The sequence below is a fragment of the Vibrio sp. 10N.222.55.C7 genome (genome assembly GCF_041473335.1).
Taxonomy (GTDB): domain Bacteria; phylum Pseudomonadota; class Gammaproteobacteria; order Enterobacterales; family Vibrionaceae; genus Vibrio; species Vibrio crassostreae_C.
The window spans coordinates 206,116-254,572 of record NZ_JBFRSC010000007.1 but is presented as its reverse complement, the minus strand read 5'-3'; the positions used below and the strand labels follow the sequence as shown (position 1 = coordinate 254,572).

The 48,457-nt window shown below is 43.6% G+C and carries 39 protein-coding genes, 2 pseudogenes and 1 other annotated feature (1 of these 42 cut by a window edge); of the genes and pseudogenes, 11 read left to right on the top strand and 30 right to left on the bottom strand.

Annotated features, from left to right (window positions below):
• The first annotated feature begins 212 nt into the window (after nt 1-212).
• Both AB4482_RS02605 and AB4482_RS02600 read left to right on the top strand, forming a co-directional pair.
• Nucleotides 213-1,196: a hypothetical protein gene (locus tag AB4482_RS02605; RefSeq protein WP_108161990.1), complete on the top strand. Its 984-nt coding sequence runs from the start codon at nt 213-215 to the stop codon at nt 1,194-1,196.
• A 926-nt stretch (nt 1,197-2,122) separates the two neighbouring features.
• Nucleotides 2,123-2,983 carry a thymidylate synthase gene (locus tag AB4482_RS02600; protein WP_102447127.1) on the top strand — a complete coding sequence of 287 codons (861 nt, stop codon included), beginning with the start codon at nt 2,123-2,125 and terminating at the stop codon, nt 2,981-2,983.
• Between the two features lie 29 nt (nt 2,984-3,012).
• On the opposite strand, the gene AB4482_RS02595 is transcribed toward AB4482_RS02600, so the two are convergent.
• The 9 genes and pseudogenes from AB4482_RS02595 to rppH form a co-directional block, all read right to left on the bottom strand.
• Nucleotides 3,013-3,486: a hypothetical protein gene (locus tag AB4482_RS02595; protein ID WP_102305292.1), complete on the bottom strand. Its 474-nt coding sequence runs from the start codon at nt 3,484-3,486 to the stop codon at nt 3,013-3,015.
• Entirely contained in the window at nt 3,479-5,548 is a 2,070-nt protein-coding gene (locus AB4482_RS02590; protein WP_108161991.1) for a hypothetical protein, read from the bottom strand. Before AB4482_RS02590 ends, AB4482_RS02595 begins: the two co-directional genes overlap by 8 nt.
• Before the next feature lie 2 nt (nt 5,549-5,550).
• Nucleotides 5,551-8,106 (bottom strand): tyrosine-type recombinase/integrase, encoded by a 2,556-nt coding sequence (locus AB4482_RS02585; RefSeq protein ID WP_108161992.1) that lies wholly within the window; start codon nt 8,104-8,106, stop codon nt 5,551-5,553.
• Nucleotides 8,103-9,356 carry a tyrosine-type recombinase/integrase gene (locus tag AB4482_RS02580; protein WP_102447124.1) on the bottom strand — a complete coding sequence of 418 codons (1,254 nt, stop codon included), beginning with the start codon at nt 9,354-9,356 and terminating at the stop codon, nt 8,103-8,105. Before AB4482_RS02580 ends, AB4482_RS02585 begins: the two co-directional genes overlap by 4 nt.
• A 147-nt stretch (nt 9,357-9,503) precedes the next feature.
• A pseudogene (locus AB4482_RS02575) lies at nt 9,504-10,061 on the bottom strand (thymidylate synthase); the annotation flags it as partial.
• 9 nt (nt 10,062-10,070) lie between these two features.
• A complete protein-coding gene (gene lgt / locus AB4482_RS02570) occupies nt 10,071-10,892 on the bottom strand; it encodes a prolipoprotein diacylglyceryl transferase (protein WP_017059338.1) in 822 nt (273 codons plus the stop codon).
• Nucleotides 10,893-10,949: 57 nt separating this feature from the next.
• Nucleotides 10,950-11,741, bottom strand: coding sequence for a sulfite exporter TauE/SafE family protein (locus tag AB4482_RS02565; RefSeq protein ID WP_017059337.1), 792 nt, complete (start codon nt 11,739-11,741; stop codon nt 10,950-10,952).
• Nucleotides 11,742-11,749: 8 nt separating this feature from the next.
• Nucleotides 11,750-13,999: a phosphoenolpyruvate--protein phosphotransferase gene (ptsP, locus tag AB4482_RS02560; protein WP_017059336.1), complete on the bottom strand. Its 2,250-nt coding sequence runs from the start codon at nt 13,997-13,999 to the stop codon at nt 11,750-11,752.
• A gap of 2 nt (nt 14,000-14,001) precedes the next feature.
• Nucleotides 14,002-14,520 (bottom strand): RNA pyrophosphohydrolase, encoded by a 519-nt coding sequence (rppH, locus tag AB4482_RS02555; RefSeq protein ID WP_017059335.1) that lies wholly within the window; start codon nt 14,518-14,520, stop codon nt 14,002-14,004.
• Between the two features lie 617 nt (nt 14,521-15,137).
• Here rppH and mutH point away from each other — a divergent pair.
• Nucleotides 15,138-15,803, top strand: a complete 666-nt coding sequence (mutH, locus tag AB4482_RS02550; RefSeq protein ID WP_032546406.1) for a DNA mismatch repair endonuclease MutH — start codon at nt 15,138-15,140, stop codon at nt 15,801-15,803.
• 88 nt (nt 15,804-15,891) lie between these two features.
• Here the strand turns inward: mutH and AB4482_RS02545 are convergent, their stop codons facing one another.
• From AB4482_RS02545 to xerD, 8 genes are all read right to left on the bottom strand, one after another.
• Nucleotides 15,892-16,203 carry a DUF6482 family protein gene (locus AB4482_RS02545; RefSeq protein ID WP_004735016.1) on the bottom strand — a complete coding sequence of 104 codons (312 nt, stop codon included), beginning with the start codon at nt 16,201-16,203 and terminating at the stop codon, nt 15,892-15,894.
• Nucleotides 16,204-16,406: 203 nt separating this feature from the next.
• Nucleotides 16,407-16,658 carry a hypothetical protein gene (locus tag AB4482_RS02540; protein ID WP_004735015.1) on the bottom strand — a complete coding sequence of 84 codons (252 nt, stop codon included), beginning with the start codon at nt 16,656-16,658 and terminating at the stop codon, nt 16,407-16,409.
• Between the two features lie 567 nt (nt 16,659-17,225).
• Nucleotides 17,226-18,560, bottom strand: a complete 1,335-nt coding sequence (gene vpsR / locus AB4482_RS02535) for a cyclic-di-GMP-binding transcriptional regulator VpsR (protein WP_372131548.1) — start codon at nt 18,558-18,560, stop codon at nt 17,226-17,228.
• A gap of 271 nt (nt 18,561-18,831) precedes the next feature.
• Entirely contained in the window at nt 18,832-20,364 is a 1,533-nt protein-coding gene (gene lysS / locus AB4482_RS02530; RefSeq protein ID WP_017059330.1) for a lysine--tRNA ligase, read from the bottom strand.
• A gap of 98 nt (nt 20,365-20,462) precedes the next feature.
• Nucleotides 20,463-21,561 (bottom strand): peptide chain release factor 2 gene (gene prfB, locus AB4482_RS02525; protein WP_100208942.1). Its coding sequence is split into 2 segments (ribosomal slippage): nt 20,463-21,485 and nt 21,487-21,561, totalling 1,098 coding nucleotides; the frame shifts between segments, so codons are not numbered across the junction.
• 235 nt (nt 21,562-21,796) lie between these two features.
• Nucleotides 21,797-23,533, bottom strand: coding sequence for a single-stranded-DNA-specific exonuclease RecJ (recJ, locus tag AB4482_RS02520; RefSeq protein ID WP_017059329.1), 1,737 nt, complete (start codon nt 23,531-23,533; stop codon nt 21,797-21,799).
• 80 nt (nt 23,534-23,613) lie between these two features.
• Nucleotides 23,614-24,393, bottom strand: a complete 780-nt coding sequence (locus AB4482_RS02515) for a thioredoxin fold domain-containing protein (protein WP_017059328.1) — start codon at nt 24,391-24,393, stop codon at nt 23,614-23,616.
• A 26-nt stretch (nt 24,394-24,419) separates the two neighbouring features.
• Entirely contained in the window at nt 24,420-25,334 is a 915-nt protein-coding gene (gene xerD, locus AB4482_RS02510; RefSeq protein WP_017059327.1) for a site-specific tyrosine recombinase XerD, read from the bottom strand.
• 150 nt (nt 25,335-25,484) lie between these two features.
• Here xerD and fldB point away from each other — a divergent pair, with 150 nt between their 5' ends.
• A complete protein-coding gene (fldB, locus tag AB4482_RS02505) occupies nt 25,485-26,006 on the top strand; it encodes a flavodoxin FldB (RefSeq protein ID WP_017062875.1) in 522 nt (173 codons plus the stop codon).
• Between the two features lie 146 nt (nt 26,007-26,152).
• On the opposite strand, the gene brnQ is transcribed toward fldB, so the two are convergent.
• The gene (gene brnQ, locus AB4482_RS02500; RefSeq protein ID WP_017059325.1) at nt 26,153-27,466 is read right to left on the bottom strand and encodes a branched-chain amino acid transport system II carrier protein; all 1,314 of its coding nucleotides are present in this window, start codon (nt 27,464-27,466) and stop codon (nt 26,153-26,155) included.
• Nucleotides 27,467-27,780: 314 nt separating this feature from the next.
• On the opposite strand from brnQ, the gene AB4482_RS02495 reads away from it, so the two are divergent.
• Entirely contained in the window at nt 27,781-28,509 is a 729-nt protein-coding gene (locus AB4482_RS02495) for a tRNA1(Val) (adenine(37)-N6)-methyltransferase (RefSeq protein ID WP_372180502.1), read from the top strand.
• 107 nt (nt 28,510-28,616) lie between these two features.
• Nucleotides 28,617-29,882 carry an ATP-dependent RNA helicase SrmB gene (srmB, locus tag AB4482_RS02490; RefSeq protein ID WP_372131542.1) on the top strand — a complete coding sequence of 422 codons (1,266 nt, stop codon included), beginning with the start codon at nt 28,617-28,619 and terminating at the stop codon, nt 29,880-29,882.
• A 163-nt stretch (nt 29,883-30,045) separates the two neighbouring features.
• On the opposite strand, the gene yaaA is transcribed toward srmB, so the two are convergent.
• Nucleotides 30,046-30,822 carry a peroxide stress protein YaaA gene (yaaA, locus tag AB4482_RS02485; protein WP_372180501.1) on the bottom strand — a complete coding sequence of 259 codons (777 nt, stop codon included), beginning with the start codon at nt 30,820-30,822 and terminating at the stop codon, nt 30,046-30,048.
• Nucleotides 30,823-31,030: 208 nt separating this feature from the next.
• Nucleotides 31,031-32,458 (bottom strand): sodium:alanine symporter family protein, encoded by a 1,428-nt coding sequence (locus AB4482_RS02480; protein ID WP_032545312.1) that lies wholly within the window; start codon nt 32,456-32,458, stop codon nt 31,031-31,033.
• A 709-nt stretch (nt 32,459-33,167) separates the two neighbouring features.
• On the opposite strand from AB4482_RS02480, the gene AB4482_RS02475 reads away from it, so the two are divergent.
• Nucleotides 33,168-33,356: a DUF3545 family protein gene (locus AB4482_RS02475; RefSeq protein ID WP_017059319.1), complete on the top strand. Its 189-nt coding sequence runs from the start codon at nt 33,168-33,170 to the stop codon at nt 33,354-33,356.
• A 151-nt stretch (nt 33,357-33,507) separates the two neighbouring features.
• Here AB4482_RS02475 and AB4482_RS02470 read toward each other — a convergent pair whose 3' ends face one another.
• The 3 genes from AB4482_RS02470 to nfo all read right to left on the bottom strand — a co-directional run bounded on the left by AB4482_RS02470 (nt 33,508) and on the right by nfo (nt 36,132).
• Nucleotides 33,508-34,059 (bottom strand): hemerythrin domain-containing protein, encoded by a 552-nt coding sequence (locus AB4482_RS02470; RefSeq protein ID WP_372180499.1) that lies wholly within the window; start codon nt 34,057-34,059, stop codon nt 33,508-33,510.
• 86 nt (nt 34,060-34,145) lie between these two features.
• The gene (gene ung, locus AB4482_RS02465) at nt 34,146-34,826 is read right to left on the bottom strand and encodes a uracil-DNA glycosylase (RefSeq protein ID WP_372180497.1); all 681 of its coding nucleotides are present in this window, start codon (nt 34,824-34,826) and stop codon (nt 34,146-34,148) included.
• A gap of 397 nt (nt 34,827-35,223) precedes the next feature.
• Nucleotides 35,224-36,132, bottom strand: a complete 909-nt coding sequence (nfo, locus tag AB4482_RS02460; protein ID WP_102319761.1) for a deoxyribonuclease IV — start codon at nt 36,130-36,132, stop codon at nt 35,224-35,226.
• A 326-nt stretch (nt 36,133-36,458) separates the two neighbouring features.
• On the opposite strand from nfo, the gene grcA reads away from it, so the two are divergent.
• Nucleotides 36,459-36,836 carry an autonomous glycyl radical cofactor GrcA gene (gene grcA / locus AB4482_RS02455; RefSeq protein ID WP_017059315.1) on the top strand — a complete coding sequence of 126 codons (378 nt, stop codon included), beginning with the start codon at nt 36,459-36,461 and terminating at the stop codon, nt 36,834-36,836.
• Nucleotides 36,837-36,913: 77 nt separating this feature from the next.
• Here grcA and thrC read toward each other — a convergent pair whose 3' ends face one another.
• The 3 genes from thrC to thrA are packed head-to-tail and all read right to left on the bottom strand — an operon-like array spanning nt 36,914 to nt 41,627.
• Nucleotides 36,914-38,197: a threonine synthase gene (gene thrC / locus AB4482_RS02450; RefSeq protein WP_017059314.1), complete on the bottom strand. Its 1,284-nt coding sequence runs from the start codon at nt 38,195-38,197 to the stop codon at nt 36,914-36,916.
• Nucleotides 38,194-39,150, bottom strand: coding sequence for a homoserine kinase (gene thrB, locus AB4482_RS02445; protein WP_032545653.1), 957 nt, complete (start codon nt 39,148-39,150; stop codon nt 38,194-38,196). The genes thrC and thrB overlap by 4 nt, the downstream gene beginning before the upstream one ends.
• A gap of 17 nt (nt 39,151-39,167) precedes the next feature.
• The gene (gene thrA / locus AB4482_RS02440) at nt 39,168-41,627 is read right to left on the bottom strand and encodes a bifunctional aspartate kinase/homoserine dehydrogenase I (RefSeq protein ID WP_017059312.1); all 2,460 of its coding nucleotides are present in this window, start codon (nt 41,625-41,627) and stop codon (nt 39,168-39,170) included.
• Between the two features lie 29 nt (nt 41,628-41,656).
• Nucleotides 41,657-41,775: a sequence feature (Thr leader region), on the bottom strand.
• Nucleotides 41,776-42,092: 317 nt separating this feature from the next.
• On the opposite strand from thrA, the gene AB4482_RS02435 reads away from it, so the two are divergent.
• Nucleotides 42,093-42,551, top strand: coding sequence for a hypothetical protein (locus AB4482_RS02435; RefSeq protein ID WP_017070076.1), 459 nt, complete (start codon nt 42,093-42,095; stop codon nt 42,549-42,551).
• A 112-nt stretch (nt 42,552-42,663) separates the two neighbouring features.
• On the opposite strand, the gene AB4482_RS02430 is transcribed toward AB4482_RS02435, so the two are convergent.
• The gene (locus AB4482_RS02430; protein ID WP_017059310.1) at nt 42,664-43,149 is read right to left on the bottom strand and encodes a putative 4-hydroxy-4-methyl-2-oxoglutarate aldolase; all 486 of its coding nucleotides are present in this window, start codon (nt 43,147-43,149) and stop codon (nt 42,664-42,666) included.
• 47 nt (nt 43,150-43,196) lie between these two features.
• Here AB4482_RS02430 and AB4482_RS02425 point away from each other — a divergent pair.
• Both AB4482_RS02425 and arcA read left to right on the top strand, forming a co-directional pair.
• A pseudogene (locus AB4482_RS02425) lies at nt 43,197-43,298 on the top strand (ribonuclease activity regulator protein RraA); the annotation flags it as partial.
• A 429-nt stretch (nt 43,299-43,727) separates the two neighbouring features.
• The gene (gene arcA / locus AB4482_RS02420; protein ID WP_004741534.1) at nt 43,728-44,444 is read left to right on the top strand and encodes a two-component system response regulator ArcA; all 717 of its coding nucleotides are present in this window, start codon (nt 43,728-43,730) and stop codon (nt 44,442-44,444) included.
• A gap of 136 nt (nt 44,445-44,580) precedes the next feature.
• On the opposite strand, the gene AB4482_RS02415 is transcribed toward arcA, so the two are convergent.
• The 3 genes from AB4482_RS02415 to AB4482_RS02405 form a co-directional block, all read right to left on the bottom strand.
• A complete protein-coding gene (locus AB4482_RS02415) occupies nt 44,581-45,024 on the bottom strand; it encodes a hypothetical protein (RefSeq protein ID WP_017062884.1) in 444 nt (147 codons plus the stop codon).
• Between the two features lie 7 nt (nt 45,025-45,031).
• Nucleotides 45,032-47,401 (bottom strand): aerobic respiration two-component sensor histidine kinase ArcB, encoded by a 2,370-nt coding sequence (arcB, locus tag AB4482_RS02410; RefSeq protein WP_372123292.1) that lies wholly within the window; start codon nt 47,399-47,401, stop codon nt 45,032-45,034.
• Between the two features lie 174 nt (nt 47,402-47,575).
• Nucleotides 47,576-48,457, bottom strand: partial view of a diguanylate cyclase domain-containing protein gene (locus AB4482_RS02405; protein ID WP_017059307.1) — the 3' portion only. The gene runs 870 nt beyond the window's last position; only the last 882 of its 1,752 coding nucleotides appear in the window; its start codon lies beyond the right edge, outside the window — the gene reads right to left on this strand; its stop codon occupies nt 47,576-47,578.

Sequence of the window (48,457 nt, the reverse complement as noted above, 5' to 3'; positions counted from 1 at the left end):
AGTTGGAAGGAAATGGACAATTCCGAGTTACAAACGGGGGAATTGGTAAAAATTCAAGCTAAGGGTTCATTTACTAATAATTACATATCGTTTGCGTTGATTTACATTACACGACCTAGTATATGCACCAGTAACTCAACCAGCTCAGCACATTGATTTACAAAGATTAAAAACTATACTCAACTTTCATACTTACTACTGGATCTTTATTGATGATTAATATAAATAATCAAGTATTCGCTCTTTCATCCATTGCCCTGCTTTTGACGGGTTGTTCTCCATCCTCAGACCCAACGGTTAGTGAAAACATCAATGATTACAAGGGATCAGCTAGCATTACTCAAGGTCTTGCAAAAACAGTAGAAACGAATCTTTTTGAGTGTGCAAATGGTCGAAGTCGTGTGGCAGGCATCGGTGAGATTGCTGATGCTGACGGGAAAGTATGGACAGTTCCTGCTCAAAACCATTTCACAACTGCACCAAAAGCTGTCGATCTTTATGAAGAGTGCGCCAATATCACGCCTGATAGTATAGCTGATGTGGATGAAGAGTCTGTCCCTGTGGCTGTTATTGACTCAGACGGTGAAGAGATCACAGGTTACATCTTTGCTGACAACTATTTCGAGTTATATGTTAATGATCAGCTTGTTGCAGTAGACACGGTACCTTTCACACCGTTTAACTCTAGTATCGTCAAGTTCAAAGTAAATAAACCATACACGATTGCTGTAAAAGTAATCGATTGGGAAGAAAACTTAGGTTTAGGTACAGAAGATAACCGTGGCAAAGCATTCCATCCCGGTGATGGTGGCTTTATCGCAAGCTTTAGTGACGGCACTGTGACGGGTTCCGACTGGCAAGCACAGACATTCTATACTGCACCAATCTATGATCTTAGCTGCTTAAGTGAGATTGATGGTAAGCGCTTATCGGAGAATTGCACAACTGAGGGCACTGATAACGGTGCAAATGCTTATGCCGCTCATTGGGAAACTCCAAGTAACTGGATGGCAAAAGATTTCGATGCAGCTTCATGGCCCCAAGCGACTGAGTATTCAGAAGATGAAATTGGTGTAAATAATAAAAAATCTTACATGAACTTTATTGATAAATTTAGCGGTGCTGGGGCAAGCTTCATCTGGTCAACAAATGTTGTTTTGGATAATGAAGTTCTACTAAGATACGAAGTGAAATAGCTTTTTCTCTAGCCTCAAAAAGCAGTTATGTTATCAGTTGATAAAGCATAGCTGCTTACTTTTTTCAATCGTTAATTCTGCTACATCTTTCCTTTCCTGACTCATAAAGGGGCAGGAGTGTTTTAGAGTAGTCGCACTAAGGCGCTCTTGTCCCAGAGCGACATGTAGTGCCACTAGTTATGGTGTGTGTATCAAATAGATAAGCAGGTTGTTGTGGTAAAGGTATATCATCCCCAACCTGTAAAAATACTTATCTCTTGCAAAGCTTAAGAGCCATTGTGGAGTTATAGAGTGGTGCTGAATAACGTCGAAATATCTCTCTATACTGTTGTTGGCTATCCAACAGAAAAGTCACTCTTATGTGCTCTGTATAATAAGTGGTCAGGATAGAACGCAGCCAACCGGCTATTGCAGTATCTAATAAAGCTTCGCAATTAGTAACCCAGACCCAAGTTGGTTGCTTGTTGTTTCGGATTATTTCCATGAGCTGCGATTTATTCCTGTAATCGTCCTCTAAGCAAAGAAGATCAAAGTACGTTGTTTGAACACCCATTCCATGGTTTATGCCATCGTACATTCGCCTAATATCGCATCCACACTGGTGGGGGAAAGAATGGAACCACATCATATTTAACTGCCAACAACCATGTATAAAGCGTTCAGGCGAACCGATAGGCCATTGGTTAATATCTGGTGAAAGTAACTGTGAGGTTATATTAGATTTCAACGGTACCACCTCTTTACAAATCAATGATTGAAGAATGGCGAATACATTCTCCTCTTGCATCAATAGCATAAAGTCGATCGAGTATGGTATCAATGATGCTTGTTCATTCCTTCTGCTGCTACTCACTCAAGTCAGTTGATTCTATTTTTAAGAATGCAAATTTGATATCATTTAATAAAAATGAATTGTGGTAGATAGAATGACAAAAACTTGCAGCCAGTACGAGGACTTGTGTAAACGAGTCATCGACGAAGGTGTTTGGATTAATAATGACAGAACAGGTAAACGTTGCTTAACTGTCATTAATGCGGATTTAGAGTATGACGTTTCAGATAATGAATTTCCTTTAGTTACAACACGTAAAGCTTTTTGGAAAAGCGCTATCGCTGAAATGCTTGGCTACTTGCGCGGGTATGACAATGCCGCAGATTTCCGAAATCTAGGCACAAAAACTTGGGATGCTAACGCAAACTTGAATCAGGCGTGGCTAAACAATCCACATCGTAAAGATGTGGATGACATGGGTAGAGTCTACGGCGTTCAAGGGCGAGCATGGGCGAAGCCTGACGGTGGGTTTGTCGATCAATATAAAAAGATTGTTGATAATCTAAGTAAAGGCATCGATGACCGCGGTGAAATCATGTCGTTTTATAATGTGGGCGAATTCCACATGGGTTGTTTACGCCCTTGTATGTATAGCCATCACTTTTCCCTGCTAGGTGGAACCCTTTATTTAAACAGCACTCAACGTAGCTGTGATGTCCCATTAGGATTGGTCTTCAATCAAATTCAAGTTGCATGGCTGCTTCAAATCACAGCCCATATCACCGGGTTAAAGGCTGGTAAGGCATTTCATAAAATAGTCAATGCTCACATTTATGAAGATCAATTAGATCTGATGAAAGAGCAGGTAAATCGAGAACCTTACTCTTCACCTAAACTCATCATTAATCCAAATATCAAATCATTAGAAGACTTGGAAACATGGGTTACTGTTGAGGATTTCGAGGTTATTGATTACCGACACCACGAACCAATCAAATATCCATTTGCTGTCTAGCAAGACGAACTGGGGGGTAGGATGCAAACTTATCCCTCACTCTTGCTAAGCAAGCTCTCCAATAGTTCGACCCTTTCCTGAAGGACTTTCCGCTCTTTACTAAGTTCTTCTTTGTACCATTCTAAGCTGCCACTTGTATCTTTGAAGCGCTTTCTAAGTTTTGTTAATTCTCTCTCCGACTCAGAATAAAGCGTAAACCAATGTAAAATTTCAAGCTTTGAATGTTCGAGTAAATCCTGCAAGTTTTCTTCTTGCTGTTTTTTTGTAATTTTGATGTGCTTTGAGTCTTCTTTCCGCTGCCGAACAATCACGTCAAGCTCTAAACTGACCCAACCTCTCGCGCCTTGTTCTTTGAAAGTATTACGATGAAGTCCAGCGAGCGTTGCCACTTGTCCTTTTGTCGCTTTTAAATTTTCATCATTCCTTATGGCATCCAATGCGACCCAAATTTTTTCAGTATTTTCGTCATACAACTCTTGGTTCTTTTTATCATATTCAGCCATCAGATGGTGCCTCTCCCAAATACTCTAAGACTCTTTTCGACTCTTCTATTGCTTCGGTTATCTGATCTTGTCTGTCTTCATACCCCTCAGCACCAACTAATTTTATATTATCAAGGTATATCTCTCGCCACTTCGGTGCATTTGCTTTGGTGACAACAGCATTGTGGCAACGTGCAGGGTTGCACCTTAAACCACCAATGCATGGCAATGCCTCATCAAAGTCTTCGACTCCACCGAAGCAATAACCACTTCCCACACTAATAATGGCAACCCCTTGTTCTACCATTGCTTCGTATATTTCCTCTTCTGAATAGCCAGCTTCCACGCATCCATTGAAGAACTTTCTGACCTTTGAAAGGTGCTCGTCAGCTTTTCCTCCCATGTATTTACCATTAGGATCGAAGTTTACTTTAACTGCCTCTAATTCAGCAGTATGCCTCAAATCCAACACTTTAGACTGACCATTAAGGCTAGTTAATTGACTAGCTATGCCACCGTAGCCAAGTGTCGTTTGACTAACTTTACCTTTGCGTGAAAGCGCATCTGTTGCAGATACGATATGCTTAAGTTGGTAAGAGATAACAGGTAAGCCAACATCAGCTCTAAACATTTGGTGAGCCAAACTGTGTCTGAATACATAGCCGTTGAGCTTACTAGAAATGTCTTGGGAAGATAATCCAGTTAATGCTAAGAAGCTATTTTGAACCATATTGGTGAGACTTGTCATAGGGGTATTTGTTTCTTCTGGTTTTAAGGTATCTACATTCGCAAATACATATGTATTTTGAAATATCTTGCCACCTATCAACTCAATCACTTTCATTGCATCTATCATGATTGGTATCACCACCCAGCGATCATTAAACAAATTCCATCGGTTGTCTCGCCCCTTGTGCTCTTCCGATACTATCGTGTTCTCTTTTAAGTCCAGACAGCTATCAATCTTTAGATCCGAAAACACATTTGGTCTTGCTCCCATTAGACTTGCTATGATCCATAAACCTGAGTAAAAAGCTTTATTAATTGCAATTCGAAGAGGTTCACTCGAAATAACTTTTTTCCTAAATTGTTCCACTAACATTGCATTCGTGGGAGGTACATTGGAATGAGGCATTACTAACTGGTTATCAGGAAAAATTGCGTTGATATTAGTGATTGAGTATCCTTTCCTACTCAAACGATAGGCACCATAACCCTCAAGATCTTGTTTTGAATATGAAAACTCTTCATAACTTGAGGCTAACGCCTCATAGTTTTTAGCCATAACAGGGTCGTTCACCTTTTCGTTAACCGCCTTTAAAAAGCTCACGACATTAAATGAGGCTCTCCTGAGAGCTAAATCGAACTCTTTGGTTTCAAGATAAGGTAGCTTTTCTTTTTTCTTACAATTGCTCTTCTTATGATTTTCCTCATAGGCATTTTTTATTGCGCCGTAGTCAGCGTCACACTCGATACCAATATCTTCTTTGGTTTTAAGGGTATTTAAGTAGTCAAAAAAAACTTTATAAGACACTCTTGGAGATTTCTTGGACGATAGCTTTAACGTAGTATTCTTTGCGGCATCTTCAAAATCCAACAACGAAATATGAGATAGCGCACAGTAGTGTGCTTGCACATACTCTTTACCAAGTCGCCTCTCCACCTCAGAGAAAACAAAATCTAAGAAGTTAAGTCCGTCTTTAAATGGGGAAATTAAAGTGTTGGGCTTTATTTCGCTTTTAGAGTGACCATATTCTTTTGGCGAAAAATAAACAAATAAAAACAAGCATTTAATCTCCGTAATAACGCCTAACGGAATATGCTTATAGGTACTAAAATCAAGCTGAACTTTTGCTAAGGTTACTGATGCCGATCTTTTCGATAAATCCGCGTCATAGTCCCACAACATATCGCTGAATACACTTTTCCTAGAAACAGGTAATATAGCGAGCTGAGCAACATAGGGGGCAATCTCACCTATAACCTCATCAGAATTAACTTTATTCAAAATCAGCAGGTTCGAGAGTACATCTTTCCAATATTGATTTATTTGTTGCAAGTGTTGTAAATGCCGCTTTTCCATTGTTAGCTACCCCAACTATCTACGATGGTGGTTTCAATAAATAACGAATCTTCTTTTGCTTTCGTCAAAACATCTTCTTCAAACTCGGAGGTTTCTGTATTCAAGATATCGTCCAGCAATGAAAGATTCTCTAGCACAACCACATAGTAAGGCGTATTGACAACGTCACCACTCTCCAGAGTTGCTAAATAGTCTCTTTGCATCGCAAACAGCTCTGGAAGATGTTTCTCTGTCAACATCACATTTTCACAAGATAAGCACTTATTGTATTGAGAGCAGGGTTTACCCTTGACGTACAACGAGGACTTTTTGATAAAGTCAGGTGGCTCAAATATGTTTTTGCAACCACCAAGGGGGGTTTTCATGATGATTTGAGTCTCATCAAATCGTCGATGTTGGTGAGAGTTAATATCCTGTATGCTTGCATAGGCAGCATTACTGTAAATATCTTCTATTGCTTTCCTTGCTTTATCCCTTGTAATCCTATCGAATTCTAAATTTTCTAGATAATTCATTGTCGTATAAATAGAAGAGTGCCCTAGCAGATATTGAATTTCTCTGAGCGAAACACCAGCCTCAATCAGCTCGCTCACAAGCGTGGGTCTAAACCTGGTTGTGGTAAGTACCAACGGCTCACCATCATCATTTTTAAGTTTATATTCCTCAATGAGTTCAGAGTACACACTAGACATAGAGCGCTCATTCATAGCTTTAGGTACTGTCCCAAAATTTATAAAAAGCCTTTGGGATAACTCTATTGATACATACTTCCGAGCTTCTGAAGTCAGTAGCGTAACCTCATCAAATATGGTTTCGACAAAGTTTTTTTGGCTCATTGTTAACCATTGCAAATTGGCGTGAAACAAGTCTAGATGTAACATTTTTTCCCCCATTGAGCGCTCTTTCCAATAGGTCAAACACGGCTTATTCGTAAGAGGGTGATGCTCTTGATAATCATCCATATCAAGATCTAAAATAGGGTTTAAATTCATGCCCAAGACTTGCGCCATTTTTAATACATATATACCAACATCCCGTGCCATCACTCGTCTAGTTATCACTCCCCACTCATCATACAGTTCAGGGAGTGAAAGCCTTCTAGTTGAAATAAAACTAATAAATTTATTCTGTCCTTCGGTACGCTCTTGTGAATCGTGGTAAGTGGGTACTCTATTGCAATAATCTTCAAAGATAACCCTTGCTTGGAACTTTGGATCATCAAGGTTGGCACTATATCTATCTAGTATTTGGTATGGAGATAGCTTCTTTCTAGCTAACGCCATTTCCCTCTCTAGCATTTTATGAATCTGCTTTCTTTCATTTAGAGAATAAGGCTTATATGCGACCGACTTTCTGACCGTCTCAAATCCATCAACAGGGTAATAATTGAAATCGAAGTTTCGAACTGATTTAAGTTTTGATAACGTCATTCGCGCTGCTGATAGTGTTGTGTTTGCATACGCTGTTGATAGCTCATCATTACCAATTTTATTACCAAGGTACTCTTTGAAATCTTTCAAAGACCATGCTTCAAAGCAATCTTTGAAGCTACTGTCTGGGGGAACACCTTTGCTTTCTAAGAAGCCACAATAATGCTTGTATCCAATATGGTAATTACTAATCCCTGATTTTGAAGTCGCCTTTAAAGACCCAACCGCAAAGGCATGTTGCACATCCTCGTAAAATCTATTTTCAGAGCTAAAATCATCAATCGAAGACAAGGGTTTCTTTCGCAATGTGAGAAACACTGAAATCTTGCTTTCTTCTTTATCAAAAGCTTTTTCGGTGCGCACGTCATCACGCTCTTTGACGGTTTTGTAATTGACGCCTTTGAGGTCAGAGATCTCTCTTGAGAAGCATTGATACTCATGATTCAACAATGGAAGCATCACTCTCATACGCTCTGGTGGAATTAGATGGCTAAACACTAATTTATCAATCGCATTTCCCCACATTGGAAGTGTCAGCTTTTCCGCATTCGTTAAACTGTTTTTCCACTTGAGAAAAATTCTTCTATTATTAAGGTCATAACCGACCGAGTGACTACTGTTTTTAATTTGGCTATATGGAAGAGATACTCCATTTTCCAGCAACAGTTGATTAAGCTGCTTTCTAAGATCAAGTAAAGCTGGTGTATCGAGCCTATTTGTTTTGCACGACAGTTTATTAGCCAAAAATGCCTTATTAATAAGCCCAAACTTCTCGAAGAAACTATCAAAATCTCCTGCAACTAGCTTTGAGTTACCAGCCTTATTTGATAGCTCGATATCCCATAAAAAGTCAGGATTAACTTTACACTCATAGATGAAGTCACTCATCAATGTCGCAATAACTTCATCATCATCATTTAATAGTATTCGTAATTCCTTTAGCTCCTTCTCGATCTCGCAGATATCTTCTTTTAAATGCTTACGCAATTTGAAATAGTCAATTTCTGCATCGATGAAAAAGTAACGTAAATCAATTTTATTACGACTTGTAGGTACCGCTTTCTTTTGAGCAACACTTAATCCTTGCCACCAACGGTTCAAACTGACCCTGAATTCGTTAAGAGTCATATCGAACTACCTTTCTTGGCTCTAGTTCGATTTTTTAACTTTTCCATCAGTTGATATCTTTTTAAAGCGATGCCATTGCTATCAACAAAACTTTCCCAGACTCCAACAGGAATTTTTGTGTATTTTTGTGTTGTATCAATTGACTCATGTCCAAGACACTGTTGAAGCAACAGTAACCTATCAAGTTGCGTCTTAAGTAAGTCTTCAGAATTTAGTAGCATTGCACCGAAGCCATGCCTTATTTTATGTGGCGACAATGGAGCTTTAATTAGTCCAAGCTTTAACGCTCTTTTAGATAACTTACTTATTAATTTGCTGACTGCCCTTGCACTATACGGATCGCCATTCTGATTAAGAAAAGCAGGAATCGGTGCTTTACCCCATTTTCGTTTGTGCTTTTTATACTCCAGACTTGAGTTGTATTTTTGTACTCTATTGATTGTCTCTTTTGTAACAACCGTATTTCGAGGTTTAGCTTCCCTACCACGACCTTTGTTGCCTTTAATTTCCATTGCAACATACGGACTAGGCATTTGAAACGTTTCACTATCTACAATGACACTTTGCCGAGATTTTCGAGATAGGTGCAAGATAGTTTCTTGGGGTATGCGTTCAACTTCTTCTCGGCGTACACCTGAGTCATACATGAATTGGATTAGGCATCTTTCTCTTTCATGATTGGCAACAAGTATCAAAGCTTCTATATCTAAGTATTGCGCTGGCTTAATTAATGACTCTTTAGCCGCAATGGATAAGCTGCCATTTTCATAGGGATTTTCTTCTCGAATCAGTTTGTAGCCTGCTGGAGGTTTGCACAAAAACTCTGAAAAAAAACGTCCATACGTAGCATCTCTATTGGATATGGTTTTCCCCGCAATGGCTCGCTTATCTGACCCATCTTTGTTTTTGTCACTTCTGCAATATTGAAAGTATTTCTGAATTTCGGTTGAATGTACTGTCAACAGGCAATCATCGCGCTTGGATTCGATGTGGTTGTCATCGTACGTAGTGAGGTACTTAACCAAGTAGAGTAAGTTATTTGCGTAAGTTTTTACGGAGTGATCACTATGACCAATTCTGTAGTGTGTTAGAAAGTCAGATATGAGGGGCAGCAATTCCATTTGTTCATTGAAAACTACCACGCCTTCTTCTAGTAAGAGAGCATCGGGATATATACCACTGTTTTCGTGAGCGACAGATATTGACGTATCAATCTTGCCACCAGAAGAAATTATGACTGCTTTATCCATAAACCCTCGAACTATGCATTGATAATGTCCATCAACCAATATTGGTAACGTATTGTGCAATTTAAACATAGCACAATAAAATCATATGCAATCAGAGTAAGAGGTTTTATTTATTATTGATTGTGCATTTTGTGGTTTGGGTTATAAAAGGGGTACATCGCAAGAGCGCTGAGTGCTGTTTAGGTACAGAGTATCACCAAGTAGTGAGAAGTGATGGCTGTACATACACGGACGCAAACATCCCATGTGGAACTCACCTGGGTTGTAGAAGTTTAAGATCTCGCCGCGGTCATCAATACCGTTAGTTAGATCATCAACAATCTTCTTCAGTTGGTCGATATGACCGCCGTCAGGTTTTGCCCATGCACGTCCTTGAACGCCATAAACACGGCCCATGTCATCTTCACCCTTGCGGTAAGGGTTATTCAGCCATGCTTCATTCAGGTTAGAATTCGCATCCCAAGTTTTAGTCCCTAGCTTACGAAAATCTTCAGCATTGTCGTAACCACGGATATAGCCAAGCAGCTCAGCAACTGCGGCTTTCCAAAAACTCTTACGCGTTGTTACCAGTGGGAATTGGTTATTACCAACATCATATTCAAGGTCAGCATTGATCACGGTTAGGCAACGCTTGCCCGTGCGTTCATTTTCAATCCAAGTACCGTCATCAACGATACGCTGACAGAGATCTAAATACTGTTTCACACCAATTCCTTACTTCGTTTGTTGTGGTAATTCGTCTTTGTAGTGACCACGCTTGTATGCCCACACCATCATCAGCACACCGATGATAACCATTGGCAGTGACAAAATTTGTCCCATAGAGATAAATCCACCGAACAAACCTAGGTGAGCATCAGGTTCACGTACGTATTCTACTAAGAAGCGGAATGTACCATATCCAGCTAGGAATAACCCTGATACAGAACCAAGAGGACGCGGCTTTTTGATAAACCAGTTCAAGATGAAGAACAGCACGATACCTTCAAGCGCCATCTCGTAAAGTTGAGATGGGTGACGAGGAAGTGGACCACCGTTAGGGAACACAATCGCCCATGGCACATCAGTCACACGGCCCCAAAGCTCGCTGTTCATGAAGTTACCTAGACGGCCCATACCTAAACCAAATGGGACGAGTGGTGCAATCATGTCTGCCACGCCAAAGAAGGTGCGACCATTCTTTTTCGCATACCAGAACATTGCGGTGATAACACCCAGCAAGCCACCGTGGAAAGACATACCGCCAGTCCATACCTTAAATAGGTACAGTGGGTCTGCTAGGAAAAGGTCAAAGTTGTAGAAAAGTACGTAGCCAATACGACCACCCAACACCACACCTAGAAAGCCAGCAAACAGTAAGTCTGATACTTGCTCTCGAGTCCAACCACTACCCGGTTGATCAGCTCGGCGATTTGCTAACCAAAGAGCAAACATAAAACCGACAAGGTACATTAGGCCGTACCAACGAACTGAGATTGGTCCTAGTTCAATAAGAACAGGATCGATATTTGGGAATTCGATAAAACCCTGAGACATACTTGGCTCTCTATCTAAATTGATTAACGGTTAGCTCAATGACTAACAGAAAAGACACTACAGCAGCATTGTGGCTGCTATAAACATTAAAAATACCGCAAAGAATTTCTTCAGCACAGGGGTTGGCAATTGAGTGGCCAGTTTCGCACCCACTCGAGTGGTCAAAACTGAGGTACAAGATATCGCGATCAAAGCCGGTAGATAAACATAACCCAAGCTATACGCAGGAAGATCATCGACAGAAGATCCATGCCAAATGAAACCTAGCATTCCCGAAATCGCGATAACACAACCGCATACCGAAGATGAGCCGACGGCTTTACGCATTTCCACACCGTGATGGTTAAGGAAAGGTACCGATAAAGACCCACCGCCAATGCCCGCTAAGCTTGATACCAAACCAATCCCGCCGCCACACAACACGGTTTTAGCTGAACCCGGCATCGATTTTTGGCTCTTGGAGCGAATCGACAATAGCATTTGCAACGCCAACACCAAAACAATCACACCAAAGACTTTTGGTAAGTATTGAGCTGGAATTACATCGGCCACGAAAGAGCCGAGGAAGCCACCTATCACCACACCTGGCATCAACCATTTAACGACAAACATCTCTACGTTACCCAACTTTAGATGGTTAATCGCAGACGATCCCGACGTAACGATGATGGTTGATAGCGAAGTAGCCAATGCCATTTGCATCGCAAACTCTTGGGGGATACCCGCTTTAGGAAGCAAAAACAGTAAGGCAGGAACAACCAGCAAACCACCACCAATGCCTAGCAAGCCTGCTAAAACACCAACAATAGCACCAAGGCCCGCTAACAAGCCTATCAGTTCATATGACACGTTAAATCCTATTTTTTACCTGCTCGAATGAAGCCTGTAAATTCACGCTCTTCGAAATAGTTCAGCATCATACTATAGATGTCACTACCATACGGTTTTGAAAGTGCCTTATTTGCCAAATCCTGTAATTCAGCCAAGTTCGACTGACGAATCAAATATTTGGTTCTTGCGACATTCGAGGTATTCATACTTAACGTCTCATACCCCAATCCAATCAATAGCAGCGCGCCCATCGGGTCACCGGCTAACTCGCCACAAATACAAACAGGTAATTGATATTGCTTACAAGTATCATGAATTTGTTTTAATGCCATGATCACCGCAGGGTGCATTGATTCATAGACATCGGATACTCGTGAATTGTTCCGATCAACCGCTAATAAATATTGGGTTAAGTCGTTGGTACCGACTGAAACAAAGTCGACCTTATGCGCAATCAGCGGCAGTATGTACAGCATGGATGGCACTTCAATCATGATACCAACGCGAGGCATACGCACTCGGTTATCAAGCTCATGCACTTCATCATACGCTTGTTCAATCAACTGTAGCGCGTCATCCAACTCCTGTGCACCAGAGATCATCGGCAGCAAAATACTCAAGTTATGGCTTTCACAGCTCGCACGTAGCATGGCACGTAACTGAATAATAAAGATGTCAGGATGATCGAGCGTAAACCGAATACCACGCCAACCAAGGAATGGATTGTCCTCTTCGATAGGAAAATACGGTAAGGCCTTATCACCACCGATATCGAGTGTACGCATCACCACTTGTTTCTCTGGGTAGCTTGCCAGTACAGAACGATACTGCTTGAATTGTTCATCCTCTGACGGGAATCTTTGCTGCAACAAGAAAGAAATTTCAGTTCGATACAGCCCTACGCCATCAACGCCTTGGTTGATAGCGATGTTAGTGTCTGCACTTAAACCCGCATTAAGCAGAATCTCGACTTGCTTGTTGTCTTGCGTTTTTGCCGGTAGGTACAGCTCGCGATTGACCATAGAGGAGAGCTCACTCTCTTCTAGAATCAGCCCTCGATACTCTTTGAGCAGGCTTTTAGTCGGCTCAATAAAGATCTCACCGCTATACCCATCAACAATCGCTCGCTTGCCATTAGCTTGAGCTAGGTTGAGGTTTACCCCCATGACGGAAGGTATGCCAAGCGCTCGAGATAAAATCGCTGCGTGCGAGTTCGCCGCCCCTTCCAAGGAAATCACCGCTAAGAGCTTTTCTTTGGGAATAGACGCTAATACCGAAGCGGTTAACTCACGAACCACTAGGATAATCGGCTTATCTAACGTGCGAAGTTCATGTTCAGAGTTGTGGAGGAAATAGAGCAGCCTTTGTCCGAGCTCTCGGATGTCTTGTGCTCTCTCACGAAGATACACGTCCGACATACGAGCAAAGCGATTAGAATAACTCTCTACAACCTGTCTTAGTGCCCAATCGGCTTTATCGCCTTTCTGGATTTGGCTTTTTAGATCCTTACGCAGCATAGGATCGTTGAGTAAGTGAGTAAACAGGTCAAAGATCGCCAACGCATCTTTATTGATTTCGCTATCTAAGCGCTTTCGCATGCGCTTAAAGTCATTGAGGGCGTTTTCAACCGCTACCGCCAACAACTCATGCTCTCTCTCTATATTGAGCGTCGAAGCAGGATAAACATCGGTGAGTTCAGGCTGAGTGTTGTCCCACCATAAGTCACCAATCGCCACGCCCGATGAAGCTGCAATACCTTTAGTAGCCGGTAGCTTCTGTTGCTCTAACAGCCAATGGCCTTGAGTTTGGGCGTGCGCCACAATAACGGCAAGTTGTGCAGAGAGCGTGACAAGGAAGGATTCTTCCATCTCACTAAATAAACGTGGGGTCTTCTGTTGAATGACCAATACACCGAGCACTTGCTTGCGGTGGATAATCGGAGTACCGAGAAAAGAGTGATAGACGTTTTCTCCAAGCTCTGGAAAAAACTTATAAGCAGGGTGAGCAGACGCTTGTGCAAGGTTGATAGGTTCAGCACTTCTTTTAACAAGGCCAACCAGACCTTCGTCAAAACCAATGTGAATGCTATTGCCTTTGAAGATCAGGCCTTGAGTTGCCATCAACTCAAGGCGCTGCATATCATTATTTGCCAAATACACGGTGCAACATTCCGTCTGCATCGCACTGCATGTCTCTTTAACCAAAATATCAAGAGCCGTCGACACATCTTCAACTCTTGATACGTGTTCAACTATTTCCCTTAGTTGACTGAGCATGCTTAACCTCTACGCAATTTGCGCTTTCCTTTTATTTTTCGCTCTTTAAACGGCATTGCTAAAGATGCGAACTCTTTCATCGCTCGACGGTAAACATCTCGCTTGAAAGAAACAACTTGTCGAACTGGGTACCAGTAACTCACCCAACGCCAACCATCAAACTCAGGTGTACTTCCACGCTGCATATTGATATGCGATTCATCGCAATCTAAGCGCAAAAGGAACCACTTCTGTTTTTGTCCAATACAGACAGGTTTAGAATCCCACCGAACCAGTCGTTTGGGTAGCTTGTAGCGTAACCAATGACGACTTGTCGCGACGATCTTTACATCCTTTTTAGTAAGGCCAACCTCTTCATACAACTCGCGGTACATTGCCTGTTCCGGAGTCTCACCTTCATCTATTCCCCCTTGAGGGAATTGCCATGAATGTTGCCCGTATCGTTTAGCCCAGAAGACCTGACCATGGTTGTTACAGATTACAATACCAACATTTAATCGGTAACCATCGCCATCTATCACTGGCCAACCTCTATCTAAATTTTTAATTACTCTGATTTTTCCACATATCCCCAATCGGAGCAAACTTAGTGACGTGATAAGCGCTATATTTATGAATAATAACTAGGAATATGGATAAGTTTTGCTCAAATTCTAGTTACCCACACAATAGTGAGACATAGACCACATTTATTCACCTTTTCTGTGAATAACTATGTGAAGAATTACCCGCAATCGTTTTTTTTAATCCATAGATTCATCAACACCAAAAACAACAAATCAGTCAAAATAATTTTATTATTATATAAATCAGTAAATTAAAATAAAATTCTAGTTTTAAAAAACATTAGAAATGTAAAAGATCTTTCAGAAACCTGACATGGTTAAAGATCAACCACTCCGATGTTTATCCACACTACTAAGTGAAAGATTCATTTTGAACCCCATTTGGCAAGCATTTTATCCACCATAAACCCCTGTTTATTTATCCACTAAATTAATATTTCAATTAATTACCTTTATGTCCTGTGGATAACCCTGAGTTTGATCCCTTTTCTCGCAAGGAGATCATTTCTTAACCAGTCGTCATTTGGTGATAACTTCTGATAAAATCATTTTTTTTGATCATGCCTTTTATTATGAAACCAGAACCACAAACACAACAAGAGCTGTTAGAGCGCGCGTATGCCATCGCCGGAATGACCTTTAAAGAGCTCGCTGACGAAGCTGAGATGGTGATGCCAAACGACCTTAAGCGTGATAAAGGCTGGGTTGGGCAGCTATTGGAATGGCACTTGGGTGCACCTGCAGGCAGTAAGCCAGAACAAGATTTTGCCAAGCTCGGTATCGAGCTAAAAAGCATTCCGATTAGCTACTCTGGCAAGCCACTCGAAACCACCTTTGTGTGTGTTGCTCCTTTGATGGGTGTGCAAGGCATAACTTGGGAAACCAGCCACGTTCGAAACAAGCTGTCTAAGGTGTTGTGGATCCCTGTCGAGGGAGAAAGAGAGATCCCGCTAGCAGAGAGGCATGTAGGATCCCCATTATTATGGACACCTAGCCAAGCTGAAGACGAACTCTTGAAGCGAGATTGGGAAGAACTGATGGAGTTGATCGTTTTAGGCAATGTTGAACAGATAACAGCAAGACACGGTGAAGCACTGCATTTACGTCCGAAGGCTGCTAACAGTCGTGTGTTAACGGAAGCTTACGGTGCAAGCGGAAAACCTATCAAAACTAAACCACGTGGTTTCTATCTGCGAACTCAATTCACCCATAAATTACTGACAACACATTACGCATAGATCGTTTAATCGAGCCTCGATAGCCAAAACTATCAGTGCGTTAAAAAACAGTCTGGAATTAGAATCAATATCTCGCTACCAACGCCTCTTAATGAGGTTTGAGCGCCAGTTCAATATCACAGTAGCTTTGGCTTGGCTCATTACCAAACTCATCATAGGCGTTGTGTAAGCGAAGATACGCCTTTTCAAAGCCGAGCCGGAGTAACTCCTCTTTCACTTGATCCAAGGATCCAAAGTGAAGCGGCTCGCCGTCTTGCTTTACCGGTTCTAGCTTATGTTTGTACTCCACCGCCAATAGATATTCTGAAATATCAGAACAGCCAATAACGTACACTTTGGGTGTTTGATAAGAGTCTTTGTGCTCTCCATGTAACCACATGTCTAACTGATGCTTTTGCATAACCGGCCTCCCTTGCTCTCTATAGCTTAGTAGAACTCTATTTCTTTACTAGGGCACGTTGATTTTTCTCGATTAAAAAACAAAAAAGAGAAGCCAATGCTTCTCTTTTTTGTCCAGTTCTAGTTCAAAAGCGCTCACTTTTGACACCTAACTATCACCGTCAATGATTTAGGGGGTTGAAAGGTGCGATCAACCCCGAAAGATTACGTCGGTATTCGCGCGCTAAGAACACGACGAAGATGACGTACTCGACGTTCAATCGTGACGACTTCTGGTTCAGAAAAACCAATCGGTCGACCGTCAGCTTCAAGACCAATATCTCTTAGTAAGTGAGTATTGTTCCATGGTAGATCATATGAACTGCGACGAACTTTTCGTTGCCATTCACGCTCTTCACGACGAAGATCGGCACGGATAAGGACTGTTGCTAATTTTAAATATACTGAGTGACGCATAATAACTCTCCAGTTGTTGAATAAACTGAGGAAAAATAGCGTGTTAGATCGTATGAGGGTTTCTCACTTAGCTGCTATTTTTCCGCAGCCAAATAAGGATACGGATCTATTAGTTAGGTTTATCTTGGGTGTTTCGATCGGCCATGGCTGATGTTTGTGACATAACAGTCACCATGTCAGAACACGGATCAAACGAAGCGCAAATATGCTGTATAAAATCGAAATGTTTCATTTGCGCCTCCAAGCTAACTAAAAAATCCAAAAAAAATGGGGAAGTAAAAGCAGACAAGTCTTTGTTAAATCGTTGCTTTAACGGTTAAAGTCTAACCAAGTGAGTATATTATTCAACCGCTAATTGATTAACATTTTTAAAACAATGCATTCGCCTGAAATATTAGTTGCATATTCATTTACATATAACATATTCACTATGATTATATAAAATCACAGCATATCTCTCTTAGGGTCTAACTAGAAAACAACGGACTACCCTTCAGAAACAAAAAAGCCACGTAGATACGTGGCCTTTAATTTACGGTGACTGAATAAAGTCATGTAGAGAAGAGTCTAAACAACACCTTCAGAGATTAGGCTGTGTTTATTCAGCAAGCGGTACATCGTCGCTCGTGATACACCGAGCTCCTTAGCCGCCAATGAAACCTGACCACCGTAAGATTCCAATACAATCAGTAACGCATCGCGCTCTGAGCGCTCTCGAATACTCTTCAAGCTTCGGCGTTCATCATTCTGTTTTGGTAAATCCAGTTGGTGATCCTCAATGATCACAGCATCAGACATCAACACAACACGCTTAATTTGATTCATCAACTCACGCACATTGCCCGGCCAGTGATAACGATTCATCGAGCGGATAGCATCGTCTGAAAAGCTCTTCGCTTGAGCATTAAACTCTTTTGAATACTCACGTAGAAAATGATTAGCCAATACTGAAATATCACTCACTCGCTCTTTTAAGCTCGGAACGTGAATGCGCAGAACATTGATGTAATGATAAAGTTCTTCATTGAAGTCGCCCTCGATCAATGCCTTTTCGATATCAGAAGAGTTCGCGGCCAGAATACGCACATCGACTGGCTTAGGACCATCCGTAGTTTCAATTTTACCTTCTTGTAAGAAACGCAGCAGGTTCAACTGCTGATTACGTGGCATCGCCAATACATCATTGAGTAAAATGGTTCCGCCATCGGCTTCTTCCAACAGACAAGGTGCTGCAGCGGGCTGTGCAGAGATACCAAATACCTCGGCCTCTATTCTCATTTCAGACAAGGCACGACAATTGACCGTTAAAAATGGCTTTTGCGCTCGCGAAGAGTTTTGATGAATTGAGCGCGCAACCGTCTCTTTTCCTGCTCCACTCTCTCCGTAAATCAGGATACTGACATCAGTCGGCCCAATGCGCTTTACTTGGTCTCTCAAACGCTTCACAGCCACAGAGTCGCCAAGCAAACCCATATTGTTGTTGATGCCGTAGTTTGGCCATACTTTCTGCTCAAGCTTGAGCATACCCAATTGGTGACCAATGGTACTCAATAACTGGGCATCTGGGATTGGCGCCGTGAAAAAGTCGATACAGAAGTTGACGATAAATTGGCAAATGGTATCAGAGCTCAATTGCGATTCACGAATAAAGGCGAGCCATCTTACTTGCTTGTTGTTGCTCACGAGATTAGCGATACCGTTAAGGCTAAACTCATCATGACTAAGATCCACAATGCCAATGCATGGGCCAATGTCAGCAATCAAGGCATCGGCTTTTCGTAAATCTGCACACTGGGTACATTGCCAACCTACTTGCTCTAACACTGATAACCAGGGTTCGTACGCACCACCAACGACGATAAGAGAACCTGGTAAGGAATCCATCTTAAATTGAGTTCCCATCCTTCTTCCTTATTCTATTTTTATTTAAATCAAGCTAATACGAGTCACTGCTTCATCGTTCGACAAAATGCCACGAGATCGTATTCAGCGCAGGACGTATAGTAGTGAGACTATCTTAGATTTTATGTCTCAATAGTAAGACTATGTCAGAAATAATGGTTTTTCGAATCAAGAGTGCGGTACAGGCTAGGTTTTGCAGCCTAAAAACAGAAAAAGCCACCCGAAGGTGGCTTTTTTAATTAGATGGGCTGTTACATCCCATAAGCGAGTATTACGCTTGTGGGCGCATTGCCGGGAACAAAATCACATCACGAATTGTGTGCGTGTTTGTAAATAGCATCGCTAGACGGTCGATACCGATACCTTGACCCGCTGTTGGCGGTAGGCCGTGCTCTAGTGCTGTAATGTAGTCTGCATCGTAGTACATAGCTTCATCATCACCCGCGTCTTTCGCGTTAACTTGCGCTTTGAAACGTTCGTCTTGATCTTGTGCATCGTTAAGCTCAGAGAAACCGTTCGCGACTTCACGGCCACCGATGAAGAACTCAAAACGGTCTGTGAAGAACGGGTTGTCATCGCTACGACGAGCTAGAGGAGAGATGTCCGCTGGGTAGCCAGTGATGAACGTTGGTTGAATTAGCTGAGGCTCAGCCGTTTCACCAAAGATCTCTTCTAGAAGCTGACCACATGTCCAGAACGTTTCTACGTCTACGTGTACAGATTTTGCGATAGCAACCATCTTTTCACGGTCTTGTAGGTCTGCTTCTGTTAGCGCTTGAATCTCAGCGTGCTCAGGGTTGTAGTGTTTGATTGCATCGAACATGCTCATGCGAGCGTAAGTGCCACCGAACTCAACCGTTTCGTCACCGTAAGGCATAGAAGTAGAACCAAGAACGTCCATTGCTGCCGTGCTTAGCATCTCTTCTGTCAGATCCATAAGGTCTTTGTAGTCAGAGTACGCTTGGTAGAATTCCATCATTGTGAATTCTGGGTTGTGACGTGGAGATAGACCTTCGTTACGGAAGTTACGGTTGATCTCGAATACACGGTCAAAACCACCCACCACTAGACGCTTAAGGTAAAGCTCTGGTGCAACACGTAGGTACATGTCGATGTCTAGTGCATTGTGATGAGTGATGAACGGACGTGCAGTTGCGCCACCCGGGATCACGTGCATCATTGGCGTTTCAACTTCTAGGTAGCCTTTCGCGCTCATGAAGTTACGGATTGAAGATACAAGCTTAGAACGCACGATGAATGCATTACGAGAATCTTCGTTCACGATTAGGTCAACGTAACGCTGACGGTAACGCATCTCTTGGTCAGTTAGACCGTGGAACTTCTCTGGTAGAGGACGAAGTGCTTTAGTCAGCAATTCAAACTCTTCCATGTTCACGTAAAGGTCGCCTTTACCTGATTTGTGAAGCGCACCTTTAACACCGATGATGTCACCGATATCTAGGCCTTGGTACTTCTCTTTCAGTACTTTTTGAACGTCTTTCGCTGCGTATGCTTGGATACGACCAGAAGTTTCTTGAATCGCAAGGAATGGACCACGCTTCGCCATAACACGACCAGCGATCGCAACGATGTGGTTAAGCTCTTCTAGCTCTTCCTTAGTCTTCTCACCGAATTCCGCTTGAAGATCGCCAGCTAGGTGCTCACGACGGAAGTCATTTGGGTGACCGTTAGCTTTGCAGTTTTGGCGGATGTGATCCAGCTTGCTGCGGCGCTCAGCGATTAGTTTGTTCTCTTCAGGTGAAGAAGCTTCTTGTGCGTTTTCGTTTTGAACAGCATCAGTCATTAGAGATGTACCCTGCTTTTAAAATTTGGACCGCTATATTTTTGTAAATATAGGCATTTTTACCAATATTATTGGTAAAGCTTAATAGTTGATAAAGCTTACAGACCTGATTTCAGGCTAGCTTCAATAAACTTGTCTAAGTCACCGTCAAGAACCGCTTGAGTATTACGGTTTTCGATGCCGGTGCGTAAATCTTTGATACGAGAATCATCCAGCACGTAAGAGCGGATTTGACTGCCCCAACCGATGTCTGATTTCGTCTCTTCGCTCGCTTGTTTTTCAGCATTTTGTTTTTGAATCTCAAGTTCAAAAAGCTTAGCACGTAGCTGCTTCATCGCTTGATCTTTGTTCTTATGCTGCGAACGGTCATTCTGACACTGAACCACAGTGTTAGTCGGAACGTGAGTAATACGTACCGCTGATTCCGTGGTGTTTACGTGCTGACCACCAGCGCCAGAGGCACGGTATACGTCAATACGTAGGTCAGAAGGATTAATGTCGATCGTAATGTTGTCATCAATCTCAGGATAGATAAACGCAGATGCAAATGAAGTATGACGACGACCACTTGAATCAAATGGTGACTTACGAACTAGACGGTGAACACCAGTCTCTGTGCGTAACCAACCGTAAGCATACTCACCAGAAATACGTACCGTTGCGCCTTTAAGGCCAGCAACATCACCATCCGACACTTCGATAACTTCAGTCTTGAAGCCTTTCGAATCTGCCCAACGTAAGTACATGCGCAACATCATTGAAGTCCAGTCTTGAGCTTCTGTACCGCCCGAACCTGACTGTAAATCGATGTAGCAATCTGATGCATCGTGATCACCAGAGAACATACGACGGAATTCCAGCTTCTCTAGCTTAGCTTCAAGCTCGGCCAGTTCTGGTTCAATTTCATCGAACGTTTCTTGATCTTCTTCTTCAACCGCAAGCTCTAATAGGCCATCAACATCCTCAACACCTTGGTCAAGTTGGTCGATCGTTTCTACTACCGCTTCCAATGCAGAACGTTCTTTACCTAGCGCTTGAGCACGCTCAGGTTCGTTCCATACATCCGGTTGTTCTAATTCTGCGTTTACTTCTTCTAGACGCTCTTTCTTAGCGTCATAGTCAAAGATACCCCCTCAGGATATTTGTGCGCTCAGACACATCCTGCAGACGGTTTTTTATAGGATTGATTTCAAACATTTTAGCTCATCATTTATGAGTAGAATTTAACCGAAGAATTGTACTCAAAAGTGTGACGGAGATACAGAATTTTTTAGAGTGGTGAACCAAGATTCAACAACTTAATGGGATATAAAATTGACAGGCATAAAAAACACGTAAATTTTGTAAGGGCAGGAAGGAAAACAAGCCCTGTTTTTGAACAGAGCTTGTTGAATTTGGCACTATATGATGAGCATTATTGAGCCCAAAATCACTATTTGGCTTCGATATGATCAATCATCAGCTGCAACGATTGGTTGCCGCGAAATTCGTTGATATCGAGCTTAAATGCAAGATGAACGGTTTTTACTGATGCATCAGGCCAGCGACGTAGGTCGACGTTAAAGGCAATACCGTCAATCATCACATTGGTTGGGTGGCCTTTGTAGAGCGGCTCAAGCATCAGCTTAAGGTGCTTTTCACCCACCAGCTTTTGGTGCAGCACTTTAAACTCACCATCGAAGATTGGCTCAGGGAAAGCTTGTCCCCACGGGCCACCTGAACGCAGCGTTTCAGCGGTGTGCATCGAGAACTCTTCTGGTAACAGCTCACCATCAGACAAGATAATGCCCTTCAGTGCTGTTTCTCCAAGTTCATTCTTCACCACATCATTGAACAGCTTGCTGAAGCGTTCAAAGTCCTTTTCCATGATGGTTAAACCAGCCGCCATTGCGTGGCCACCAAATTTAAGAATCAAGCCAGGGTTTTGAGTATCAATTCGGTCCAATGCATCACGCATGTGCAGACCCGGAATTGAACGACATGAACCTTTGATACTGCCTTCGCCGCCATCTGCAAACGCAATCACTGGGCGGTGGTATTTGTCTTTGATACGCGAAGCCAAAATACCAATCACACCTTGGTGCCAATCACGTTGGAACAGGGCTAAGCCAGAAGGTAGGTCGTCTTTACCAAATTCAAGGCGCTCACAAAAAGCCATCGCTTCTTGCTTCATACCCTCTTCGATCTCTTTACGTGTTTGGTTCAAGCCATCTAACTCACTCGCCATTCGACGAGCCGCATGGATGTTGTTACTCATTAGCAGCTCAACACCAAAAGACATGTCGTCTAATCGACCAGCTGCATTGATACGAGGACCAAGAGCAAAGCCAAAGTCAGACGCCACCAAACGCTTAGCGTCTCGCTTAGCAATTTCGATCAAGGCTTGAATGCCCGGACGAGCTTTACCCGCACGAATACGTTGCAAACCTTGATGAACTAAAATTCGGTTGTTTTCATCGAGTGGAACCACGTCGGCAACCGTACCCAGCGCCACAAGGTCAATCAGTTCCATCAACTTAGGTTCTGTCATGCCGCGCTCTGCAAACCAACCCAATTTACGCATGTGAACACACAATGCCATCATCAGGTAAAAAGCGACACCAACCCCCGCTAGGGCTTTCGAAGGAAAAGCACAACTTTCAAGGTTTGGGTTAACCATAGCATCGACCATTGGCAGTTCATTGCCCGGCAAGTGATGATCGGTAACCAGAACCTCTAGCCCTTTCTCTTTAGCAAAGCGAACACCTTCAATTGAAGATACACCGTTGTCGACCGTCATGATCACTTCAGCACCAAGCTCGATTGCCTGTTCAACAACCTCAGGGCTCAAGCCATAACCATCTTCAAAACGGTTTGGTACCAGATAGTCGACGTTAGAGCTGCCGAGCATACGTAACGCTAAAACAGACAGCGCCGAGCTGGTCGCGCCATCGGCATCAAAGTCACCAACAATGATGATGCGTTTTTGCTGCTGAATAGCTTTGAACAACAGCTCAACCGCAGCATCAATGCCGCCCAGTTTTTGATAAGAGTGCAAGCCTTTCGCTGCTGTCTCTAGTTGGTCGGCACTGTCGATTCCACGACTCACATAAATGCGCTTTAACAAGTCAGGTAAGTGAGCAGGTAAGACTGAAATGTCGACCTCAGGACGGCGTTGGATCTCTATCATATAAAAATGGGCCCGATATCAATCAGGCCACTCCTTAAATCAAAAACATGGGGGAGAAATTGGCAATACAGAAAACGAGATTATTGCTCTAAACGTTGAAGAAGTTGTGCTGGCGGTAAGTAACCACTCACCAACTCACCACTTGCTAGCACGATAGCCGGTGTGCCATTGATGCCAAGCTCACGACCTAATTGGTACTGTTTAGCAATGATCTGCTTTTGCTCTGCTAGATCTTTACCAGACGCTGGCATTTGACGATTTACTTTAGCGTCATGCATCGCTGTTTTTGGATCATCTGAAGCCCAGATTGCTGCCATTTGATCGGCAACTTGCCCTGTCGCACCTTGGCGTGGGTAAGCCATGTAACGAACGGTAATACCCAGATCGTTGTAGCCCTGCATTTGGCTGTGCAGACGAACACAGTAGCCACACGTAATGTCAGTAAATACCGTCACAACATACTTTTCGTTATCGGCTTTGTATTCAATAACCGTATCCGACATCGCCGCGACTTTTTCAGCATTCAGCGGAGCTTGACGCTCAGCCAAAACATCACTGAACTTACCGTTGTCATCCAAAGAGTAAAGTGTACCGGCTAGAAAATGGTCGCCCTTAGGAGAAGAAAAGATAATGCCGCTGTTGGTTTGAACTTCTAAAAGACCATCGATATCCGAAGGAACAATCTTATCGACCTTAATGCCGATCTTTTCAAAACGCTTAGTTAACGCTGCAGTATCAATAGCTTGAGCAGGAGCAGCTTCTACGGCTGTTGACGTTGTTTCTACTTTCGCTTCTGATGCATTACATGCAGTAATCATAAGAGGAAGCGCTAGTAGAGGAAGACGGCGTAATACGCTCATTAAGTTCACCTTAAAAATAAATGGATTTAAGCACGTGGGTGATGCTGCGCGTGAATTTGCTTCAGCCTTTCAGTCGCCACGTGAGTATAAATTTGGGTTGTCGATAAGTCACTATGCCCAAGTAACATCTGTACGACCCTGAGATCTGCGCCATAGTTCAGTAAATGCGTCGCAAAAGCGTGTCTCAATACGTGGGGTGACAACAATTCTGTGTCGATACCGGCGACGACCGAGTAGTGCTTGATACGATACCAGAACGTCTGACGGGTCATTTGCTTGGCGCGTTTACTCGGAAAAACCACATCAGAACTGTTTTCGCCAAGTAGATGTGGACGACCTTGTTCAATAAAAGTCTCTATCCAATCGACCGCATTTTCGCCCATGGGTACTAAGCGCTCTTTACCACCCTTACCAATAACACGCACCACGCCCTGTCTTAGGCTAATGTTTTCCATCGTCAAGCTAACCAGTTCTGTCACACGCAAACCGGTTGCATAGAGTAACTCAAGCATTGCCTTATCGCGAAGCTCAATCGGATCGTTCGGATCTGGCGCATCGAGCAAAGCATCAACCTGTTCTTCGCTCAAATCTTTCGGCAAGCGTTGCGGCAGCTTCGGGCTGATCAACAAGGCACTTGGATCATCGCCTCTGATTTTCTCGCGGTGCAAATATTGGAACAAGCGACGAATCGCCGACAACATACGGGCACGAGAGGTCTGCTTAAAATCGGCGTCGGCTAACCAGCCTTGATAATCCTGTAAACCTGAAAGGCTAATGAAGTCGAGGCGGTAATTGTTCTTTTCCATCCACGCTAATAACTTGGACAAATCGGTACGGTACGAGACAAGCGTATTCTCCGATAATCCTCGCTCCATCCACATAGCATCTAAAAACTGCTCAACGAGACCGTGGTCTGCGCTCTGCCCTTGAGGCGACTGCATAGTGTTACTCACAATATTGGAAACTGTTTTGAGAGTATGCCAGAGCAAATATGAATGCCATAAAAATTACGACTTGAGCGGATAATCGCTGCAATCGAAGTCGATTTATGGTTAGAATTCGCCATCTGAAATTAAAATCGAACGTTTGCTATGAAAATTGGATTATTTTACGGCTCAACCACCTGCTACACAGAAATGGCAGCAGAGAAAATTCGCGGCATTATTGGTGAAGACCTAGTTGATATCCATAACGTGAAAGAAAGCCCTCTTTCATTGATGGCGGACTACGACCTTTTATTGCTGGGCATCTCGACTTGGGACTTCGGTGAAATCCAAGAAGATTGGAATGAACTGTGGGAAGACATCGCAACCACGCCTATGAAAGGCAAGGTTGTGGCTCTGTTTGGTTTGGGTGACCAAGAAGGCTACGGCGAATGGTTCCTAGATGCGATGGGTCTATTGCATGATGAACTGAAAACCGCGGGTGCAGAGTTTGTTGGCTTCTGGCCAAACGATGACAGCTACGAGTTCGAAGCGTCTAAAGCGTTAACCGAAGACAAATCTCAATTCGTTGGTTTGGCGCTTGATGAAGATTCACAATACGAGCTAAGCGACGACCGTATCGCAAGCTGGGTTGAGCAAGTACTGGTTGAGTACAGCGAAAAGCTATAACCAAACAGAAGTACTCCCGGCTAAGTAGCTAACCAAGTAACTAGCTGGATATAAAAAGACCACAGAATACAAAAAGGCCTCATTACTGCGAAGTAATGAGGCCTTTTCTATTTCATCTCGAAGGACAATCTAATCTCAACGGAAGATTAAACAGTCTCTTCAGCCATCTCTTGTTCTGTTGACTTGCCAACAAAGAACATACAGATGATTGCAGCCGTTGTTGGAAGCAACCAACCCATACCGATCTCAAACAGTGGCAGCATCTTAAGTGCAGACACGTCTACACCCGCTACTTTAGCGCCATCAATAAGAGCAAACAGCAGTGACACTAATACCACTACGCGGTAAGCCGCTTTTGGATTAGGGAAACGGCTACGTAAGAATGTCAGAGCAACCAACGCGATAGCGACTGGGTACAGTGCAAACAGTACTGGAACAGACAGAGAAATCAGTTGAGAAAGACCAACGTTCGCAACGGTTGCACAAGCTACACCATTGATGATTACCCAAGTCTTGTAAGACAGAGGCGTTAGCGAGCTGAAGTAATCAGAACATGCTGACACAAGGCCAATCGCCGTAGTTAGACATGCTAATAGTACGATCACAGAAAGCACTAGCTGACCAGAAGGACCAAACAACGATTGAACGTATAGGCTTAAAATAGCACCGCCATTGTCTGCACCAGCTGCGACTGTTGCACTTGTTGCGCCTAGGAAAAATAGAGAGATGTAAACAAACGCCAGACCCGCTGCGGCAATACAACCCGCGCTAATTAGGTACTTAGTCGTCGCTGCACGGTCAGTAATGCCCTTGCTACGAATCGCATCAACAATCAGCATACCAAACATCAAAGAAGCAAAAGTATCCATGGTGTTGTAGCCTTCAAGGAAACCTTTGGTTAGTGGTTGAGTGATGTACTCACCGTGAGCCGCAAGAATATCGCCTTGAGGGTTAACGAATACAGCAATCGCCAGCACAACCAAACCAACGAACAGTGCAGGTGTTAGCACCTTACCAATGACGTCAATAAGCTTACCTTGCGACCATGAGAAGAACATCGCTACTGCAAAAAATGCAATCGAAAAGAGAGTTAGGTGAGCTTGAGAGGCATCGATGAAGAACGGTTTCACCGCCATCTCATAGGCAACAAGGCCAGTACGCGGTGCAGCAAATGCAGGACCGATAATGATAAAGATCAGTACAGCCATGATGGTTGCTGCTTTCTTAGGAAGATCTTTAGTTAAGTGACCCCAAGAGCCACCAGCCACTGCGACCGCGACGATAGTGATTAAGGGCAGACCAACGGCAGTCAGCAGAAAACCAGACATCGCTGGAAGGAAGTGATCACCGGCTAATTGGCCAGCTAGAGGTGGGAAGATGATGTTACCCGCACCCAAGAAAAACGCAAAAAGCATAAAGCCCAATGCCATTATATCTGTTAGTTTTAGACTCTGTTTCACAGATAATCCTTAATTATATTTATGAATTTATGTTGTGCTTACATGAATGTTACAGCTCAAAGCTGCCAATCAATCTATAAAATAGTCGCGCATAATGACGAAACAACTGGCTAGCTGCAAGTCACCACACAAAAACACCATATAAATTTGCATATGAGAACAAAAAGCAGTGGATTCCACTAGCTATAGAAAAATAGCCACAATTATAAACTAACCATAATGCACAACAATATTCTTCCAAGCAGAACATTGACTCATACAAGCGGTTAACATTAGAGCTAATCACTTAAAATATCTCGATACTCAGAACATTAATGAAAGACAAAACAGTGCAAACTAAAAGCTTCAATTTTAAGCAATTCTCAATTTACGGCGGGAAAAGCGGTATGCCAGTCAGTACCGATGGCGTATTACTTGGCGCGTGGGTAAGCCTGCCACAAAGATCATGTGTACTCGATATTGGAACCGGGACAGGTCTGCTGGCTTTGATGGCTGCGCAGCGTTTTGAAGATGCTTCAATCTCTGCGATAGATATTGATCAACACGCTATTGATGCTGCCACTGTCAATATTGAGCAGTCGCCTTGGCAAAATCGTATCTCCCTTGATCACGGCAGCGTGTTAACAGCCGACTTTCCACAAAGGTTTGATGCGATCATCTGTAACCCGCCCTACTTCAACTCTGGAGAACAGGCGCAGCAAAGCCAAAGAGCCACCGCGAGACACACCAATAGCTTGGATCACCTTGAGCTTGCTCAGCGTTGTTTCGAGATAACGACGGATGCCGCCACAGCCAGTTTTATACTGCCGACGACCGAGGGAGAAGGCTTCATCAAGCTTGCCCAACAATGTGGTTGGTACCTAGCAAAGCGCCTTGATGTGAAAACAACAGACAGAAAACCGGCAATTCGAGTCCTGTTTGAATTGTCTAAAGATCCTGTTTGTGAGCAAGATTTTCAGCGTGAATCGCTTACGATCCATCACGATGGCGGTTATAGCGAGGCATTTATTGCCCTTACTAAAGATTTTTATCTCAAGATGTAGCAAATACCATGTGATCCTAATCACTAATGCTTCTATAATGTCCGACTACTCTTTTTTATCGTCTGCTTTTTGAGGCAGAAACATTTATTGCTTGTGGAGAAACAACAGTGATCAGAACCTTTGCAGAACTCGATCTAAACCAAGAGCTGCTTAAAGCAATTGACGAAATGGGCTACGAACGCCCAACACAGGTACAAGCTGAAGCAATCCCACAAGCGTTAGATGGAAGAGACGTTTTGGCTTCTGCGCCAACAGGTACTGGTAAAACAGCATCATTTGTATTGCCAGCACTGCAATACCTACTGGATTTCCCACGTAAGAAATCTGGCCCTGCACGTATGCTTATCCTGACGCCAACGCGTGAGCTAGCAATGCAGATCACCGAACAAGCACGTGAGCTTGCTAAATACACCAGCCTAAATATCTTCACGATCACGGGCGGTGTGATGTACCAAGAGCACGCAGATATCTTAAGTACCACTCAAGATATCGTAGTAGCAACACCTGGCCGTTTGATGGAATACATTGAAGGCGAGCGTTTTGACTGTCGTGCGATTGAATGGCTGGTTCTAGATGAAGCCGACCGCATGCTAGACATGGGCTTTGGTCCTGTTGTTGACCGTCTGTCTGCAGAGTGTCGCTGGCGTAAACAAACTTTACTGTTCTCAGCAACGCTAGAAGGTAAAGGCATTGAAGGCTTCACTGAAGATCTACTGAAAAACCCAGCGGAGATCGATGCGAAATCATCACTTCGTGAGCGTAAGAAGATCACTCAGTGGTACCACCGTGCAGACACAGCAGAGCACAAGCTGAACATCCTAAAGCACGTCATCACAGAGCAAGCTGAGCGCAGCATCGTATTCTTGAAGACGCGTGATCGTCTAGGTGATCTACGAGCTCAACTTGAAAGCGCGCAAATTCCATGTGCGTGGATCCAAGGTGAAATGCCTCAAGATCGTCGTAACAACGCGATTGCTCGTTTCCGTGACGGCTCTGTAAACGTACTACTAGCGACTGACGTTGCTGCTCGTGGTATCGACCTTCCAGACGTAAGCCACGTAATCAACTACGACATGCCACGTACTGCTGACGTATACCTACACCGTATTGGCCGTACTGCTCGTGCTGGTAAAAAAGGTAACGCGGTTTCTATCATTGAAGCGCACGATCAACTAATGATTGAGCGTGTGGCTCGTTACACAGACGAACCAATCAAAGAACGCTTTATTGAAGGCATGCGCCCTACGCATAAGAAAGCGGCCGTGACTAAGAAGAAGAAGCCGAAGAAAGAAGATAAGAAAGCGGTAGAGAAACAAAAAATCGCGAAGAAGAAAAAAATCGCGAAGAAAAAGAAAGCAGCAAAGAAGAAGTAATCTACCAGCTTCAACGATTCAATAAAAAAGCCCCATGCAGTTCGCTGCGTGGGGCTTTTCTTTGTCTAGTTTATTATTGTCTGGCTCGTTATTAGGCTAAATAACTAGGCCTCTAATTTCAAACTCAAACTCAAACCGAGAGTAACTAATTAACCAAGAGCTACTAGTTTTGCTCTTCACGCTTGAAGACGAGCTCTTTCGCGTTCGACTCTTCTTCAACGAAGTAGTAACCCGCCGTATCAAATTTGGTCAGCGCTTCAACGGAATCAATTTTGTTCTCAATGATGTAGCGAGCCATCATGCCACGCGCTTTCTTCGCGTAGAAACTGATCACCTTGTACTGACCGTTCTTGCAGTCTTTGAATACAGGGGTAATCACTTGGCCATCCAAGTTCTTCGGCTTCACGGCTTTAAAGTATTCGTTCGACGCTAGATTGATCAACACATTGTCGCCTTGAGCATTCAACGCTTCATTGAGCTTGTCTGTGATGATGTTGCCCCAGAACTGGTACAAGTTAGTACCACGAGCATTGGCTAAGCGTGTACCCATCTCTAGGCGGTATGGCTGCATCAAATCTAATGGCTTAAGCAAGCCATATAACCCAGAAAGCATGCGCAGGTGGTCTTGTGCGTAGTCAAAATCTTCATCCGATAGCGTTTCAGCGTCTAGGCCAGTGTATACATCGCCTTTAAAGGCTAGGATTGCTTGGCGTGCGTTGTCTTGGGTAAAGGTCTCGCTCCACTGCTCAAAGCGCGCTACGTTCAACCCTGCGATTTTATCGCTGACTTTCATCAGTGCAGAAATATCTACTGGCGTCAGTTTGCGGCACTCTTCAATCAGCTCAGCAGAGTGTTCAACAAACTCAGGCTGACTAAAGCGTTCCGTCGCTAATGGTGATTCGTAATCAAGTGTTTTGGCTGGAGAAACGACAACTAACATAACTTTACCCTAATCGGTTATCTAACTGGATGCTGCTAGAGTATAGAAAAAACATCAACTTGTCTTTATGACTGTTCCTATTACTTCGATAGGGAGAATGAGCTTCGATAGACAGAATGAGACAAATGACAGGCAAACAAAAAGGCTAAGGTCGAAACCTTAGCCTTTCTAATCACTTTAGGATGAGCCGTTTATCGCTCCAACAAGATTACTTCTTGTTGTTGTCCCAAATACCGTCTTCCAGCTGAGACTTAAGCTCTGGGAAGTCATTCGAATCGAATGTTGGTACTTTACCCGCGTCTAGTTGGCGGTTGTAGTCTTTCGCTAGCTTAATCACGATACCTGATAGCAGGATAATCGCCACCAAGTTAACAATCGCCATTAGGCCCATCGATACGTCAGCCAGTGCCCATACCGTTGGTAACGTCGCTAGAGAACCGAACATAACCATACCCAGAACAACGATACGGAATAGCACTAGGCCCTTCTTGTTGTTGTGCTCAAGGAAGATAAGGTTCGTTTCAGCGTACGAGTAGTTTGCAATGATTGAAGTGAAAGCGAAGAAGAAAATCGCTACCGCTACAAAAATGCCGCCCCATTCGCCCACTTGTGCTGTTAGTGCACGTTGCGTTAGTTCGATACCCGTTACTTCACCGTGTGGTACATACTCACCAGACATCAGGATGATTGCGACTGTTGCTGAACAGATAACAATGGTATCCATGAACACGCCTAGCATTTGCACGTAACCTTGTGATGCTGGGTGCGGTGGGTAAGGCGTAGCAGAAGCTGCTGCGTTTGGCGCAGAACCCATACCCGCTTCGTTCGAGAACAAACCACGTTTGATGCCGTTAATCATCGCTTGTGCGATTGCGTAACCTAGGCCACCCGCTGCTGCTTCTTGCAGACCGAATGCACTCTTGAAGATAAGAGCCAGTACTTCAGGCACTTTCTCGATGTTCGCGAACATCACGTACATAGCGATCGCTAGGTAAGCCAATGCCATGATTGGAACGATGATTTCTGCTGTGCGGGCAATCTTACGGATACCACCGAAGATAACGAACGCAGAGATGATTACGATACCAACACCAACGTAGCTACGCTCAAGGTCGAATGCCGTATTCATTGCGCTTGCAATCGCGTTCGCTTGAACCGCGTTGAATACAAGACCAAATGCAATGATGAGGAAGATAGAGAATAGAACCCCCATCCAACGCATGCCTAGGCCTTTCTCCATGTAGTATGCAGGGCCGCCGCGGTAGTTACCGTCGTTATCACGCGTTTTGTATAGCTGTGCCAGTGTGCTTTCTGCAAACGATGTTGCCATACCTAGCATTGCGATTAGCCACATCCAGAAGATAGCACCAGGGCCACCAGCGGTTAGTGCTACAGCAACACCTGCCATGTTACCCGTACCTACACGAGCAGCGAGACTAGTACAAAGAGCTTGGAAAGAAGAGATACCAGCACTGTCTGCTTTACGGCTGTTTCTAAGAACAGAGAACATGTGGCCGAAATGGCGGAATTGAATGAAGCCTAGTCGTACAGTGAAGTAGATACCCACACCAACCAGTAAGTAAACTAAGATAGATCCCCAAAGGAGATCGTTCATCAAATTGATTAAGTCTGTCACGTGAACCTCGTAATTGAGTTTAAGCACCGATCATGCTTCCTAGCCTTCCTCTTAATCGCCTATGCCTCTGTCAATGTTGTGTCGGCACTCTTGTTATATTCTTGCGGCGATTGAGACTGTAAATGTCGCTTCATGCATCCATTTTACGTATCAGTGTATTTTTTGACGGGCGGATAATGCAGCGAGACGGCCTAAAAATCAATATGCAAATACACTTATATTAAAATGACATTTCACTAATAACACACCTTTTGTTAACACAACTTTCAACAATGCAGCCCAATAAAAGTCACATTATCGGGACATAATATCAACAACAGCCACGGCACTACCCCAACAAGAACACCATCCTATAAAAATGACGTCAGCCTAGGTTTTACAAGGTATAGTGAAGATCTTCGTTTTTTTCTAGGCCAATGAGATCCCTATACCGCACGGTACCATGTGCACTTCAATGCATTGTAGTCAAAACGCTATTCCATTCGCACAATGAATTAACATTCAATAACCCCCAATTTAATCGTTTACTTAGGTTTGTTTGCCTGTTTTTTATACATAATAATTCTCACAATGTGTGAGCATGCATAAGAAAATAGAACAAAAGCTTCATGGATTTGAAACAAATGAGAAACAAATCAAAGTTATTGTGAACCTAAATATGATATTTATTGGTTCGTAAGAACTAGTCCCACGGAAGGAGATATGGCTTATGGATAGCTTTCAATTCGATGAAGTATCAGAACTAGAAATGCCTCGTGTAACTCAAAAATCACGCTCGAAACCACTCAAGCGTAAGTGGCGTGAAATCGAAGCCATCAACGATCGTAGGCAGCTTGAGAAAGAGCTGAGAGAGATGAACCTAGGTCTTGATTTTAGCCTTGACGATATAAAACTTTAATCAGCACGATAAGAAATCAGATAGCAAAAGGCACCTAGATAGGTGCCTTTTTTATTTTTTGAGGTAGTTAATCCGCTCAAAGCGCCATTTGGAAACCAACCCTCTAATATAGAGGACACCTAAAATAGGTGCACCTCAACATTACAACGGGCTAAACACACTCTTGTTCATTTTGTCGAACCCGAGCCGCGAGTTGGCGATATTGATCGGCGATGGTCTCTCCAAAAACAGGGTCATCTTCCGGTTGAAGCCATTGAGACTCCACTTCTTGCCAATCTTTCACCGTGAACGCCTCAACAATCATGGGTAGCACATGCTTCTCTTCATATTCCATGTGCTTTCGCTGAGCCTTAACAAACGCTTCAAGCTGCTCAATAAAGACTTGCTGAGGAACCACCGCATCTTGAAGGATCATATCGACCAAACCTAAAAAGTTCGCCGTTTTCTCAGAAAGCAATTGATGCTCTAACTCCAAGTCTTCAATCGCTTGCTCGCTGCCATATTGCTTAAGATAGTAGCGATAAATGACGTCTTCTTTAGGGTGATGCACTTTGTCTGAATGGTTCATAAGGTAATGAACCACCTCTGCGATCAGGCTATAGTTTATTTCTCGCTCCTGTTTCAGAAACTCTAACTTACTGTTGAGTATCGCGAGTAAACGAGCCATATAGCCATGCTCTCGTCTTATCCTTTCAATCATCATAGTATTGCACTCCATTACACCTACTATTTATAAGTGTATACGAATATGCTGATTTATGATTTGACCCTGCTCAGAAAACCACCAACCTACACTTCTGTTGGTAAACGCCAGTCAATAGGTTGTTGATCCATAGAAGAAAGCAGCTTGTTGGTTGTAGAGAAATGCTGACAACCGAAGAATCCACGGCGTGCCGATAATGGCGATGGGTGAGGTGCAACCAACACATGATGCTTGTCGTCATCAATCGCTTGACCTTTCTTCTGGGCGTGTGCGCCCCACAACAAAAAGATGATCGGTTCAGAGCGCTGATTGAGCTCAGCAATAATGGCATCGGTAAAGGTTTCCCAGCCACACTTAGCATGTGAGTGTGCTTTTGCCTCTTCGACTGTAAGGACTGTGTTCAACAGCAACACCCCTTGCGATGCCCAAGAATCGAGATAACCATGACTAGGAATCTCAAAGCCCTCTATATCTTGTGCAAGCTCTTTGTACATATTGCGTAGAGAAGGTGGGATTTTCACACCAGGAAGCACTGAGAATGCTAAGCCGTGAGCTTGGTTAGCACCGTGATAAGGATCTTGCCCTAAGATAACCACTCGCACGGATTCGAAAGGCGTCATATCAAAGGCACTGAACACCTGTTCTTGTGGCGGGTAGACGGTTTTACCACTATTACGTTGCTGTTCAACAAACGCGAGGACACTCTGAAAGTACTCTTTATCACGTTCATCATTAATAATGGATTCCCAAGTCTTTGGTGCGCTCATCGTTTTACTTCCCAATCATCAAGGTTTCTAGCGGCTTTCGCCAGACAAAAAAATAGCTGTATCGGCTAACTGTCCTAAATAAGGCTCTAGTTATACCTCATACAGCTATCAATAAACATGATGTGTAGGGTTCACTTGTTGATGAATCATAATAATCAGTTCAAGTTGTGCTTATCTCGATTAACCACTTTTCTGCTGTGTACGATGGTGGCCGTGGTTATGCACGTGACGGTTTGGTGTAGGTAAACGGCGTGCGACAGCAATAGTTGAAGTTTGGGTGATTGAATACATAAAGGCACCTCCTCTAAGACATCGTGAACTACATATTCACTTTAATACTATGAAAGAAAGGTGCCAATTTTTAGAAATAGACGGAAATAAATTTCCCCCTCTATTATTACGCTTGTTCGCTCGCTAGCGTTGCTGAGCGATGAAACATTCTAAGTTGTTGAATTTCCTCTTTCCAGATCGTCGAATCAATGGTTTCCAAGATAAGAGGGATACCATTAAAGCGAGAATCAGAGGCAATATACTCAAAACAATCCCAGCCAATTTCGCCTTTTCCTAAAGAATGGTGTCGATCGACTCGGCTCGCGAACTCAGCTTTTGAATCATTGATGTGCATTGCTCTTAGATAGTGCATACCCACGATGCGGTCGAACTCAGCAAAAGTATGCTCACACGCCTCTTTTGTACGTAAGTCATAGCCAGCAGTAAACGTATGGCAGGTGTCTAAGCACACACCCACACGTGACTTATCTTCTACCTGCTCGATAATCTCGGCTAGATGTTCAAACTTCCAACCCAGATTAGTGCCCTGCCCAGACGTATTCTCGATCACTGCGATTACGTCAGGTACCGCTTGATGAGCTAGGTTGATCGATTCAGCGATCTTCGCCAAACATTCGCTTTCTGAGATTTTCTTTAAATGACTCCCAGGATGAAAATTCAAAAGCGTTAGTCCAAGTTGATTACAACGCTCCATTTCATCAATAAAAGCCGCGCGTGATTTCTCTAGCTTCTCTTCTTCTGGCGCTCCTAGGTTAATCAGGTAGGAGTCATGAGGAAGAATGTGCTCAGCACCGTAGCCCAACATTTTGCAATTGGCTTTAAAGGCACTAATGGTTTTCGCTTCTAGTGGTTTTGCCGCCCACTGTCTCTGGTTCTTGGTAAACAGTGCAAACGCATTGGCACCTATTTCACGTGCACGCATAGGCGCCTGATCAACACCACCAGCAGCCGACACATGAGCGCCAATAAACTTAATATTTGTTTCCGGTTTTGAGGATGAATTATTGTTTGTCATTAAATCACTTTACACTTTCAGAATGCTTAATAAATAAAGGGTCGTATCGGTTGTAGTTCAATAAAAACACAATAAATGTAGTAAACTTACAACAAATATGACTGTTAAATATTTTTTATACTTTAAAATATTTTGTAATTACTTTGTTTTTAAAGGTTTTATTGATTTACCTCAATATAATCACCTTTGTAAAAATATGGTTTTTGGTTGTTTTTTGACTTAAATCAATGTTAACCTTACTAATATTAGGTATATATTACCCAGCTCAATAAAAATCGAAAGTTAACACCATAATCAAACCACATTCAGTGGACTAGGAGATAGTTATGATCCAAGGTATTCAAATTACTAAAGCAGCAAACGATGACCTACTAAACTCAATCTGGCTACTAGATAGCGAGAAGAATGAAGCTCGTTGTGTTGTTGCTACTGCAGGTTTCGAAGCTGACCAAGTTATCTCAGCTGCAGACCTAGGCGAGTACGAAAGCCGTGAAGTTGCAATCGAAGCAGCACCACGCATCGAAGGTGGTCAACACCTAAACGTTAACGTTCTTAAGCGTGAAACGCTAGAAGACGCAGTTGCTCACCCAGAGAACTACCCACAGCTAACTATCCGTGTATCGGGTTACGCTGTACGTTTCAACTCTCTAACAACTGAACAGCAACGTGACGTTATCGCACGTACGTTCACTGAGTCTCTATAATTTTTAGAGCTTAAATTAGAATACAAAAACGGCGCTCATTGAGCGCCGTTTTTATTTGTTCGAAAAACAAATGGACGTTACGGTTGAACTCGACGAAGCACAGCTTTTAGCGCTTCAAAATCGTTATCAAGATCTTCAGACAACAATTCCATCGCCGCGTGTTTTGCTAGCGGGCCAGGCAGTTCGATATCAGAACCTAGGATGTCATCAACCACTTCTTTGAATTTCGCTGGGTGTGCTGTACACAGGAACAAGCCAGTTTCGTTCTCTTGCAGTTGCTCTTCCAGTAGACGGTAAGCAATCGCACCATGTGGTTCACATAGGTAACCTTGTGCTTTTAGGTCGCGAACTGACTCAGCGCTCTGCTCGTCAGATACTTTACCTTTGCCTAGTGTATCTAAGCCCCAACCTTTCAGTTGGCAAAGCTCTTCGATACGAGGCCAGTTGTTTGGTTGGCTTACGTCCATCGCGTTCGATGTTGTCGCAACAGTCGGTTTTGGATCCCATTGACCTGTTTCTAGGTAACGAGGAACAGTGTCATTTTCGTTAGTTGCTGCGATAAAACGCTTAACAGGTAGACCTAGCGCTTTAGCCAATAGACCAGCCGTTAGGTTACCAAAGTTACCACTTGGTACAGAGATAACGAGGTTTTCACGTTGCTCTTTAGTCAGCTGAGAAGCCGCCTCAAAGTAGTAACAGATCTGAGCCATTAAACGGCTGATGTTGATCGAGTTTGCCGAATTAAGACCGATCTCTTTACGCAGTTCAGCGTCATCAAATGAGTCTTTAACTAGAGCCTGACACGCATCAAAGTCACCATCAATCGCCACAGTGTGGATGTTCTTGCCAAGCGTACAGAACAGCTTCTCTTGCAGTGGGCTGATCTTGCCTTTCGGGTAAAGAATCACAACATTGATGTCTTCCATGCCGTAGAAAGCATGCGCAACCGCCGCACCAGTATCACCTGATGTTGCCGTTAAGATAGTGATTTGACCACCATCAGAAACAGCTGCTAAAGATTGAGCCATAAAGCGGCCACCGAAATCTTTAAACGCCAGTGTTGGACCGTGGAAAAGCTCAAGCGCGTAAACGCCGTCTTTTACTTGGTTGATTGGTGCAGGGAATTGGAACGCTGCATCCACCATTTGGTCGATCTGTTCTTTTGGTAATTCATCACCAATCAATGCTGACAGAATCTTTGAGCTACGAGGGACAAAGTCCTCTGCTAGCAGCGCATCGATATCATCAAACTTTGGCAGTTCAGATGGGAAAAATAGACCTTGATTACGGCCTAAGCCTTGACGAACGGCTTGGCCAAAAGAGACTTGTTCATCATTTTCTTTGATGTTGTACAGTTTCATAACTCACTTCCTGTAACGATCGAACCCTGCTTATCTAGGCGACAAACGTGAACGAATCCTTCTTCATTTTGTACGTAATTTTGTTCTAACCAGCGTGCAACACGCTCGGCGACATCTTGTTCTTTGCAAATGCTAAATAGAGTTGGACCACTACCAGAAATACCAGTAGCCAGTGCCCCAGCTGACAGCGCGTATTTACGAGCATCAGCAAACCCTGGAAGCAGTTTCTCACGATATGGTTCAGCGATCACGTCTTTGATCATCTTCGCCGCCAGTTCAGGTTGACCTGAATGACACGCGTGGATAAAGCCCGCTAAGTGACGACCATGAGCAATAATATCCTGACGACGATATTGAGATGGTAGGATCTCTCTCGCTTCAGCCGTTGAAACCTTAATACCCGGATAAGCCATTACCCAGTACCAGTCGTCAAAACACGGTACTTCTTGGCTGATGATGCCTAGCTCTTCAAGCATGAGCTGCACACCACCAAGGTAACATGGCGCAACGTTATCGTAGTGGATACCACCTGAAATCTTGCCTTCCATTTCACCCATCAGAGCAAGCAGTTCAGTTTCATTCAGGGGCTGACCGTGAAAACGGTTTAGCGCATCCAGTGCCGCGACGATTGAACATGCACTAGAACCCAAACCTGAACCGATAGGCATGTTCTTTTCTAGTGTCATTTCTAAAGGCTTTAGCGTAACGCCTTTTTTATCAAGCTCTCTCGAGAACACCACCCAGCAGTCGTAAACGATGTTTTCTTTTGCTTCAGTTGGCAGCTTAGAAACAAAGCTGCCTGCAGTTTTAAGTGAGAATGGTTCATCACCGGCTTTAACCATAACTCGGTCACCTAGCAGCGTGCCATCCACTGGAGACACAGCGGCCCCCAGCACATCAAACCCTACACTGACATTACCGATTGATGCAGGAGCATAAACGACAACATCCATATCACTTGAACTCATTCTTAAACTCCTAATTTCCAACCAAGAGTACGCATCACATCAGAGAATACGCCAGCAGCTGTTACTTCAGTACCCGCGCCGTAGCCACGCAGTACTAGAGGGATTGGTTGGTAGTAACGGCTGTAGAATGCTAATGCGTTCTCGCCATCTTTAATCTTGAACATTGGGTCGTCGCCATCAACAGCAGCGATACGAACCTTACACTTACCTTCAGCGATTTCACCCACATAACGAAGTACTTTACCTTCTTCTGCTGCGATAGCTGACTGCTCTTTGAAGTAAGCATCCGCTTCTGGTAGGCGAGCCATGAACTCTTCAACCGTACCTGAATCATCAAAACCCGGTGGCAGAGCTTGGTCTACTTCAACATCTTCAAGTTCAAGCGCCATGCCTGCTTCACGAGCAAGAATAAGCAACTTACGCGCCACATCCATACCAGATAGATCATCTCGAGGATCCGGTTCAGTGAAGCCGTTATCTTTTGCAATATTGGTTGCCTGGCTCAGTGTCATACCTTCATCAAGCTTGCCGAAGATGTAAGACAGTGAACCTGAAAGAATGCCGTTGAACTTCTCAAGTTCATCACCTGCAGAGATAAGGTTCTGTAGGTTTTCGATGACCGGTAGACCTGCACCTACTGTTGTCTCGTACATCAGCTTACGACGTGAGTTGCGTGCAACTTCACGAAGCTGATGGTAGTAAGCCATGCTTGCTGTGTTTGCTTTCTTGTTTGGTGTTACTACGTGGAAACCAGCCGCTAGGAAATCAGCGTACTGCGCCGCAATACCTTCGCTAGACGTACAATCAACCAATACTGGGTTGATGATGTGGTTACGTTGAACCAAAGCCGCTAAACGCGCTAGGCTGAACTCTTCAGTCGCACTCGACATACGGTCACGCCACTGCTCTAACGGTAGACCATCGCTGTCTAGCAACAAACCTTTACTGTTTGCTAAACCACATACGCGAATCACGATGCCTTTTTCAGCCAGTTTGCCTTGCTGACGTTGGATCTGGTCAACAAGCTCGCCACCAACACCGCCGACACCCACAACGAATACATCTAGGAAGTGCTTAGAGTTAAATAGGTTCTCGTGACACGCTTTGATTGCTTCAGAGATTTTGTCTTCAGGGATAACCGCTGAAATAGCGCGCTCTGAAGAACCTTGAGCAATAGCAACAATGTTGACGTTCACTTCAGCTAAAGAAGAGAAGAACTGAGATGCTACGCCACGTGAAGTGCGCATACCGTCACCCACCAGCGTTACAATCGCAACGTCATCCATGAACTCAACCGGCTCTAACAGGCCATCTTTAAGTTCAAGTTCAAACGCGTCTGACAACACTTGTTTCGCTTTCACCTTATCAGCCGATTCAATACAGAAGCTGATGCTGTACTCAGAAGAAGATTGAGTAATAAGGACGATAGAAACGCCGGCAGAAGACATCGCGCCGAATACACGACTCGCCATACCAACCATGCCCTTCATACCTGGGCCTGATACGTTAACCATCGTTAGGTCACTTAGCGTAGTGATGCCTTTGATTGCTAGGTTATCTTCGCCAGTGTCTTGGCCGATCAAAGTACCTGCACCCTGTGGGTTGAAGCTGTTTTTGATTAGGCAAGGAATATGGAATTGCGCGATAGGAGCGATAGTCTTCGGATGTAGAACCGAAGCGCCGAAGTAAGAAAGCTCCATCGCTTCTTGATAGCTTAGCGATTTAAGAAGACGAGCATCATCCACTAAACGCGGGTCACAGTTGTAAACACCATCGACATCTGTCCAGATCTCACAACAATCAGCGCGTAGACATGCCGCTAGAACCGCCGCTGAGTAATCAGAGCCATTACGACCTAGTGTGACTAGCTCACCTTTTTCATTACCCGCAGTAAAGCCAGGCATGATGTTAACGTGACCTTTAGGAAGTGGAGATTGTTGGAAGTTCTGAGTAGAGACATCCACATCGACCATAGCTTCAAGGTGATCGCCTTTAGCGTATAGGTATTGGACAGGGTCAATCAGGCTTGCTGGTTGGCCTTTCGCTTCCAGTACCGCTTTCATTAACTGGATAGAGATTCGCTCACCTTTACTGATGATGCGAGCATTAACGTGGTTCGGGCACATACCAAGTAGGTTGATGCCATTCACGAACTGCTTTAGCTGAGCAAGAGAGGTATCCACCTGCTCTTGAAACGCGGCACCATCGATAGAAGGCACGACCGCTTTGATCTCTGCAAACAGTGTGTTAAATGAAGATTCGATCTCTGTAATCTGTGCGTCAGCTTCACCATTTTTCAGTGCAGCTTCAATAACAGCGACCAACTTATTGGTTGTTTTTCCTGGAGCCGATAGTACAACGGCTAGCTCTTCTTGCTGGGCATTATTAGCGATGATATCAGCCGCTCGTAAAAAACGATCTGCATCAGCTAATGATGAACCTCCAAACTTTAAAACGCGCATCCCTTTCTCCATAAGTCATAAAAATGGTACAAAAAAAGGCCTGTATCTTGTTGGATACAGGCCTTTTTTTTAAAATCCGTTACTTAGCAGCCTGCCCCAACAATGTTAATGTCGGTAATAATAATGGTTGTGGTCATTACTAGGTGGCTTACGTGCTGCATATCAAATTCTCTGCTTGTGCTTTACTCTACGTGTATCAATTTTTACCACTGGACGTCAATGAAAAGTTGCGTTTTTTTTACATTCGCACCGTTTTTCAGAGCAAACCGTCATTTAAGGGATAAAACACCCTGTATAAACCTTCACTTAAGATACTGGATTTACTCATTGAACAGGCAAGAGTGATCAATTGCATATATAGTCATAACAAAATGCTATATCGATTGTGCAGCGAAAGTACAAGTTCTGTGCTTTAATTGAACGATAACGTTCGAAGAACAATAATAATGACATCAGGAGTGGGAAATGAAGAGATTACTTATTCTTTTGGCTTTTGCTATGCCTGTTGTTTGTTCAGCGAATAGCTTGCCTCTACTACCCAGCCAGATCGATAGTTCTTCTCATAAATTCTTTATCTCCACACAAAACGCGTCGAGTGAAAGCTTCGATACTTGGAAGATAGACAGTGGCTACTCTTATAGCTTGTTTTCAGATGTGGATCTTTACGTCGGTACACGTATCAATAGTGCGGCACTGAAACAGGAAAGTGGATTCTTGAGTGGTGTCAGTTATCAGTTCTCAGAAAGAGTCTCTTTTAACAGTTCTCTACACACCTATAAAGACGAGACCGAAGACAATGAGAAATCGGTAGCCGCAGAGGTTTCCAGCCGAGTGCAACTAACAGATAACCTAGATTTGCATGCCACCCTTGATTATGAAGAGTGGCAGCAAGGTGTTGAAGTGGGACTAGGGTTTCGCTTTTAGTCTCTTTAGCTTGTTCTTTATTAACAGATTAGTGCGGATTGAGATCCAAACTTTTAGTACATCACAAACCATTCCCCGTTCTAATCTATCAACGGCATTCAATTTGAGTCAGTTACGATTCAATTAACAGCTCAGATGAAATTAACACGCCATTCCAATCGGCATAAATATAGTCACCAGGCTGAATCAGTTGATTATGTATAGAGAGTGTCACATTCACTTGGCCGACACCGCGTTTCTCTGTTTTGAATGGCGATGCACCTAACGCCTGAACGCCAAGGTCCATTTGCGACATCATGCCTACATCACGCACCGCACCGTTTACAATCACGCCTTCCCAACCGTTTTCTATCGCGAGAATAGCGAGTTGATCGCCAAGCAGCGCCTTCTGGCATGAGCCATTTCCGTCAACGACAAGCACTTTGCCACAGCCGTCGGTCTCTAAAACCTCGCGAACCTTGGAATTATCGTGATAACAACGAACTGTTACAATTTTTCCAAAGAACGCACCACGTTGGCCGAAGTTCTGCAATGGCATGTTCAGTAGGGTGACTTCGCTTTCAAACTCATCACACAAGTCGGGTGTTATATCGTGCATATATCCTCCGTGAGTAAGGCGTTACCGGTTATGTCAGGCTAGCCTCTATGCTTTTATATGTTATTAAAATTAATCCTTTGTTTTCATTGTTCTATGCTCAATTTATTACTCAATAAAAGTTGATTGAGCATATTTATCTACTAGACTCTTAAGACAGCTTTCAGCTTCCTTGGTTCATAATCCGGTCTTTAGCAGGCAAGATGTGCGAAGCATCTCGAATAATCATTCTTGTTTTGGTGCTAAATAGTCACCATAACATTGGTTAAGTTGTAGCCATACTATTAAAGTTTGTTGCGATACGGCAATTGATGTAAATCAACAAAGTGAATGGAATTAACATTCTCGCGTTGTTAGCATGCTGTTAACATTATAGAATCCACTCCAATCACTAAAAGAATGATTGAAAGGCGTACTGGATCTACGTTATTGGGCAATACTTCAAGGAAGGCAGATAGCTGGAAGTAAGTGTTTTTTTGAAAACTTTAAGTTATCATCAAAAATACATTACCTGTATGTTATGTTTTTGCCTAGAATTTATTCTATTAGCACAGTTTCGTCACAAATTTAGGTACCGCCAAATGCAAACCCCGCAGATTCTTATCGTTGAAGATGAGCAAGTAACTCGTAACACTCTAAAGAGTATTTTTGAAGCAGAGGGATATGCTGTTTTTGAGGCTAGCGACGGTGAAGAGATGCACCAAGTGCTATCTGACAACCAAGTTAACCTTGTAATTATGGACATCAACCTTCCAGGTAAGAATGGCCTACTACTTGCGCGTGAACTACGTGAGCAAGCAAACGTAGCGCTTATGTTCTTAACTGGTCGTGATAATGAAGTTGATAAGATCCTTGGCCTAGAGATCGGCGCTGATGACTACATCACTAAGCCTTTCAACCCTCGTGAACTGACTATCCGTGCACGCAACCTTCTGAACCGTTCAATGAGCACAAGCTCTGTTCAAGAAGAGAAGCGTAGCGTTGAGAAGTATGAGTTCAACGGTTGGGTACTAGATATCAACAGTCGTTCTCTGGTTAGCCCAGATGGCGAAGGCTACAAGCTACCTCGTTCAGAGTTCCGTGCTCTACTTCACTTCTGTGAGAACCCAGGTAAGATCCAAACACGTGCTGACCTTCTTAAGAAGATGACTGGCCGTGAGCTTAAGCCACACGATCGTACTGTAGACGTAACAATCCGTCGTATTCGTAAGCACTTTGAATCTGTTTCTGGTACGCCAGAAATCATCGCAACGATTCACGGTGAAGGCTACCGCTTTTGTGGTGACCTAGAAGACTAATTCGATTCGCGCCTCTTACCATTTAGCACTACTCACCAGTAAGTGTTTTGAACACTAGAAGCGTCATCAATAGTTATTAAAAAGGGAGAATGCCAACGCATTCTCCCTTTTTTATTGTTCTTAATTGGATAAGATTTTAGTAAACCGTATCCACCTTAACGTCTTTCTCTACTAACCACTTCACGGTTTCGCCATCTTTAAGTTCCACCGCCACATCAACAGGCTTGTCACTGTCGATTTCTAGCTGCCATACAAACGCGACTTCCCATTGAGTTTCACTGTGTGTTCTTAAATCAAGATCGTCAGCCGTTACCAACAAGGTGTCTGCACCCTGTTTAACCGTAACACTTTCAACCGCAAGCGTTGCTGGCAGTTGTGAGTCTGACTCTAGGTAGATAGCACCATGTAGGGTCTTATCTTGAGTCTCGCCAATCGTTGGCATCTTGTTGTGCCAAAGGTTGCTTTTCATGGTAACTGTTGCTGCAGATACTTCGACTTGATTATCTTGCTGCCATTCTACTTGTGGCGCAGAACAACCCGCTAATGCCACTACACATGCGGCGAATGCTAATTTTTTCATTATTCTTCTACCTTTGATTTAACCAACTCTTTAAAACTTCAATGTCATTCTGGTATTCGTTATTTATCTCATCAACCCAATCTGAAATGTTCTCCCACCACGCAGGCAAATCTGGAGATTGAGCTTTCTGGGCAACTTGTTGGATGCGTTTCAGACCAATAGAACCTGCAGCACCTTTAATCTTATGTGCCTCAGAAACGATACTGGCTTTATCTTTCGCGACCATGTTGGAGTTCAATATTTCCATATACTCCGGCATCATATCTTCGAACATCGCGATGTTATCCAAAACCGGTTTCGGTCCAACAATATCAACATAAGACTCTAGCATATCAATATCAAGCAAAGTGGTATCAATTTCTGAAAGAAAAGGCTTACTCGCGTCGACTTTATCAATGCTCTCAACCTTATCGGTGCCCGCTACCTTCTCAATTACCTCTGGTGCATCTTCGATAAGTTCACTGATGACATCTTGGATAGCTCGAACCGACAAAGGTTTACTGATCGCTTCGTCCATGCCTTTCTGGAAGTACTCTTGCTTGTTGTTTAATACGTTCGCAGTTAACGCCACCAAAGGCGGTAGCTGGCTGTATTTCTCGCGGTAGTATTGAGCAATATCGAAACCCGTCATATCTGGCAGTTGGATATCCAACAACACCAAATCATAGTCTTCAGGATTGAAAGCAATTTGCGCCTCTTTACCCGTCATCACGACTGTCACTTCATGGCCAAGGCTTTCAAGTAGAGAGCGAGCCACTGTGATATTGAGTTCAATGTCTTCGACCATAAAGATCTTAAGATTCGACTGTTTTCTTGGCGTTTTGATCAGAGCCTGAGTATCGTGATTCACTGGAACTCGAATCGAAACCGTAAAGGTACTGCCAAAGCCCTCTTCACTGATGACTTCAATGTGGCCATCCATCATATTAATTAGCTGTTGAGAGACAGCGAGACCAATACCCGTGCCGACAGCGTGCAAGTTGTCCGTGCCCGATTTCACCTGATAGTACATCGCGAAGATCTTCTCGATTTCACTTTCAGGGATACCAATACCAGTATCTTCCACTTCCATCGTAATGTTGGCAAAGTCACCATCAATGTCGGCGCTGACTGTCATCACCACTCCACCATCTTTGGTGAACTTCATCGCGTTACTAACAAGGTTCCACAGTACCTGTCTAAGACGAGTACCATCCACCTCAACAGCAGCTGGAAGATCAGACAATCTTTCTAGATCGAACCTTAACCCTTTCTGCTCAGCCATCAACGCAGAGATACTTTCGATCTCGACAACGAAATCTTCAAAGTTAATAGGCGTAGGGAAGAGTTCAAGCTTACGGCGGTCGAACTTATCCATATCAATAATATCGTTGAAGATATTACCCAGTGTCACCGCGCTCACCTTGATGGTTTGCATCTGCTTGCGCTGTTCGGTGGTCAGTTGGCTATCAAGCAGCATGCGGCTCAAGCCAATGATGCCGTTGAGCGGCGTTCTTAACTCGTGGCTAATAGTTGAGATAAAGGTGGTCTTATCGCGGCTGGCTTTTTCTAACGACTCTTGATGCTCTTTACGTTCAGTAATATCGCGGCCAAAACCAACCAAGCCCAAGTGACGACCATCTTTGCTGTAGAAAGGCACTTTACGCAGTTCGAAGTAACTCTTGCGGCCATCTGGGTATTCAAGCCATTGGTCATAAGTCAGTGCTTGGTTGTCAGCAAATACTTTCTTATCGGTTTCAACAACTTGCTGAGCGACCTCTTTACTGTAAACATCCCAAGGAGTTAAACCAACTAGCTCTTTTTCTGTTTTACCAGTGAGCTCTTCAACCGCACGGTTACAACCAGAGAACACACCATCTTCATTACGGTAGTAAATAAGGTCAGGCGAGGCATCGATAAACGAGCGTAACAGTGCAGTACGTTCTGCGAGTTCAAGCTGAGTACGCTCGCGCTGGAACACCTCGTTTTCGAGATCTTGCATTGCTTCTGCGCGCGCTTCTTCCGCTTTTTCACGCTCTTCAATTTCTTGATTAAGCTTCTCGATATTGAGCTGCATTTTATTGTTGAGTTCTTGGTCTCGCTCACGCATGTCGCCAAGTTTAGAGACCAATTTCGCTAACCTTTGACGTGATTCTTCCAACTGGTCCACGACCACTGACAGAAAATATACCGCCCAAGGCGTGATCACTAAACCGAAGAAAACTGAACGGACAATGTCGATGTCATCAACATTGCCTTTGAGTGCAAGGGTGATACCGACTTGCACAACAACAGCGAGGGCAACAAGCGCTAGGGCGAGTAAGATAGAAAAGCGGACAATCCCCAGTTTTACGAGTAGATCCACGTAATACTGGGCAAGATTTTTCATGGGTTTCATTTAGCGCTCCATGCGATAAGACTAGCAACATTCTACCCTGTTTGAAGATGGGAGGTAAGCTAGCTACATCACACGCAGCAAGTGTTCAGCGGTAATTTCGAAGGTTAATTAACCAATACAAATACTAACTAAGCAAAAATAGCCGGGGATAATCAAATTGCCAATTTTATAGCGTTAGCGAATTGAGTATGGATGCACCATTGAACGGTTGCGACCGTCTGATTTCGCTTGATACAACGCACTATCAGCCAAGGCAACAGCCGATTCCATTTCATCATCAGGTGTAGGAATGTAAGAGATAATACCAATACTCACCGTGATGAATTCAGAGACTGTCGACTTCTCATGCGCAAGTTCCAATTTTAGGACTTCATCATGAATACGCTGCGCCACCAGCTGAGCACCTTCGGTCGTTGTATTTGGCAGAATAAAGCCGAACTCTTCACCACCATAACGAGCCACACAATCAGATGAACGATTCAACACCTGCTTAAATGCCTGAGAAACCTGAATCAAAGCATCATCGCCTTGTTGGTGTCCGTAAAAGTCGTTGTAGCCTTTAAAGAAGTCGATATCACATAGCATGATCGTCAGTGGCAGCTTCTCACGCACATGATAATGCCACAGTGTAGAGAGCTGTTCATCGAAACGACGTCGGTTAGACACTTTAGTCAGGCTATCCATAAAGCTGAGGCGTTCAAGTTCAAGGTTGGCTTCTTCAAGCTTTTGTTCTGCTAGATAACGCTCTGTAATATCACGCGCCATGATCAACACACCATTAGTGCTCGATGCTGGATCTCTAAACGGTGATTTGACTACATCATACCAAGTAAATGTTCCATCACTTGAGACCACTTTGTCGATATAACGCAGTGATTTACTTTGATGAAGCACTTGATGATCGGTTTCTGATATTCGCGTATAGATGCTATGTGGCACCACATCTTGTAAACGTTTACCGATCAAGTCACTGACTTCAGAGATACCCAGCGCAGCCACAAATGGTTTATTACACGCTTGATAAACCATGTTTTCATTAAAGATACCAATCGAGTC

Bases quoted from the DNA above. Each gene is read 5' to 3' on its own strand.
- AB4482_RS02605 (WP_108161990.1), top strand. From the start codon at position 213: ATGATTAATATAAATAATCAAGTATTCGCTCTTTCATCCATTGCCCTG.
- AB4482_RS02600 (WP_102447127.1), top strand. From the start codon at position 2,123: ATGACAAAAACTTGCAGCCAGTACGAGGACTTGTGTAAACGAGTCATC.
- AB4482_RS02595 (WP_102305292.1), bottom strand. From the start codon at position 3,486: ATGGCTGAATATGATAAAAAGAACCAAGAGTTGTATGACGAAAATACT.
- AB4482_RS02590 (WP_108161991.1), bottom strand. From the start codon at position 5,548: ATGGAAAAGCGGCATTTACAACACTTGCAACAAATAAATCAATATTGG.
- AB4482_RS02585 (WP_108161992.1), bottom strand. From the start codon at position 8,106: ATGACTCTTAACGAATTCAGGGTCAGTTTGAACCGTTGGTGGCAAGGA.
- AB4482_RS02580 (WP_102447124.1), bottom strand. From the start codon at position 9,356: ATGGATAAAGCAGTCATAATTTCTTCTGGTGGCAAGATTGATACGTCA.
- lgt (WP_017059338.1), bottom strand. From the start codon at position 10,892: ATGTCTCAGGGTTTTATCGAATTCCCAAATATCGATCCTGTTCTTATT.
- ptsP (WP_017059336.1), bottom strand. From the start codon at position 13,999: ATGCTCAGTCAACTAAGGGAAATAGTTGAACACGTATCAAGAGTTGAA.
- mutH (WP_032546406.1), top strand. From the start codon at position 15,138: ATGAAACCAGAACCACAAACACAACAAGAGCTGTTAGAGCGCGCGTAT.
- AB4482_RS02545 (WP_004735016.1), bottom strand. From the start codon at position 16,203: ATGCAAAAGCATCAGTTAGACATGTGGTTACATGGAGAGCACAAAGAC.
- AB4482_RS02540 (WP_004735015.1), bottom strand. From the start codon at position 16,658: ATGCGTCACTCAGTATATTTAAAATTAGCAACAGTCCTTATCCGTGCC.
- vpsR (WP_372131548.1), bottom strand. From the start codon at position 18,560: ATGGGAACTCAATTTAAGATGGATTCCTTACCAGGTTCTCTTATCGTC.
- lysS (WP_017059330.1), bottom strand. From the start codon at position 20,364: ATGACTGATGCTGTTCAAAACGAAAACGCACAAGAAGCTTCTTCACCT.
- recJ (WP_017059329.1), bottom strand. From the start codon at position 23,533: ATGATAGAGATCCAACGCCGTCCTGAGGTCGACATTTCAGTCTTACCT.
- AB4482_RS02515 (WP_017059328.1), bottom strand. From the start codon at position 24,393: ATGAGCGTATTACGCCGTCTTCCTCTACTAGCGCTTCCTCTTATGATT.
- xerD (WP_017059327.1), bottom strand. From the start codon at position 25,334: ATGCAGTCGCCTCAAGGGCAGAGCGCAGACCACGGTCTCGTTGAGCAG.
- fldB (WP_017062875.1), top strand. From the start codon at position 25,485: ATGAAAATTGGATTATTTTACGGCTCAACCACCTGCTACACAGAAATG.
- AB4482_RS02495 (WP_372180502.1), top strand. From the start codon at position 27,781: ATGAAAGACAAAACAGTGCAAACTAAAAGCTTCAATTTTAAGCAATTC.
- yaaA (WP_372180501.1), bottom strand. From the start codon at position 30,822: ATGTTAGTTGTCGTTTCTCCAGCCAAAACACTTGATTACGAATCACCA.
- AB4482_RS02475 (WP_017059319.1), top strand. From the start codon at position 33,168: ATGGATAGCTTTCAATTCGATGAAGTATCAGAACTAGAAATGCCTCGT.
- AB4482_RS02470 (WP_372180499.1), bottom strand. From the start codon at position 34,059: ATGATGATTGAAAGGATAAGACGAGAGCATGGCTATATGGCTCGTTTA.
- ung (WP_372180497.1), bottom strand. From the start codon at position 34,826: ATGAGCGCACCAAAGACTTGGGAATCCATTATTAATGATGAACGTGAT.
- nfo (WP_102319761.1), bottom strand. From the start codon at position 36,132: ATGACAAACAATAATTCATCCTCAAAACCGGAAACAAATATTAAGTTT.
- grcA (WP_017059315.1), top strand. From the start codon at position 36,459: ATGATCCAAGGTATTCAAATTACTAAAGCAGCAAACGATGACCTACTA.
- thrC (WP_017059314.1), bottom strand. From the start codon at position 38,197: ATGAAACTGTACAACATCAAAGAAAATGATGAACAAGTCTCTTTTGGC.
- thrB (WP_032545653.1), bottom strand. From the start codon at position 39,150: ATGGATGTTGTCGTTTATGCTCCTGCATCAATCGGTAATGTCAGTGTA.
- thrA (WP_017059312.1), bottom strand. From the start codon at position 41,627: ATGCGCGTTTTAAAGTTTGGAGGTTCATCATTAGCTGATGCAGATCGT.
- AB4482_RS02435 (WP_017070076.1), top strand. From the start codon at position 42,093: ATGAAGAGATTACTTATTCTTTTGGCTTTTGCTATGCCTGTTGTTTGT.
- AB4482_RS02430 (WP_017059310.1), bottom strand. From the start codon at position 43,149: ATGCACGATATAACACCCGACTTGTGTGATGAGTTTGAAAGCGAAGTC.
- arcA (WP_004741534.1), top strand. From the start codon at position 43,728: ATGCAAACCCCGCAGATTCTTATCGTTGAAGATGAGCAAGTAACTCGT.
- AB4482_RS02415 (WP_017062884.1), bottom strand. From the start codon at position 45,024: ATGAAAAAATTAGCATTCGCCGCATGTGTAGTGGCATTAGCGGGTTGT.
- arcB (WP_372123292.1), bottom strand. From the start codon at position 47,401: ATGAAACCCATGAAAAATCTTGCCCAGTATTACGTGGATCTACTCGTA.